Below are 49,128 nucleotides of genomic sequence, written 5' to 3' on the forward strand. Positions count from 1 at the left end.
ATCTTCATCGACGGCCCGGGCGGGTAGATGTAGGTGTTGCGGACCATGAACTCCTTGAGGATGTCGTTCTGTATGGTCCCCGACAACTGCTCCTGCGTCACGCCTTGCTCCTCGGCGGCGACCACGTAGCCGGCCAGGATCGGCAGCACGGCGCCGTTCATCGTCATCGACACCGACACCTTGTCGAGCGGGATGCCGTCGAACAGGATCTTCATGTCCTCGACCGAGTCGATCGCCACGCCGGCCTTGCCGACGTCGCCGGTCACGCGCGGATGGTCCGAGTCGTAGCCGCGGTGGGTGGCCAGGTCGAACGCCACCGACACGCCCTGTCCGCCGGCCGCCAGCGCCTTGCGGTAGAACGCGTTGGACGCCTCGGCCGTGGAGAAGCCGGCGTACTGGCGGATGGTCCATGGACGCACCGCGTACATGGTCGCCTGCGGCCCGCGCAGGTAGGGGGCGAAGCCGGGCAGGGTGTCGGTGTATTGCAGGCCCGCCACGTCGCTGCGGGTGTACAGCGGCTTGACCTGGATGCCGTCGGGCGTGGTCCAGGTCAGCGCCGCGACGTCGCCGCCGGGCGCGGACTTGGCCGCCGCCTTTTTCCAGGCGTCCAGCCCGGAATAGTCGGGCGCGGCGGCGGAATGGGTGTTCGCCGTCATTTAAGCGACCTTTGCCGCCGGTGCCGGCGTGAAGCGGTCGAGCGTGGTAATGCCCTCGAAATTGTGCGGCTGCAGGCCGGCCATCAGGCGCCCGTAGTTCTCCGACAGCGCCTCCAGGTTCAGCGCGCCGTGCAGGGTGACGATGCGGGCGTCGCGCCAGGCGCGCTGGATCGGTTCGAACAGCATGATCGCGGTCGAGCCGGAATTGCGTTGCAGGATCTCGATCGCTTCGGCGCACCATTTGGCCGCGTAGGCCGTTTCCACCAGCACGCGCGAACTAAATAGTTGCATGGTTTCGGCGTCGGCCGGCGTGCCGGCGGCGGCCAGCGCGCCCAGACGGTCGGTCTCTTCGGCGTTGGCGCGCGCCATCAGCAGCGCCGACTGGATCTTGGTGTGCACCTCGGACAGCAGCAAATGGGTCAGCGGCGCCTCCAGCTGGTTCTTGTAGGTGGTGCCACGGATCGGGCGACCGGCGGAGCGGTCGAGGAAGCGCGCCAGCGCGCCCTGCGCCAGGCCGATCGACATGCCGGCCATCAGGCTGAACGACCAGCCCAGCGTCGGCGCCTTCCACAGGCTGCCCTTGAGGCCGTTGTCGTGCACGGCGCTGGTCACTTCGCGGAAATCGATGGCGCGGTAGTTGGGCACGAACAATTCCTCGTCGGTGAGCGTGATCGAGACGCTGCCGGTGGCGCACATGCCGGCCACCTTCCAGTCGTCGAGGAATTTGAGCTGGTCGCGCGGCACCTGGGCGCCGACCAGGAAGCGGCCGTTGCCCTCGTCGCAGATGCAACCGAGGTTGGTGTAGGGCGCCCACAGCGAATCGCTGCCGAAGGTCCACGGGCCGCCGGAGATGATCCAGCCGCCGTCGACGCGCTTGGCTTTGCCGCGCGTGGCCGGGAAGTGGCTCGAGCCGGCCACGCGCGGGCCGACCCATTTGCCGCCGAACACTTCTTCGACGACCTTGGCGCCCATCCCGGCCGGAATCCAGTTGGTGGCGGCGCCGACCCAGGTGGTCCAGCCGGCCGAGCCGTCCCATTTGGCGACCTCGATGATGACGTCGAGCTGCTGGCGCACCGACAGTTCGTCGCCGCCGTATTCGGCCGGGCTGCCGATGTTGAAGGCGCCGGTGGCGTCGAGCGCGGCGATGGTCTCGTCGGAGTGGCGGTTGTTGCGTTCGGCTTCGCTGGCGCGCTCGCGCAGCGTGGGGCCGAGTGCGCGAATCTGGTCGAGGATGGTGGCCAGGCGTTCGGCTTTATTGGTGGTCATGGTGTTCGTCTCCGCTGTTTTTGTTTCGAAAAAAATATATCAACACGCATTGATATTATTCAAGAGTGGGGAGGGTGTCAATGGCCGAAACAAAGAAAACACGGGACAAAGCTGCGCGAGATTTCTTCGCCAACGGCATTGACACTGCCGGGTGTCTTCATTAATATCAATGCGTGTTGATATTTAGCGCCAGCTGCGCAGGAGGAGAAAATTCGATGGTTACCCACATTGTGATCTTCACGTGGATCGCCGAAGTGACGGCGGAACAGGTGGAAAACCTGCGGCAGGCGCTGAACAGCCTGGCCGTGGAATTTGCGGAGACCGTCACCATCAAGCACGGTCCGGACCTGCGCTTCCGGGACATCAATGGCAGTTACGCTTTAGTAGCAACATTTCCAGACCGGGCAGGCTGGGACGCATACCAAGCCGACCCGCGGCACAAAGCCGTGGTGCGCGACTTCGTCCTGCCGATCCAGGCTTCCCGCCTAACGGTGCAATTCTAAACATGCAGAACATACCTATAATGAGACACGACACTCCCCCCATCAGCAGCAATCAAGAGAACGACAATGTCTTCGCCCTGTTCGAAGCGGCGGCGGCGGCCCACCCGGAGCGCGCCTTCCTGGTCGTCGAGGGCAGGGTGCTGCTCACCTACGGCGCCCTGTTGAGCGAGACGGCGCGTGCGGCCGCCTGGCTGCGCTCGGTCGGCGTCGAGCCGGGCGAGCGCGCGCTGGTGCAGGTGCACAAATCGCCGGCGGCGGTGGTGCTGTACCTGGCGTGCCTGCGCGCCGGCGTGGTGTTCATTCCGCTCAACACCGCATATCAGGAGGGCGAACTGGCGTATTTCCTGTCGGACGCCGAACCGGCCCTGCTGGCGGCGAGCCCCGGCTTGCCGGCCGCGACGGTCGCCTTCGGCGGTACGCGCGCGGTCATTGCCGGCGGCCTCGAGGCGGCGCCGTGGGCGGCGGTCGAGGAGCAGCTGCCCACCGTCCAGAGCGCGTCCGGCGCGCCGGCCGCCATCCTGTACACCTCGGGCACCACCGGGCGCTCCAAGGGCGCGGTGCTCACGCACGGCAACCTGTCGTCCAACGCCAAGGTGCTGGGCCAGGCCTGGCGCTGGCGCGATGACGACGTGCTGCTGCACGCATTGCCGATCTTCCACGCGCACGGGCTGTTCGTGGCGCTGCACTGCGCGCTGCTGCACGCCTCGCCGATGCTGTTCCACGAGCGCTTCGACGCGGCGGCGGTGCTCCGCGATTTGCCGGGCGCGACGGTGTTCATGGGCGTGCCGACCTTTTACACGCGCCTGCTGGCCGAGCCGTCGTTCGGCGCCGACCTGTGCCGCCACATCCGGGTGTTCATCAGCGGTTCGGCGCCGCTGCTCGACGCCACCTTCGAGGAATTCAAGGGCCGCACCGGCCATACCATCCTGGAGCGCTACGGCATGACCGAGGCGCTGATGGTGACGTCGAACCCGTACGACGGCGAGCGCATCGCCGGCAGCGTCGGGCCGGCCCTGCCCGGCGTGTCGGTGCGGGTGGTGGCCGAGGGCGGCGTCCCGGCGGCGGCGGGCGAGCCGGGCGTGCTGGAAATCAAGGGGCCGAACCTGTTCGCCGGCTACTGGCGCAATCCGGAGAAGACCGCGCAGGACCACACGGCCGACGGCTTCTTCATCACCGGCGACATCGCCACCCAGGACGCGGCGGGCGTGGTCCGCATCGTCGGCCGCTCCAAGGACTTGATCATCTCCGGCGGCTACAACGTCTATCCCAAGGAAATCGAGCTGGCCATCGACGCGCTCGACGGCGTCGTCGAAAGCGCGGTCATCGGCGTGCCGCATCCGGACTTCGGCGAAGCGGTCGTGGCGGTGATCTCGCGCGCCCCGGGCGCCGCACTGGACCCGAAGGCGATCACGGAAGCGCTGGCGACCCAGCTGGCGTCGTTCAAGCGTCCGAAGAAGATCGTCATCGTCGACGAGCTGCCCCGCAACGCCATGGGCAAGGTGCAAAAGGCCGAATTGCGCGCGGTGCACAAGGATAGTTTCAGCGTCCAGTCCGCCTAACCGAACCCGCGCGGCGTGCGCGCCGCGCTTCATTACTTGTATAAATCTTAGAGAGCTATTCCAATGCGTATTGTTACTTTTTCCCTGAACGGCAGCATCCAGCACGGCGTGCGCACCGAACGCGGCATCCGCGTCCATCCGACCGCCACGTCGGCGGTCGACCTGGCGGTGAACGCCGCCGACCACCCGGCCGGCGAGGAAATCGCCGTCGCCGACGTCACGTTGCTGGCGCCGGTTCCGCGCCCCGGCAAGGTCATTTGCATCGGCCTGAACTACCGCGCCCACGCGGCCGAGGGCGGCTTCGAAGTGCCCGACTATCCGTCGGTGTTCCTGCGCGGCCCGACCTCGCTGGGCGGCCCGGACGCGGCCATCATCCTGCCGGCGTGCTCGGACAAGCTGGACTTCGAGGCGGAACTGGCGGTCGTGATCGGCAAGACCGCGACCAATGTGCGCGAGAACGCGCTCGACTACGTGGCCGGCTACTGCTGCTTCAACGACGGCACGATCCGCGACTACCAGCGCAAAACCACGCAATGGACTTCGGGCAAGAACTTCGACCAGACCGGCGGCTTCAGCGCCGACCTGGTGACGCCGGACGAACTGCCGGCCGGCGCGTCGGGCTTGCGCATTCAGTCCCGCCTGAACGGCGAGATCATGCAGGACAGTAATACCGGCGACCTGATTTTCGATGTGGCCGCGTTGATCGTCACCTTGTCCGAAGCCATGACGCTCGAGCCGGGCGACGTGATCGCCACCGGCACGCCGTCCGGCGTCGGCTACGCGCGCAAGCCGCCGGTCTTCATGCGCGAGGGCGACGTGCTGGAGGTGGAGATCGAGCGGATCGGACTGCTGTCGAACACCGTCGGCCGGCGCGCCTGATCATGCATCGCTTACTTGCCATTTCGGGCAGCCTGCGCCGGCAGGCTTATTCCAAGGCGATCCTGGCGGCCCTGGCCGACGCCAACGCGGCCCGCGCGCGGTTCGACTACGCCGACATTGGGGAATTACCGCTGTTTAACCAGGATTTGTATGTCGAACCGCTGCCGGAGGCCGTCGCGCGTTTCCGCCGGCAGATCGCCGAGGCGGACGCCCTGGTGATCGCCTCGCCGGAATACAATCACGGCATGCCGGGGGTGTTGAAGAACGCGCTCGACTGGGCGTCGCGTCCGCACAACGGCTCGCCGTTGAAAAACAAGCCGGTGCTGATTGTGACGTCGTCGCCGGCGGTGACGGGCGGCGTGCGGGCGCAGTACCAGATCCGCGAAACGCTGGTGTCGGCGCTGGCGCGCCCGGTCAATACCCCGGAAATCGTCGTCGGCCAGGTCGGTGCTAAAATTGTCGACGGCCGGTTTGTCGATACGGCCACCATCGATTTCGCGCTGGGTGGCTTCGCGACCATGTTCGAGGCGATCGCAGCGAAATAGCACATGGTTGTATCGCGCGGGGCGGATCACGGCGTTTGGCGTGGTGCGCCCCGCGTGTCATTTTGGGAAACTCGGATGCTACTTTATGACACGCCGCCGTCGACCGCCGCCACCTTCGGCGACGTCACGCTGGATATTTCTCACGCGCTTGCAACGATCACCATCGCGCGCCCGTCGAAAATCAACGCCATCCGGCTCGAGACCTGGCAAGCTTTGCGCGCGCTGGTCGTCGCCGCCGACAACAATCCGGCCGTCGGCGTCATCGTCGTGCGTGGATCGGGCGGACACTTCAGCGCCGGCAACGACATCTCGGTGCTCAGCACCTTCCCCGGCAATCCCGCCGACGCGCTGGTCTTCGGCGCGGCGTGGGCCGACGCCATCGCGGCGGTCGAGGACACGGTCAAACCGGTCATCATGGCCATCGAAGGGATCTGCTACGGCTCCGCGCTGGCGCTGTCGCTGGCTGGGGACGTGCGCATCGCCGCCGCCGGTGCGACCTTTTCCATTCCGGTGGCAAAACTGGGTGCCCTGTATCTGCGCAGCGACTATCAACGGCTGGTCGCCACGGTCGGCATGGGCCAGAGCAAAAAGCTGATTTACGCGTCGGAAGCGTTCGGCGCGGAGCAGGCCTTGCGCATCGGCCTGGTCGAAGAAGTGTTTCCGCAAGACCGGTTCGAGCAGGAGCTGCAGCGCCTGGTCGACACGCTACTGGCCCGGTCGCCGTTCACCTTGCTGCGCTCGAAGTCGATGCTGCGCGGCCTCGGTCACGCGGACGCGCGGCGCGAGACCGGCGAGAGCCTCGCCGCGTTCGCCGAGGCGACGCAGTGCGCGGATTTCGCGGAAGGCATTTCAGCCTTCCTGCAGCGCCGGACGGCCCGGTTCCGCTAGCCCGGGCCGGGCGCCCGCGCGGTCCTAGGCCGGCGTCGACAGCTGGTCCAGAATCGCCGGGTTTTCCAACGTGCTCACATCCTGTGTCACCGGATCGCCTTTCGCCAAGACCCGCAGCAGGCGGCGCATGATCTTGCCCGAGCGGGTCTTCGGCAGGTTGTCGCCGAAACGGATTTCCTTCGGCTTGGCGATCGGGCCGATTTCCTTGGCCACCCAGTCGCGCAACTCCAGCGCGATTTTCCTGGCTTCCTCGCCGCTCGGTGTGGCTTGCTTCAGCACCACGAACGCGCAGATGGACTCGCCGGTCGTGGCGTCGGGCTTGCCCACCACGGCCGCCTCGGCCACCAGCGGGTTGGCCACCAGCGCCGATTCGATCTCCATCGTGCCCATGCGGTGGCCCGAGACGTTGAGCACATCGTCGATGCGGCCGGTGATCGTGAAGTATCCGCTGTGTTCGTCGCGGATGGCGCCGTCCCCGGCCAGGTAGAGATTGCCGCCCAGCTCGGCGGGGAAGTAGCTGGCCTTGAAGCGCTCCGGATTGTTCCAGATGGTGCGGATCATCGACGGCCATGGCCGCTTGACCACCAGCATGCCGCCCTGGCCGTCGGCCAGCTCGTTGCCGGCCTCGTCGACAATGGCCGCCATGATCCCAGGCAAGGGGAGGGTGCACGAGCCCGGCACCATCGGCGTGGCGCCCGGCAGCGGCGTGATCATGTGGCCGCCCGTTTCCGTCTGCCAGAAGGTGTCGACGATCGGGCATTTTTCGCCGCCCACTTGCGTGTAGTACCACATCCACGCTTCCGGATTGATCGGCTCGCCCACGGTGCCCAGCAGGCGCAGCGACGACAGGTCGTAGTTTTTCGGATGCACTTTCGGGTCGACGTCGGACGCCTTGATCAGCGAGCGGATCGCCGTCGGCGCCGTGTAGAAAGTGCTGACCTTGTGCCTGGCGATGGTGTCCCAGAAGCGTCCGGCGTTGGGGAAGGTCGGGATGCCTTCGAACACCACTTGCGTGGCGCCGACCGCCGTCGGGCCGTAGGCGATGTAGCTGTGGCCGGTCACCCAGCCGATGTCGGCGGTGCACCAGTAGACGTCGCCCGGCTTGATGTCGAAGCTCCACTTCATCGTCAGCGCGGCCCACAGCAGGTAGCCGCCGCTCGAGTGCTGCACGCCTTTCGGCGTGCCGGTCGAGCCGGACGTGTAGAGGATGAACAGCGGGTGCTCGGCGTCGACCCATTCCGGTTCGCATTTGGCCGGCTGGCTGGCGACCAGCTCGTGCAGCCAGAGGTCGCGTCCTGCCTCGAAGCCGATCGTGCCACCGGTGCGGCGGTAGACGATGACGTCCTTGACGCTGTCGCAGCCGCCCAACGCCAGCGCCTCGTCGACGATGGATTTCAACGGCAGGCGCTTGCCGCCGCGCAGCTGCTCGTCGGCCGTGATGACCGCCACCGCGCCGGCGTCGATGATGCGCTCCTGCAGCGATTTGGCCGAGAAGCCGCCGAACACCACCGAGTGGGTGGCGCCGATGCGCGCGCACGCCTGCATCGCGGCCACGCCTTCGACCGACATCGACATGTAGATGATGACGCGGTCGCCCTTTTTGATGCCGCGCGATTTGAGGCCGTTGGCGAATTTGCACACTTTTTCGTGCAATTCGCGGTAGCTGACGTGGGTCGACATGCCGTCGTCCGCCTCGAAGATGATGGCGGTCTTGTCGGCGTTGCCGTCGATGAGGTGACGGTCGAGGCAGTTATAGGAGACGTTGAGCCGGCCGTCCCCGAACCACTTGTAAAAGGGCGCGTCGTCCTCGTCGAGGGTACGGGAGAATGGCTGCTTCCACGCGATGTGCTCGCGCGCTAGGCGCGCCCAGTAGCCTTCGTAATCGCGCGCGGCTTCGGCGCACAACGCGTCGTAGGCAGCCATGCCGGAAATGGTGGCCTGGTCTACAAAGCTGGGGAGGGGAGGGAACGCCGTGCGTTGCTCGGTCATATTTCGCTTTCGTCTGGTTTGGGCACGCCTAGTGTAAAAAAAGCAGACTGGAAACAATAGGACTTGCCGCGACGGCAGGGGACCGTAACTGACAATCGGCAGCGCGACGCATATTGGCATCGGCGGCACCCCGCTTGGCACGTACGGTCCTATCGTTTCACCGGCGCTTTATTTATAGTCAGCACCATAACAATATTCCGAAATTGGTGAGACATGGACGTTGCAAACTCTTACAAGCCGGCTGCAGCGAGCCAGCCAGGCAGAACACCGCTGTGCCGGGTAGGCGACCGCGACCACGGTTTGCTGGAGACGGCGAAGAGCCTCTTTCTGGAAAGGGGATACGCGCAGGTCAGCATGGAATTGATCGCGCGCTCAGCGGGTGTCGCCGTGCGGACGATCTACATGCACTTCGGCGGCAAGCTCGGACTGTTGAGCAGGGTGATCGAGTGTGACGCGGAACGGGAGCATGCGCGCGCGGCCGGACTGTGGCCCGCGCATCAACACTGCGAGGCGACCTTGCGCGCCATCGCCTTAAACCTCCTCAGCCACACGCTGTCGCCGACGTCCCGCAGCCTGCACGCCGACGCGGTGGCCGCGCGCGATTTTCCGCTGGCGCTAACGAACGATGCGATGCAGTGCGGCCCGTGGCGCGGTCTGCTGGACCGGTGCTTCGCCAGCAGCGCGTGGGCCGAACGGTTCGGTCCGGTTGTCGAGTCGGATATGCTTTCCGATATGTTCCTCGGCTGCGTCATCGGCGCGCATGCGCGGGCGCTTCGGGCCGCGCCTGGCCGGGTGTTCGCCGACCGGGAGTTGACCGCCATGGCGGATCTGGTGACGCGCAGGTTTTTGGCATTGGTGGCCGCGCCGGCGTTGGCGGCTGCGCTGTAAGTTCAGTCGGCCGTGCCGCATCGGCCACCGCGACGGCGCGTTCCCATCCAAACATGCTTTCCGGCAGTTCCGCGAATGGAAGCGGTGAGAGGCCGGCGCAGGCGCAATGGTTGTCAGAAGAGCCGATCAGTCTTTGGTGGGCGCCAATGAGAAATTTCCGCTATGAGGCGGGGAGGATGGCGGCTCCATGGCGAGCATTCCAATCGGCAGCGGCTTTGCCGTGAGCGTGACAAACGCTATCTCCGAATGACTTGATTTGCGGGCATTTGGCTTATTAATTTGCATGGTCCTTATTGCGCAGTGTTACCACCAGCCATAGGCTCCGCTGTGTAACTTCTTCCGCCGCCGCGTGACCGCTTACTTCAAAAGCGTGAAACTTGTCATCGGAAATGCACCAATTGTGATCAGTTTTTCGCGCCGTTGTGCAGCGCCGATTCGAAGGGCGAAATGCCACCAACTCTAGTTAAGTTGGCGCAATAGCCAATACTTCTGACACCAAGCAAATTGGATCGCCTAATCGTAATTAAAAGATAACATTTGTGTGGTCTAATAAGGGCTTGGACTTTTTCGACCCCAATATCAAGATGCGATCGATTGGCATCGCAGGAGCATGTACCCCTATGTCAGCGCTGCTCAACAGCTTCACTCAAGATACACGCGTGCTTACGTTCAGCACGCCGATTGGCCGCGACATGCTTCTCGCCGAATGCTTCCGTGGCGAAGAAGGACTCAGCGAGTGCTATGAATTCAAGGTCACTGCGCTCTCGACCGACGCGGGAATTCCTCTTAAATCGTTGCACGGGCAGCCGGTTCTGCTTGAACTGCTCACGGCCACGAGTCGCGATGATAAACGCCCATTTCATGGCCATATCACTTCGGCTGAACGGGCCGGTGCTGACGGCGGTTTCGCGCGCTACGTGTTCACCATTGGGCCTTGGTACGCGTTCCTGGCTCATGGGCGCGATAGCCGAATATTCCAGGACAAAACTGTATTCGATATCCTCGATGCGATCTTCGGTGGTTGGCAGAACGTGGGGCCCTTGGTGCCGGCGTGGCGCTACGACATACTTGACAAAGATGTGTATCCGATCAGATCGCTGACCTGCCAGTATCAGGAAAGTAATATGGCGTTCGCCGAACGCCTGATGCGCGAAGAGGGCTTGTTTTACTATTTCGAGCACACTGGCAATGCTGAAAGCGCCACCCTTGGCTCCCACACAATGGTCATCGCCGACCATAATGGGAGTTTCAAACAAAATGCTCAGGCCACGATCAATTTCACGCAACCTGGCGCGGTAATGAAAGAGGACAGCATTGACCGCTGGCGCACCAGCGCGCGCCAGCAAACGAACGCCATCGAGTTGTCGAGCTGGGACTACCGCACGACTGGATCGCGACCGGTGAGTTCGGTCAGTGTCAATGGTGACGGTGGTAATCCGCAGGTCAGCCGCGACACGCCCGGCGCATATGCTTACGAGTCGAGGAAGCAGGGCCAGCGCATCGCCGACAACCAGATGCAGGCACTGGACGCGATGCGTGAAACGCACATCGGTGCAGGTACCGTGCGCACGCTCTCAGCCGGCACGACCTTCACACTAAATGGGCAAGCGCAGCTCGACGCCGCCAGTGCCACCGGCGACGACGACGCGCGTACCTTTGTCATCGTGCGCGTGGTGCACCTCGCCCACAATAACCTGAGTACCGAGGCGAAAACAGAAATCACCAAACGAATGGGTCAGAGCGTACTCGATGCCCTTATCCAGAAAGAGCGCAACCATAGTCTGCATGCAGTGGGCGCGGAGAAGGGCGAACGTCCCGTCTACCGCAACCGTATCGACGCCATCGGCAGCAAGACACCCTATCGCAGCAGCGGGCAGGATGGGCATGGCCAACTTCTGAATCCCCGTCCCACTGTCCGCGGGCAGCAGACCGCAATCGTGGTCGGACCGGCCGGCGAGGCCACCTACACCGACCGCGATCATCGCATCAAGGTGCAGTTTCATTGGCAGCGCGGCGCGGGCGAGAACGACCTGAGCCACAGCCGCCTGAACCATCCATCGCCCGACGGCCACGCAGGTGCGCCGGCAAACGAGCAGTCAGGCACATGGGTGCGCATAGCCACGCCGATGGCGCCGGTCGCGGGCGCCAACTGGGGCTCGGTCGCCGTGCCACGCATCGGCAGTGAAGTACTGATCGATTTCCTTGACGGCGACATCGACCGCCCCGTGGTCATTGGCAGCCTGTACAACGGCAGAGGCCAGGACGACGCCCAGAACAATCAGGTGGCACAGGGCGCGGGCGTTTCGACCGGCAATGCACCAGCATGGTTCCCGGGCGTGGCCGGCGCGCATGCGCATCAAGCCGTACTGTCGGGTTTCAAGACGCAGGCGATGAACACCAGCCAAAACGGCAGCGGCGCGTACAGCCAACTGGTATTTGATGACACGGCCGGACAGTCGCGCGTGGCGCTGCAGCGCCACGCCAATCGTCATCAGGGCACGGCCGAATTGAACATGGGCCATTTGCGTCACCACACCGATAACCAGCGCCTCAACCCCGTGGGATTCGGCGCCGAGCTCAAGACGGAGCACGGCGCCGCCATTCGAGCCGGTTCCGGCCTTCTGCTGTCGACCGACGCGCGGATCAATGCCAGCGGTAACCAACTCGACTCGCGTGAGGCACAGGCGCAGATCGACCAAAGCCTGCAATTGCAGACGGCGCTTGCGACAACGGCGCAAAAGCACAATGCCATGCTCAAGGATGACAAGGGCCAAGCCGAGCCAGCGCCCGAGAAGTTGCCATCGATCGCGCAGATGGCGCACTGCGTCACCGTCATCGAAGCGACGGACGCCAACGAGGCCGGCGGCGACGGTGCCAGCGGCGCTGGCACGGTAACGGCCTACGCCGAGCCGCATCTGCAGTTGTCGAGCCCTGCTGGCATCGCGGCGACCACGCCGGCCGACGCGATCATAAGTGCAGGCAACACCAGCAGCATCACGGCCGGCCAGGACATCAACTTTGCCGCCCAAGGCAACAGCCTGTATGCGGTCAAGGGCGGCATCGGCCTGTTCACATATGGCAAGGCCGACAGCAAGGACAAGCCGAACCAGGAAACGGGCATCACGCTGCACGCGGCCAGCGGCAAGGTGTCCAGCCAAAGCCAGTCGGACGAAACGCGCATTACGGCCGACAAGGCGATCACGGTGACGAGCATCACCAAGAGCGTGTCCATCGCGGCCAAGGAGCATGTGCTGCTGACCTCACAAGGCGCCTACATCAAGCTCGAAGGCGGCGACATCATGATCCACGGGCCAGGGACGATGACGTTCAAGGCCAGCATGAAGGAACTGGCTGGACCTGCATCCTCCGCTCCCGTTCTGCCACCGTTGCCGAAGATTGGCCAGATCAACAACTTCATCGAATTCAACCATCACTGGCCGGACTTGACGCCAGTTGCAGGCGGCGCGTATCGTGCCGAATTCGCTGACGGCACCGCACGTGTCGGCAAACTGGACGCCAAGGGCCACGCCCGCCTGGAAAACATTCCGCAGGGCGCGGTCAAGGTCTATTTCGGCGAGGACCCTAAACCGTTCACACCAGACAGCGCCAAAGACGCCGGAAAGACCACCTTGGAAAACGTGCAAAACGACTTGAAAAAACATGGCCACTCCGCCGATCCAGACCATGTCGAGTCGCTGCTGTACAGCATGGCTGGAAGGGATATCCAATGAGCGACGTACCTGCGACCACCGCACCTCAAGCGGGTGAGACACAGACCGACAGCGCGGCCATCACCAGTGCCATCGAAGAGATCAGCGTCGCCATAGCCACCGGACTCGTCCCCTTCCTGGGCCAGGCGATCAATATCTACGACACCATCACATGCCTGTTGACACTCCACAACAGCACATCGGCGGAAGACCAGATGGAAGCCAAATTCGACTTGGTCCTGGCGCTGGTGGGTTGGATACCAGGCGCGGGCGGCGGCGTCAAGAAAACGATCCGTATCGTCAACAAGCATCCCGAGCGCTTTGCGCCGATTCTGTTCGACGTGCTGCGCATGGTCTGCGACAAAGTCGGCATCCACACCAGTCCGGAATTTTTGCTCGACAAATTGTTCGATGCGGCCGGCCTAAAAAACCAGTTGGGCACAGTTCAGAGCGCGATCGAAGGTTCGTGGCTTTACGACGACCTGCCCGCCGAGGGACGGCTCGCTTTGAGCACCTGCATGAGCACGGTGCGCGCCCAGTTGCCGGCCATGGTGATGCTCGTCACGCTCAAGTTGGCCCACTGGAAGACCAAGCAGCGCAACAACGCGGCGCAAGCCTTCGGCCCGCAAAGCAAGGTCAATCCAGCGGAAAAGAAGCCGGAAAAGAAAGATCCCAAAGTCGCCGAAGCCGGCCACAACGCACCCACGCTTACCGCATCGAACAATACGGTCAATGCCTCGATCGGCACTAGCGTCATCGAAGGTGTCAGCAAGAGCCTGACCGGCATTGTAGGTGAGCACATTACCGATTATTTTCTGTATGAAAAATATGGCTGGGGCAAGGGCTGGAGCCGGCACGACCTGGGGACGCAAGGCGAATGGAAGGAAAAGCCAAGCAAGACCTTTCCTGGCAAACTCAACGAAGCGACCAGGCTCAATCCATTGTTCGCGCTGAAAGCGCATGGGACAGGAATTGATGGTGTATGGAAAGTGCAAACAGGCGACCCGCACAATGGCGGCAAGCCGTACGCGATTGTGGAATCGAAGGCGTCGATAGTGGGAAAGGTACCAAAGAACGCCTCCAGTAAGCCGGGCGTGAAAGGCAAGCTGTTGGACAATGCCAAGCGGATCAAGGACGCGGCGCTGCCGAAGTCTGAGGAATTGTTGGAGCCGGATACGAGTGAGGGCCGTGGATCTGCAGGCACCGGGAAGCCAGGTGGAAAACCAGGCGGCAAGCCAGCAGGCGGAAAAGACGGAACGGGGGGCGGCAAGCCATCAGGTGGCTCCAAGCAAGCGCAGCCGAAGCAGGATGCGCCAGGTGCGGGTGTGTCATTGTCATCGAAGAGTGGCGGGGCGGAGCAACCGCTTGTGCAGATGAGTCATCGGTGGATAGGTAAGAATCTATTCTCGGCGGTCGGCCGCGTTCTTGAAGTCGATATCAAACAGTCCGGGTATTCGCGTCATCTTTTCTATACTCCGTTCTATCTGCCTTCGGCCGCAGAACATGAGAAGGCATTGCTTGAGAATGAACCGGGAAAGCCCGAGAAACATACCGATCACGATATTCCATCCACGCATCGGCACGATGAGCAAGAAGTGAAATCAGCCGTTAATCACAAGCTCGCAAAATTGAGTTTACAGCTTGAGCCATAAAAATATTATCCATTTTGACGAAACCTAATTAGGTACACAACATGCAATTCCATGAAAAACGAAGGCAACAATTTTTAAACGAAAATTACTATAATTTTTTTACGAATTTCATCGAAAAAACAATTTTGCACTGGCGTGATCATATACCCGCCAACGCTGACTCAGAAGTATTTGGTCGCGCATTGGCATCGATCGATGTCGCGAATCAAACATTTGATCTTTTTCTCCTGAAATACACCGGTGGCGAATCGATAGATGCTTTGTGCGATGATTTTACAAAAGTTATTGAAGCTTTCGAATTAAATACAAAATACGAACGGGAATATTCAAACGACACAAATTTCCCACCTCTTCGTTTTGCCGAAATCGACGATTACGAACGCGCGATGCAAATCATTGGACTATGCTACTTGCTGCATCGCCGTGACTTGCTGCCACGATTGGCCGCAATGCTCGATGGTGCGTTTGCGGCCAAAGATACGCTCTATGAAGACTTGTTTGCCTATGAACTCAAAGACCGTTACGAAGTCGACGAGTGGTACCACGATAAGCCGTATCGCGACCTGATTAACAGCTTTTATCGAGACACGCCAGAAGAAAGTATTGTAGACGTGGAAAAATATCTGAGGACTTGGTACCAGTCAATGAAGAAAGCACCGTGGCACGACAGCCATTTAGATACTAGCGAGGGCGGTGGCGCTTATTGTGGTTATTGGGCTATTGAAGCTGCAGCAGCAGTGTTTCTTTTGGACCTGGATGACCGCAGTTTCCGCGACCACGTCGTGTATCCAAAAGACTTGGTGGACTACGCCAGAAAGCTCGATAAGCAACCGCATATGACAACCTCAACGCGTGAAAATCTGCGTGTCGAGGGCGGCGAACCATGTCCCCAAACAGGCTACTGGTTCACCCCTGCCATTGCCGACAGTCTTCGTTATTTCAAACAGGGTGAGATTATGCCTGTTTCCGCAGATTCGCAGTATGGCGCAACTATCTGGCAGTGGAGTACTGAGCAATTACCTCCCCTTAAGCCGAAAGATAATTGAACAGTTCTGGAAGTGAATGCCGCTGCGCGAAGCCCGGTTTACGGGTGGCGCCTTTTAATTGGGTAGGTGTTATGCAATTCCACGGAAAACGTCGTCAAAAATTCCTAAATGAACTGGCTTACAACAATGGAATTAAATATTTGAATCGCCACGAGTCTGCTAGACACCCGCGAGTCGTTCAAAATGCCTTCGCTCAAACTCTGCTGGCGAAAGCCTGTCATTAAATCCGTGACGGCGCTTCGGATTGTAGAACATCTCGATGTAGTCGAAGATGTCCTGCCTGGCGTCGTCTCTGGTTGCATAAGTCTTGCGCTTGATGCGCTCGCGCTTCAGATGCTGGAAGAAGCTTTCAGCGACTGCATTGTCGTGACAGTTTTCACGCCGGCTCATGCTGGGCTCCAGCCGATGCGCCGTCAAGAAATCGCGCCAGTCCTTGCTGGTGAACTGCGAGCCCTGATCCGAATGAGCCATCACAGGATCGGCGGGTTTGCGTCGCCAAACCGCCATCAACAGCGCATTTATCGCTAGCTCCGTGTTAATCCGTGAACTCATCGACCACCCTACAACCTGGCGTGAAAACAAGTCGAGCACAACTGCCAGGTACAGCCAGCCTTCATGGGTTCGAATGTAGGTTATGTCCGTCACCCAGACCCGGTTTGGCTCAAGCACGTCAAATTGCCGCTGCAGATGATTCGGTGCCACCACCGACGGCGCGCCGCCGCCTTTCCATTTGCGCTTGCCGTATCCGGTCTGCGAGCGCAGCCCCGCCGAGCGCATGATGCGGTGAACGCGATTGACGCCGCATCGCTCGCCCAAGTCGCGCAGGTCGTCGGCTACCTTGCGGTAGCCGTAGACCGCGCCGCTTTCCAGCCATGACTGCTTAATGTGGCCGAGCAGGCGCTTCTCTTCCTTGGCCCGCTTGCTTTCTGGCTGAGCGCACCACGCATAGAAGCCGCTGGGATGACTCCCATCATCTTGCACAAGCGCCGCACCGGAAATTCGTCCTGTACTTCCTGAATGAAGGCGTACCTTACCCGGACGTCTTGGCAAAGTACACCGCGGCCTTTTTCAAGATGTCGCGCTCCTCGGTAACGCGCTTCAACTCGGCCTTCAGTCGCCGCATCTCGTCAGACTGGGCGTCATGGGCTTTGCGTGCGACTTCGGGCACGCCATACCGCTTCGTCCACGCATAGATGCTGTGGATACTGACGCCAAGTCGCTCAGCGACCTCGGCTGCTGGGTGTCCGCGCTCAAGAACCTGCTTGACCGCAGCGACCTTAAATTCTTCCGTGTAACGCTTCCCACTCATGATTTCTGCTTTGCCTAAATTATGGCTCAGGAGTGTCTACGATGGTCGTGGCGATTCACATGGGATCACTAGACGACCATACTGTCTACGCATGAGACCGACGATGGGCTGCGACGGGAATTGGCCGCTTGCTACTTGGAGAAGCCCGCATCGAAAGCTTTTTGTTTTTCATGTGACGCATTTTTCTCAATGCGATCAAGAGCTAGGTAGCCCACAATACACCCCAAGAGCACAACGATAATTGCAATAAACGGCATTTTGCGCATGATGGTCCCCTTAAATGCTGCAGTTCCTGCGGTTAAAATAGACGTTGATTCTGTAATCCCTATTAGCTGCCATTGATTACCTTACGCACAGTTGCGATAGCCTATGCTACCTGTTGTGCAGACTCGCGCCTTCCGAGTTGGAGTCTGGGGGCAGCCCGTCATCCTCAGAGTGCGTTGTTCTCAGATTGTCGAGGTAAGCCGCCCATCGCTGCATCATCTCCCGGCGAGCGGGTAGGTGTGCAGTCCGGTTGTACGCCCGTCCATTCGGATCTTTGACGCGGTGCCAACTGGTGCTCGATAAGGTCGACGCGTTCGCCAAGTACCTCGTCTAGGATCGTGCGCGCGGTAGCGCGAAAGCCATGACCGGTCATGACCTCCGCACTGAAGCCCATGCTGCGCAGTGCTGCATTAATCGTGTTCTCGCTCATACAGCGGTCATGACTGCGCATACCGGGAAAAACGTACTTTCCCTTGCCAGTCAAGGGGCGCAGATGGCGTAGGATTTCAACCGCCTGACTAGGTAGCGGAACGATGTGATCATTTTGCATCTTCATCTTCTTACCGGGTATCCGCCACTCCCTGCATTGTAAGTCGAGTTCCTGCCATTCCATCGCGCGGATCATGCCCGGCCGCTGAAATAACATGGGTGAAATCTTAAGCGCGGCTCTCGGAGAAGGATGCCCGTCGTAATCGTAGATCGCGCGAAGCAGGGCGCGCAGCGGACCTGGCCCTGTGATCGCCGCGTAACGTCCCGCCGGTACGGACGCGAGTGCGTCGCGCAGATCCCTGGTCACGTCCCGTTGAAAAAGGTCGCTCGCAACACCAAAGCGAAAAACCTGTCCGACGGCCCGCTTTGCGTTGTGCGCGGTTTCGATCGCTCCTCTTCGTTCGATGACCCGCAGGGCGGCGAGCACATCTCGAGGTCGGACCTCTGTGATCGGCATGTTACCGATAACGGGAAAAATATCATTGCGAAGCCAGTTAAAAATTTTACGTCGCGTGCTGTCGGCGCGCTCAGCCTTGGTCTTGTCGAGCCAAAGCAGGGCGACGACTTGAAACGTTTGTGTCGCCGCCAATAGTCTTGTGGCCTTTTCACTGCGACGTGCCTGAGCCGGGTCTGTGCCGCCCCTGCGCAGCGCGCGTGTTTCGTCGCGTCGCATGCGCGCCTCGCTTAGAGAAACTTCAGGATACGGCCCGAACCTTAGGCGGCTTTCCTTGCCGGACGCCTGACGAAATTTCATGCGCCAAAATTTCGAAGCGGAGGGCAATACCTCGAGGTAAAGTCCACCGCCATCGAACAGCTTGTAGGGCTTGGTTCGAGGTTTGGCGTTGCGTAGCTGCATGTCACATAGTGGCGCTGTGGGATTTGACATTTTGGGGGTATGCAGTTTTTGAGGGTGTCAGTCATGCCCCCAAAAATGCCCCCAAACGCGATGGCCGTCAACAGACCTCATCAGCCTTCGGCGGACGCCGATTTCAAATTCCCCTATGACGCGGGGGAAATCCGGGATGTTCCCGGACGCATACGGATGAGTTGGTGGTGCTCCGAGCCGGAATCGAACCGGCACGCCTTGCGGCGGGAGATTTTAAGTCTCCAGTGTCTACCAATTTCACCATCGGAGCGGCACAGCCCAATATTATGCCATGAACATGGCATAACTGCCATACCGGCAACCGGGCGCGGCCGGATCAGACGGCCGCCGATCCGCCCGCTGCCCGCTGCCGCCATGCCGCCACATCGACGCCCTTGATCAGCAGATACAGGCAAAACGCGCTCTCGCCGATGAAGCACGGCAGCAAGATGGCGGGGAACAGCAGGTCCTGCAACGGCGGGTACAGGATCATGGCGAAGCTGTTGACCAGGTAGCAGGCGCCGGCCAGTTGCATCAGCCAGCCGATGGCCTTCGGAAAATAGCCGGATTGGCGGATCAGGTGGCCGACGATCAGGCATTCGACGCCGAAGAAGATCAACGCCAGGCCAAACGCGTGGGCGTGGGCGACGATCGATTGGTAGGCGAGCAGGTGCAGTTGCTGCGGGTCGATCACCTTCAAGTAGGCCGAGCCCGATAGCGGCGTGAGCACCGCGTGCAGGTGCAGCGCGCCGACGCTTTCGACCGCCAGCGAGACCAGCCCGAAGAAGGCCACCGCCAGCGCCCAATGGTGGTTGACGGGGCGCAGCAGGATGTACCAGAGCAGGGTGAGGCCGACGGCGCACAAGAGCAGCAAGTCCTGGCCGCCGACGCCGAGGCGCCACAGCCATTCGGCCGCGAGGATGCCGCGGGCGGTCGCTTCCGGGTCGCCGGAGACGACCAGTTTGCCCCGGATGACCGATTCGCCGAGCACGCCGATGACGATGATGACCAGATAGAGCAAGCCGGCGAGGCGGGCGTAGGCTTTGACATCGATGGGGCGGGGGGACGGGCGGTGTTCCGGCATTTTCTTTCCTCGGGGGCGGGCTTGATGGTTGAGCAGATTATCATATTGTCAGGAAAGAAATTCCATATATTTCCGTGCCGCACCGGGGCGGGCGCCGCGCGGTGACGTGGAAAACCAACGGATCGGTACTGATTTAAAACAATCGGTGGCGAAATAGCGGCGACTGCATAATAATCTAATTGCCCCACGGCAATCCAACGGCCACGCCGCCGTATGGCCTCCGGTGCCGCTCAATCCACGCGCACCTGCCAGCCCCACGCCGGGGCGCCTTCCGCAGCCCCCGATTCGCTGCTCACATCGTCCCGAGCCGGTCCCGTTCGCGCGGTGCCACGCCTGTTCCGGTTTGGACTGCATCGTTTGCGAGGACCGTCATGAACCGAATTTTCAGAGTCGTATGGAACGCCAGCGCCGGCGCGTGGCAGGCGAGATCCGAACTGGGCGGCGCCCATGGCAAGGCCAAACGCCGCCGCGCCGCGCGTGCTGGCCTGGCCGGGCTGGTCGGCCTGGCGACGGCTGCCGCCGCGCTGGCGGCAGAGCTGCCCGTCGGCGGCGTCGTCGTCGCCGGCCAGGGCGCCATTGCCCGCGACGGCGCGACGATGACGGTGAACCAGGCGGGCGCCAAGCTGGCGATCGATTGGGATGCGTTCTCCATCGGCCAGGGCAAGACCGTCAACTTCGTGCAGCCGTCGGCCAGCGCGGTGGCGCTCAACCGTGTGCTGGGCAGCGAGGTGTCGCACATCCAGGGCGCGTTGACGTCCAATGGCCAGGTCTTCTTGCTGAACCCGAACGGCGTGCTGTTCTCGCCGACCGCGCAGGTCAACGTCGGCGGCCTGATGGCGTCGACCCTGGGTCTGAGCAACCAGGATTTCATCAACGGAAACTACCATCTGCAGGGCGCGAGCGGCAACGCCGTCATCAACCAGGGCAATATCCAGGCGGCCGCCGGCGGCGCGGTGGCGCTGGTGGCGGCCAGGATCGTCAACGCGGGCCAGATCTCGGCCGAGCGCGGCGACGTGCTGCTGGGCGCCGGCAGTGACGTGCGCATCGATCTGGGCGGGCCGGTCAAGCTGCAGGTCGCGCGTGCCGCCCTCGACGCCTTGATCGACAACAGCGGTGCGGTGCGCGCCGACGGCGGCACCGTCTTGATGACCGCGAAGGCGGCCGGCGACCTGGTGAGCACGGTGATCAACAACACCGGGCTGGTGCAGGCGCGCACGCTGGCGAGCGGCGAGAAGGGCCGCATCGTGCTGCTGGGCGATATGCACAACGGCCGGGTCGACATCGCCGGCTCCCTGGACGCGAGCGCGCCCGCCGGCGGCGACGGCGGCTTCATCGAGACGTCGGCGGCCGAGGTGGCCGCCGCGCGCGCGCTGGCCGTCAACGCCGGCGCGTCGCGCGGGCGCGGCGGCGAGTGGCTGATCGACCCGTACGACTACACCATCAACGCCACGTCGGCCGGCAACATCACCAACGCGCTCAACCTGGGCACCAGCGTGACGGTGACCACCCAGTCGAGCAACGCCAGCTACGGCGCCGGGGCCGCGGGCAACGGCGACATCACCGTCGCCAGCCCGATCAGCAAGACCGGCGGCGGCGACGCGGCGCTGACCTTGCGCGCCGACCGCAATATCGTCGTCAACAGCGACATCGGCGCCACCTCCGGCACACTCGACTTGACGTTGAGCGCGGCCAACGGCGCCGGCGCCACCCGGGGCGGGGTCAACCTCAACGCCAACGTCGACACCAACGGCGGCCAGCTCCTGATCGGCGGCGCCGCCGGCGCGGTCGTCAACGGCATTGGCTACGCGCTCAACCAGAGCGCCAGCCTGGGCGCGGTGGTGGTCGAGCAGAACAGGACCATTCTCTCGCGCGGCGGCAACATCACCATCAACGGTAAGTCGATGGTCGGTTCCAACAACGGCAGTTATTCCGGCGCCACGGGCGGCGTCTATATCAAGTCCGGCGCGACCATCCTGTCGGGGACCGGCAACCTGTTCATCACCGGCGAGAGCGCCGGCGGCGTCAAGACCTTCGGCGTCGGCTTCGAGGGCAACGCCGGCACGCTCACCACCGTTGGCAGCGCGCTGGGCGGCGGCGTCATGCTGCTGAACGCGGTCAACTCGACGGCCGGCTATTCCGCCAGCGTGCTCGAGCAGGGCGCCATCGGCCTGGTCTCCTACGGCAGCCGCGCGCGCGTCGCCTTCCAGGGCCCGTCCGTGGCCAGCTGGCTGGTGTTCGTCAACGGCGCGCCGCAACTGTCGGCCTACACCCAGGCGCCGCAGCTGGCCGACTGCGCCTCGCCTTATCCGAACTGCGGCACCCTGGTCATCCCGGGCTCGAACAACAGCTATCTGTACGCCACCTACCAGGCGGTGAGCATGTCGACCACGCCGATCTACGTGATCCAGAATGGCGCCGGCAGCAAGACCTACGACGGCAGCAACGTCGCGACCGGGCTGAGCTTCACCACCCTGGGTGGCCCCGGCGGTTTCACGGTGGCCTCGCTGAGCCCATCCGTGGCCTACACCACCGCCAGCAAGAACGCCGGCGCCTATGCCAGCCTGACGGCCAGCGCCGCCAACCCGGGCAGCTATGTGGCGGCGGGCGGGTCGACCACCTACGCGGTCGGCTATTTCAACACCGGCAGCTACACCATCAACACCAAGGCCTTGACGCCGGTGGCCGTGAGCAAGGTCTACGACGGTTCGACGTCGGCGGCGGTGACGGCCGCCGGGGTCGTCGGCGGCGACAGCGTGACGCTGAGCGGCACCGGCGCGTTCGGCAGCAAGGACGTCGGCAACTACACCGTCAACGTGAGCAACATCGCCCTGAACGGCGCGGACGCGGGCAACTACACGCTGGCGAGCAACTCGGCCAGCGCGGCGGCCAGCATCACCCAGCGCACGGTGTCGCTGAGCGCGGCCAAGGTGTATGACGGCACGGCCGACCTGGCCGGCCATCTGACGCTGGGCAATCTGGTCGCCGGCGAGGATTTGGGCTATACCGGCGCGACGGCCAACAGCGCCAACGTGGGCGGCGCCAGCCATGTCGGCGCCGTGACCCTGACCGATGGCACGGCGGGGCTGGCGGCCAACTACGCGTTGCCGTCGCTGTCGGCGGCCGGCGCGCGCAACGCGGCCGTCATCACGCCGAAGACGTTGACGCTGGCGGGCCTGGTCGCGGCCGATAAAACCTATGACGGCGATACGACCGCGGCCTTGAGCGGCGGCGCCTTGCAGGGCTTGGTCGGTGCCGAGACGCTGGGTTTTTCCGGACAGAGCGGGGCGTTCGCCGACCGTAACGCGGGAACGGGCAAGGCGGTCGCTGTGAGCGGGGTCGTGCTCGCCGACGGCACCGGCCTGGCGTCGAATTATCAGTTGGCCGCGCCGTCGGGGTTGACCGCGTCGATCCTGCAGAAGGCGTTGCTGGTGAGTGGCACGAGCATCGCCGATAAAATCGAGGACGGGACCACGACGGCTAGCTTGACGCATGCGGGCAATGTCGCCGGCAAGGTTTCCGGGGACGATGTGAGCGTCGACGGTGGCTCCGCGTTGGCCCACTTCGCGCAAGCAACGGCCGGCACTGCGGTGGCCGTCGATGTGAGCGGATTGGTGCTGGCGGGCGCCGATGCTCAGAATTACAGCATCACCGGCAATGTCACGACGAGCGGAAATATTCTGGCGGCGCCGGTTCCAACGCCGACGCCGACGCCGACGCCGACGCCGACGCCAACGCCAGCTCCGGCGCCAGCGCCAACGCCAACGCCAACGCCAACGCCAGCTCCGACGCCGACGCCGACGCCAACGCCAACGCCGACGCCAGCTCCGACGCCGACGCCAGCTCCGACGCCAGCGCCAACGCCAACGCCAACGCCAGCTCCGACGCCGACGCCAGCGCCGACGCCAGCTCCGACGCCGACGCCAGCGCCAACGCCAGCACCGACACCAACGCCAGCACCGACGCCAGCACCGACGCCCATGCCAGCTCCGACGCCAACACCAGCGCCAACACCAGCTCCGGCGCCAGCTCCGACACCGGCTCCGACGCCAACGCCAGCTCCGACACCGGCCCCGACACCGGCGCCGACACCTGCGCCGACACCGGCGCCCGCGCCGGCCGTCGTGGAGGCCCCGGCCCCAACCCCGACTCCCGCCGTGCAAGCCTCGGCGATACCGGTGGTGGTCGCCGCGCAGGCGGTCAACGCGGGGATGATGACCGGGGTGACGCCTGAGCTGCCATCGCTCAGCGTCGGCGGCCTCACTTACACCGCCGTCTCCGATGCCGGCGGCGGCCAGGCGTCAACAGCGGGCGCGGCGGCCGGCGAGGGCGATCGCCTGCCGGTGTCGCAAGGCGTCGGCGCCGGGCGCGACGTCAAGTTCCTGAGCGTGTTCGTGGTGTCGGGCGGCATCCAGATGCCGCCGGCCGCCGCCGACGCGAACGCAACACCGGGCGCGCCGGGCACGCCGGCCGCCGCCAAGTAACGCTACAATCTCCCAGCCCATCCGGCAGCCTTGAAAGCGCACATGAGACCAGCTTTGACCCTTCTGGCGGCGGCCGCCGCCGTGATCGCCGGCGGCCCGGCCCTGGCCCAGCAGCGGCCCGACGCCGGACAGCTGTTGCAGGAAAACGCCCCGCGCGCGCTGCCGCCGCCGGCTCCGGCGGCGCCGCCGCCGCTGCCGCCGGCCGCCGCCGCGACGCCGGTGGCCCCGGGCGGGGCGACGGTGGCGCTGCAACGCGTCGCCGTCACCGGCAACTCCCTGTTTTCGGAGGCAATCCTGGTGGCCGCGCTCGGTCCGGTCGCGGGAAAGAGCTTCGACTTCGCCGGCCTGAGCGCGCTGGCCGAGCGGATCTCGGCCCACTACCGCGCGGCCGGCTATCCGTTCGCGCGGGCCTACCTGCCGCCGCAGGACATGCAGCGGGGCGAACTGACCATCGCCGTGCTCGAGGGCCGCTACGGCGACATCGTCGCCCACGGCGACGCCGGGCTGAGCGCCCCGGGCCAGCGCTTCCTGTCGCCGCTGCGCCCCGGCACGGTGATTGAAAGCCAGGCGCTCGAGCGGGTCACCTTGATCCTCGACGACCAGCCGGGCATCAAAAGCACGCCGGTCGTCAAGCCGGGGCGGGAAGTCGGCACCGGCGACCTGGCGGTCGAGGTGCGGCGCGCGCACCGCTACGCCGGCGAGGTCGGCCTCGACAACGACGGCAACCGCTACACGGGCCGCCGGCGCGTCCATGTCAACCTCGACGTCGACAGTCCGCTGACCCTGGGCGACCAGCTGGCGCTGCAGGGCATGTACACCGATGAGCACATGTGGTTCGGGTCGGCCAGCTACGCGCTGCCGCTGAACGCGTCCGGCTTGCGCGGCAGGGTCGGCTACACGCATTCCTATTACGCGTTGGCCGACAGCTTCGCCAGCCTGGACGCGACCGGCACGGCCGATGTGGCCAGCGCCGGCCTGAGCTATCCACTGATCCGCTCGCAGCGGCGCAACCTGACGTTGTCAGGCAGCGTCGAGCACAAGCGTCTCAACGACCGCCAGGGCGCCACCGGCAGCAGCAGCGACAAGTCCAGCGACGCGCTGCCGCTGGCGCTCAATTTCGACGCCCGCGACAGCGTGCTGCGCGGCGCGGTGACCTACGGCGCCGTCAGCTGGACGCCCGGCCGGCTGCGCCTGGACGGCGCGCTGGCGCGCATCGACGCCGCCAGCGCGCGCTCGGCCGGCCGGTTCAACAAGTTCAATATCGATCTGGCGCGCATCCAGTCCGTCAGCGACGGCGTCGACGTGTACGGGCGTGTGTCGGCGCAATGGGCCAGCAAGAATCTCGATTCGTCGCAAAAGTTCGGCCTGGGCGGACGCAACGGCGTGCGCGCCTATCCGAGCGGCGAGGGTTACGGCGACACCGGCATGCTGGCGCAGCTGGAGCTACGCTACGCGGTGGGCGGCTGGCTGCCCTATGTGTTCGCGGACGCCGGCCGCGTCAAGGCCAACCGCGAGCGCTGGAGCGGAGACGGCGCGGGCACGCGCCGGCTGGGCGGCGCCGGCGTCGGTGTGCGCTACGGAAGTGGCGCGGTCACCGGCGCGCTGATCGTGGCATGGCGCACCACCGGCGGCGCGCCGCTGTCGGAGCCGGGCAAGCGGCAACCGCTGGCCTGGGCCAACGTCGCCTATCGCTTCTAGGCGGCGGGAACGATCAATCCAGCTTTAGCGCCTTGGCGACGTCTTCCCACGCCACATACTTGAAGTTTTGCGGGCCGTCGGGCAAGCGCTTGTAGCCGTCCTGGATGACCAGCATGCCTTTGGCGTACGGGCCGCCGAAGTTGGCCGAGCTCACTTCCAGCCCGTCCGTCTCGGAGGTGCCGTCGATGCCGGCGGCGAGGTTGTAGCCGACCCGGAAGCTGCCGCGCACCCGGTAGGGCGCCTTGGCGTCGAGCACCGAATAGCTGTTGTCGCCCTGGCTGGAGACGACCAGGTAGTCGCTCTTGTCGCCGTGGTACAGGCCCATGCCTTCGACGTCGGCCACCAGTTGCGGGCCGACCGGCATGATCATGCTTAGCTTGGCCGGGGCGTCGCCACGCGCCGAGACGGTCCATACGCCGCGCTTTTCCTCGCCCAGGAACAGGCGCTCGTTGCGGTCGTCGACGACGCAGCCCTCGGGCTGGCTGGCGACCTTGAAGCGGCGCAGCAGCTTGCCCGACATGCCCTTGCCGTCGGCGCCTGCTTCGATGCGGTATTGCAGGAAGCTGCCATCCTTGTCGTTGATGAACGCTTCCAGGCCGCCGTCGGCCGGACGGAACAGGCACATGCCGTAGATGTCCTCCAGCCCGGTGGCGAAGGCGCCGGCCGGCGCGACGGTGCCGCCGGCGTCGATGGTGAACAGCATCACGCTGTTGTCGTCGCGCTGGGTGGCGACGGCCACGTCGAGCTTGCGTCCGCCGACGGTGACGTCCTGGCGCACGTCGACGTTGTTGAGGCGGCCGACCTCCAGCAGCTGCAGCTGCTTGCCGTTCAGGTCGTACACCAGCAAGCCTTGCTTCTTGTTGGTGCCGAGGATGCGGGCGCCGGCCGGGTCGGCCGGGTTGCGCCAGATGGCCGGGTCGTCGGCGGCGTCGCCCTGGCGCGCGACCGGCTCGGTCTGCGCGCGCGGCGTGACAATCAGCTTCGTGCTGGCCGTGGCGTTGGCCACCTGCGCCGTCGCCGCCTTCCATGGCAGCACCCGCACCTGGCCCTTTTTGACGGTGTCGCCGCGCTGCACCAGCTTGCGGCCGGGGCCGCCCTCGGCGTCGGCGTCATAGGCCCACACGCCCATTTTTTGTTCGTCGACCAGCAGTTGGTGCGTGGCGTCGTCGGCGCGGCAATGCTTGACATGCGGCGGCAAGGCCAGCTTGCGCACCAGCTGGCGCTGGTCGCCGTGCATCAGCCATTGTTCGGCCTGGCCATCCTTGCCGATCATGAACAGATGGTCGATTTGCTGGGCGTCGCGGTACAGGCATGACGATTCGATACCGAACGGCGGTGCCGGGAACGGCGTTTGCGCCGCCAGGGTGCCCGCGTTGAGGTCGACCAGCACCGGCACGACATGTTCGGCGTTGGCGTCGAGCACCACGGCCAGCACGCCGCCCCCCTGCGCTTGCGGACGCAGGTCGAGCTGCTTGGCGCGCACGGCCAGCTGCGCGCGCTCGTTGCCGCTGGCGTCGAGCAGGCGCAGCGCCTGCTTGTCGATGGCCAGCCAGCCGCCGTCTGGCAGGGCGGCCAGTTCGCTGGCCTTGGCGGCCAGGCCGGGCAGGGCGGCCTGGCGTGCCGTCTGTGCCGTCTGTGCCGCCTGCGCGCTGTGGGCCGGCACGCCGCACGAGACCAGCGCGCCGAAGAGAATACCGTTGAAGATTGTTGTTTTCATTGTTAGAACATGCTCACTTTGAGACTGATTTTATAGGTGCGGCCGTATTGTTCGTATTGCGCGTTTTGCGCTTTGCTGCCCAGGTAGACGTAGTACTTTTCGTTGTTCAGGTTGGCCGCCTCGAAGTTCAGCTGGACCTGTTTGCTGAGCTGGTAAGACAGCGAGAAGTCGACCTGCTTCTGGGCGTCTACGATGCGGTCCTGGCCGGCGTCGAGGATGTCGTCGCCCATCTCCAGCAGGTACTTCGATTTGTAGTTGAGCGCCAGGCGGGTGCTCAGCGGGCCTTGCTCGTAGCCCAGCATCAGGTTCAGCACGCGGTCCGACTGGCCCGGCATGTCGATGCTGCGCGAGCGGCTGCGGCCGGCGTCGCTGTCGTAGCGGGCGACGTTGGCGTCCGAGCGGGTCAGGCTGCCGTTGGCGCCGACGATCAAGCGGTTGAACGGCGCCGGCAGCATGCGCAGCGGCTGGGTGTAGGCCAGTTCGATGCCCTTGACGGTGGCCTTGTCGCCGTTGGCGTAGGACACAGCCGAGCTGTAGTCCACCCACTGGCCGCTGCCGGCCAGGTTGGTGGTGTAGGTGAAGTTCTTGATGTCCTTGTGGAACACATAGGCCGACATGCTGCCGTCGTCGCCCAGCACGCGCTCGATGCCCAGGTCGAGGTTGGTCGACTTCAGCGGCGCCAGATCCGGGTTGCCGATCGTGGCCTCGGTGTCGCTGGCCAGGCTCACGCCCGGCGCCAGCTGGCTGAAGTTGGCGCGCACCACCGCGTGGGTCCAGGCCGCGCGCACGCTGGTTTTCGCGTCGACGTCGTAACGGGCCTGCAGCGACGGCAGCCAATTGGTGTACGAGCGCTTGCGGTTGACCGGATCGAAGGATTCCTCTTCCTCGTTGACGCGCGAGCCGGCCGCGTCGAACCGGGTGTGCTCGGCGCGCACGCCGGCCAGCAGGTGCCAAGCGTCGATGTCGACGCTGTTTTGCACGTAGGCGGCGTCGATGTCCTCGTGCATGCGATAGTCGTCGACGGTCGAGTCGACCAGCAGGCGGGCGTCGGCGCGCTTCAGGCCGGCCACCAGGCGGCGGATCGCGGCCGGGTCGATGGCCTTGCCGATGCTGCCCAGTTTGTAGTCGAGGTCGTTGCCGGTGACGTAGTCGGCCAGCGCGGTGCTGGCGCCGCCGATCTGCTTGCTGCTGTACGACCACGCCTCGGTGTCGTTCGATTTTTCGCGGCGGCCGGCCTTGGCGCCGAACTTGAGCGTCGAGCTGCCTTCGCCCAGTTCGAACTTGTGGCTCAGGTCGAAGCGCACGTGGTGTTCCTTGTCGGTGGCGTCGCCCTGTTTGAGCGCGATCGAGTTCAGCTTGTAGTTGGCGGCGTTGTACAGGCCGGCCGGACCGGTCAGGCGCGGGATGTCGGTGCCGGTGAATCCGACGCCGGCGAAGTCCTTGGCGCCACGGAAGCGGGCGTCGTTGATCGACTCCGGCGCCTCGTCGGTGGCGCGGCTGATGCCGCCGGCCAGGTCGAATTTCCAGCCGTTCCATTTTTGTTCGGTGCCCAGCACCACCGAGCTGATGGTCTGGGTGTACTTGCGCTGGCGCAGGCGGCGCTCGCCGCGCGCGCTGGCGCTCTGGCCCTCGGCCAGGCCGTCGCCGGCGATGTTACTGATGGTCAGGCGGTCGCGCACTTCGTCGTCGCTGAAGTCGCTGATGAAGCTGCGAACAAAATATTTGCTCAGGTTATCGGCGTGGTAGTCGAGGTTGAGCGCGGCGGCGCGGCGCTTGCGCGTCGGCAGGTAGTCGCGCAGCTCGACGCCGGTCAGCTTGCCGTCCTCCCAGGCGCCGCCGGTTTCGACGTTGTCGGAGCCGAATTCACGCTTCTCGTAGCTGACCCCGCCTGCCACGCCCAGCTTGCCGTTCAGGAAGCGGTCGGCGAACAGGATGCTGCCGTTCGGGCTGGTCTTGCCGATGTTCTGGTCGCGGCTGGCGCCGACGCTGGCCGACAGCAGCTTGCCCGGCAGGTCGAAGGCCGACAGCGTTTTGACTTCGACGGTGCCGCCCAGGGAGTTGGCGTCCTGATCCGGCGTCAAGGTCTTGCTGACCGACAGCGAACGGATCAGGCCGGCGGGCAGCACGTCCAGCGCCACCGCGCGCCGGCCCGATTCGGGCGACGGCACCAGCGCGCCGTTGATGGTGACCGAATTCAAGTCCGGGCCCAGCCCGCGCACGCTGACGTAGCGGCCTTCGCCCTGGTCGCGCTGCACCGACAGGCCCGGCAGGCGCGCCAGCGCCTCGGCGGCGTTCTTGTCCGGCAGGCCGCCGATGTCGTCGCTGCTGATGACGCTGACGATGTTGTCGGCCTGTTCCTGCGCGGCGATCGCGTTGCGCAGGCTGGAGCGCTGGCCGGAGATCACCACGCTGTTGGCGCTGGCGGCCACGCCGGCGGCGGCGCCGTCGGTGGCCTGGCTGGTTTGCGCGCCGGCGTGCGATTGCGCGGCCAGCATGGCCAGTACGCCAAGGCTGAGCACGGAGAGGCGGCAGCCATGACCTTGCTGCGTGGACTGTTTGGACATTTTGTATTGTGTGGTTTTCATTATGTGCCGTCATGTTAGTTGGAAGACGGGCGGATTCTAAGTAGTCAATGTGTCAATTGCATGACACTTCGCCGCGCGGGACGGCCAAAAGCGCGTTGGTCGGGCCAAATTCGGGCGCGATGAGCTGGATTGACCCGGCATACCGGCTGCCCGGGCCGCAGCGGATGGCGCGGAGGGGGGAGGGGGAGTCGGGGGGAGGGCGAACACCGCGCGGCTCCATCGGGGAATCGGTCTCTTTTACTCGTCTCTTTCTGGCGCGCCCCGCCCATTGGCTGTGAGCCGTTTGCACCTGTTGTCAGGCCGGGCCGTATTTCCGCCCAGCACGGCCGGATGTCACGACGTTGTCATAAATCTCATCTATGCTGCGGCCGCACTACCGACGCCATCACGATGAGCCCGCCCATGTTGCAACTCCACCGTTCCACCCTGATCGCGGCCGGCCTTGCCCTGCTGGGCTGCCTGTTCCTGTACGCCAGCCTCGGCGTGGCGAAATCCTTCGACCACTGGAAATGGACGGACATCGTCAGCGAGGGCGGCACCGCCGTCATGGCCGGCAGCTGGGTATTATTCACCTTGAGCAGCCGTCCGGGAGGCCTGGTCACGCGCCTGCTGGCCGGCGGCCTGGCGCTGATCATGATCGGTTCCTTCGCCGATTGCATGGACGAATTCTTCGCCATCAGCAAGGCGGCAAGGTGGGATCACTGGCTGGAGGGCATGGTGCCGGTCGGCATGCTGGTGGTCACCATCGGCATGTATTACTGGCGGCACGAGCAGTTCCGCCTCAACGAGCACCTGCAAAAGCGCGAACGGCTGTTCCGCGATCACCGCGCCTTCGACCGCATCACACAGCTGGCCAACGCCGACTATTTGCGGCGCCAGATCCGCCACGAGCAGGCGCGCCGGCCCGGCCAGCCCTGCGCGCTGGTGCTGCTGGACATCGACGGCTTCCACCTGATCAACCGCGAATTCGGCCAACCCGAGGGCGACCGCGTGTTGCAGGCGGTCGGCCACATGCTGTTGCTGAACCTGCGCAATGACGACTTGCTGTGCCGCTATGCCGGCGACCGCTTCGCCTTGCTGCTGCCGGACACCAGCGTGGAAGAGGCCGCGTCGCTGGCCCGGCATTTAACGGCCATGGTCGGCCACATGCGCCACCACGCCAAAGGCGGCCGGGTCGGCGTCAGCCTGCGTCACGCCTGTTCCAACGCGGACGCGGCACCGGAGGTGCTGCTGGCCGAACTGAGCCGGGCGGTGTCGCAAGCGGCGGCGGCTTCGACAACCGTCATGGCGGCCGCGGGCGGCGCGCCTGCCGGCCCGGCGCCGCTGGCCGCGACGGCAGCCGCATGATGGACTACCGGCAAATCGCCGACTGTTTCATCCCGGCCCAGCACCAGCCCGCGCTGATCCTCGACTACGCGCGCAGCCGCGAGCTCGACGAGCAGGGCGACAAGCCGTTGCGCGGCACCGGCTTGCGCGGATGGGACATGCCGGACGCCGACGTCGCGGTCAGCCCGGCGCAATACCTGCAATTGCTGGCGAACGTCATGCGCGAACTGGACAGCCCGGATACCAGCTTCATGCTGGGCCAGCAGATGCTGCCGGGCCACTTCGGCGCGTTCAGCCACGCCTTGCTGCAGGCGCAGAACCTGCGCCAGGCGCTGGACATCCTGTGCGCCGGCGCGGTGCGTTTGTGCCCGTTGTTGACGCCGCGCCTGCGCGAGGAGGGCGGCCTGGCGGTGTTGTACTGGACCGACAGCTTCGGCGCGCCGAGCCAATTGCCGGCGCTGGTGGAGATGCACATGACGGCGGTGACGGCGATGTGCCGCTGGCTGGCCGGCGCGCGCCTGCCGTGGCGGTACTGCCTGAACCGCAGCGCGCCGGCGCACGTGGAACAACACGAGGTGCACCTGGGCGCCGACCTGCGCTTCAACTGCCACCTGGACGCGATGCTGATCAATCCGGAGTGGCTCGACCGGCCCTGGCCGCGCGGCAACGCGATGGCGGCGTCGGTGGCGCTCGACGGCGCGGCGGCGGAGGCGGGCGCCGACAAGCGCGCGCTGGCGCCGAGCCTGTTGTCGGCGCTGTACGACCATTTGTTGGCCAACATCCGGCTCGGTCCCACCCTGGAGTTGAGCGCGGCCGCGTTCGGCGTCAGCGCGGCCACGATGAAGCGCCACCTGGCGCGCCACGGCAGCCATTTCCAGGCCGAGTTGGACCAGGTGCGCGCGCATGTCGCGATCCACCTGTTCCAGGCGCGCGGCTACGACAACGAAGCGGTGGCGCAATACCTGGGCTTCCACGACGCCACCAACTTCCGCCGCTCGTTCAAGCGCTGGACCGGCCTCACGCCGAGCCTGTTGCGCGACGGCCTGCTCAGCGTGCCGTTGTGATCGGACGCTTGATGCGCAGCGATCACGGCGTATGCACCGGCTCCTGCACCAACGTGCCCATCCCCGCGCCCAGATAGAAACTCGGATGCGGCGGCTGGTTATACCCGGCGTTCTGCGCCGCCACCTGCGCCCGGTACTGCGGGTTGTGCATCAGCGTCGGCAAGCGCGTCGCGGTCGGCGCGGTGGTGCTGTAGATCAGCAACGCCGTGTTGGCGCTGTTCCGCCACACCACCTCCTCGCGCCAGTCGCCCAGCAAATCGGCGCTCAGCACCGGCGTCGCCTTGGTGCCGTTGTTGGATGCCGCGCCGGCGTCGGCCGCGTTCACCAGCACGCTCGAACTGCCGCTGGCAGGATTCCACTTGCTGATCTGCGTGCCGTCGAGCGCCTCGCGCAGCAAATCCCCATCCCACCACGCCGCGAAGTTCATCTGGCTCGGCCGGTTGCTGCCGATCTGCACGCCCGTCGCGCTGCGCAGGCCGCCGCGACTGCCCCAGCATTCCTCGCCGGGATAGGCCGGATCGATGTCCATGCACACGCCGCGTCCCACGTCCACGCCTTCGCCGCTGGTGCCCCACAGCAGCGCGCCGGTGGCCGCGTTGTGCATGCCGGTGCCGTTGGCGCCGTAGCAGCTCGGCGTCTCGTGCACCATGTACACCTGCAGACCGGCCAGGTCCGGATTGAATTTGCCGACGTGCAAAGCATCGCCGTGGCACAGCCCCGTCGTGTACAGCAACTGCCCGTAGCTGTCGATGGTGGCCGCGCCATAGACGATGTCGTCCTTGCCGTCGCTGTTGACGTCGGCCACGCTGAACCAGTGCGCGCCCTGGCCGCGCGCGGCGCTGCCGGCGACGTCGGTGTCGAACACCCAGCGGCTGGTCAGCGCGCCGTCGCGCCAGTCCCAGGCCGCGATGACGGCGCGCGTGTAGTAGCCGCGCGAAAACACCGCGCTCGGGCGCGCGCCGTCGAGGTTGGCCACGCCGCCGAGGAAGCGGTCGACCCGGTTGCCGTAATTGTCGCCCCAGCTCGAGACGGTGCCGCGCGCCGGCAGGTAGTTGTTGGTCTTCATCGCCTTGCCGGTCTGGCCGTTGAACACGGTCAGGAACTCCGGCCCGGTCAGGATGTAGCCGGCACTGTTGCGGTGGTCGGCGCTGGCCGATCCGATCGTCGTGCCGGTGCCGTCGACGGTGGCGTCGGCCGTCTTCATCATGACCTCGGCCTTGCCGTCGCCGTCGAAGTCGTAGGCCACCATCGTGGTGTAGTGGGCGCCGGCGCGGATGTTGCGGCCCAGGTCGATGCGCCACAGCCGCGTGCCGTCGAGTTTATAGGCGTCGACCAGCGTGTTGCCGGTGTAGCCGGACTGCGAATTGTCCTTGGCGTTGGTCGGCTGCCATTTGACGATGAGCTCGTAGGCGCCGTCGCCGTCGAGGTCGGCCGGCGTGCCGTCGTTGATCTCGTAGGTGTAGGCCACGCCGTCGGGCGTGGTGCCGCCGGCCGGGCGCTGCACCGGCACCGTCTTGTACGGCGCCGACCAGGTGGCGCCAGCGTCGAAGCCGCTTTGCTCGGCGCCATTGACGACTGCGCGCACCGAGTACGCGCTCGACGCGGTGCCGGCGGCGTCGGTGTAGTTGAGCTCGGTGAGCGGAGTGCTATTGAGTTTGGTTCCGCCGCGGTAGACGTTGAACGCCACGCCGCCGGCGTCGGTGGCCAGCAGGCGCCAGCTGACGAACACGCCGCCGGGCGTCTGGATGGCCACCGCGCCCCGGTTGAGCAATTCGATCTGCTTGCCGGGGGCGGTGACGACGGCGCCGACCTGCGCGCAACTGGCCAGGGCCAGTGTGAAGAAGAGGGCGGGAACCTTGGAGGAAGTCATGGATTTCACCTTTCAGTGTTGGGTAAGATAAGCTCGGCAGGCTAGGTTAGCGCAAAGATATTCATTAAATGCATGTCAGGTATGTACCTCGATGATTACTCATCAAGATGAGTAATGCGTCGCATTCCCACCACCATCGCCACCCAGCGTTAGCAACTAATTAAGGGAACATGTAGACACTTTATTAAAAATAAATGATAATGATTCGCATTCAGCAGTTGCCTTAAAATTAATCGTGCTGATTTAACCAATGCGGAGGCCCTTGATGTCGGTGGAATTGCAACAAACAGTCCTTGGGGACATTTTTATCGAACACCGGGCGCAGTTGCGCCGCATCGCGCAGAAGATCGTCGGCACCTCGCACCTGGCCGACGAGGTGATCCAGGACGCCTACCTGAAGGTGGTCGAGATGACGGGCGTGCGCGACATCCTCAAGCCGTTCTGCTATTGCTGCCAGGTGGTGCGCAACATGGCGCTCGACCATTGCCGCCGCCAAGCGGTCGAGTCGTCGTACCGCATCTATCCGGACGACGGCGAACTGCCGCAGGTGTCCGGCGGCAGCATCCCCGACCACCAACTGCACGGCATGCAGGTGATCGACGCCATCGACCGCATCCTGTGCGGCCTGCCGTCGCGCACGCGCCAGGTGTTCGAGCTCTCGCGCCTGGGCGGGCTGACGCAGCGCGACATCGCCCAGGAGATCGGCTGCTCTGCCACCCTCGTCAATTTCATGCTGCGCGACGCTACCCAGGCCATCGCCTGCTGCCGCGAGCTGGTCGACATCGGCTAAGTCGCGGCGTGTTCTTCCACTAAACAAATCACCCGCTGTCGCGTCTTGAATAGGAGCGACCAGCATGCCGGCGCAGGAGCCGGCACCGCGAGAGGTCGCGTTCATTCACAGCACGAGGATGCGCATGACGACCAGTTGTTTTGACCGCGAAAACGAAACTTTCATTGTTCTGATCAACCACGAAGAGCAGTACTCCATCTGGCCCCATTGGAAGGCCGTGCCCGGCGGCTGGAAGGCCGTCGACGGCGTCAAGGGCGACAAGCAAACCGTACTCGATTACGTCGAACGCGCGTGGACCGACATGCGTCCGCTGTCGCTGCGCCAGTGGATGGCGCAGCAGGGCCAGGGCGGCGAGGCCAACGCCGGCGCCGCCGTCCAGTGACCAGCGCCATGGGATCGCCGTCGATCGACCTGCTGGTGCTGCCGTGCGCCGGCGCCAGCGCCACCATGTACCTGCGCTGGCGCCGCCTGCTGCCCGCATGGGTGCGCCTGGTGCCGGTGGAGTTGCCGGGCCGGGGCGGGCGCATCGGCGAGCCGTACGTCGAGGATTGCGACACCCTGGTGGCGCAGCTGTGCGACGAACACGCCGCGTCGATGGGCGGGCGCTACGCGCTGTTCGGCCACAGCATGGGCGCGCTGCTGGCGTATGGCATGGCGCAGCGGCAACGGGCGCTGTCGCGGCCGCTGCCATGCGCGTTGTTCGCCTCCGGCAGTCCGGCGCCGTCGCGCCGCGATCCGGAGCGCTACCCCGGCAAGGGCGACGACGCCGCGTTGATCGCCGACCTGCGCAAGCAGGGCGGCACGCCGGAGGAAGTGTTCGCCAGCGCCGAGCTGCTGCGCCTCACGCTCGACACCCTGGGCGCCGACTACCGCGTGTGCGACAGCTTCCGGCACGCGTCGCCGGCCGGCCCAGGTACACCATTGCCCGCGCCACTGCCAGTGCCGCTGCACGTGCTGGCCGGCCGCGACGACGATATCGCCGCCGAGCGCATCGAGGCCTGGCGCCGCGAGGCCGGCGCCGCCTTCACGCTCGACTGGTTCGACGGCGGCCATTTCTTCATCCGCCAGCAGGAGGCGCAGGCGCTGGCGGCCGTCACGCGCGCACTGACGCGCCAGTTTTCCGGCGTGCGCCATGCGGTCGCCGCGATCGCCTGACGGCGCAACCGAGGAACCATCATGAATGACGCGATACAAAAATTTGAACGCCAGGCGCCGCCCGGCTCGGAGCTGCCGGTGCTGATCACCCCGGCCTATGCCGGCGAGCCGCTGCTGGACGCCTTGCCGAGATTGCGCGAGACGATCGAGGCGCATGTCGCCACCGTCGGCGGCGTGCTGCTGCGCGGCTTCGATGTGCCGTCGGTCGACGCCTTCCGCGGCTTCGCGGCCGGCTTCGGCCATCCGCTGCTGAGCTACGAGTTCGGCTCGACCCCGCGCACCGAGGTCGGTGGCGGCGTCTACACGGCCACCGAATACCCGTCGCACCAATCGATCCCGCTGCACAACGAGCAGGCCTACACCCGCATGTGGCCGATGAAGGCGTGGTTCCATTGCGTCACGGCGGCCCTCGAACAAGGCGAGACGCCGATCGCCGACAGCCGCGCGATCTACCGGCGCATGCCGCCGGCCATCCGCGAACGCTTCGCCGCCGGCATCCTCTACGTGCGCAACTACGGCGAGTTCGACGTGCCGTGGCAGAGCGTCTTCAACACCGAACAGCCGGCCGAGGTCGAGGCGTTCTGCCGCAAGGCCGGCATCGACTGGGAATGGAAGCCGGACGGCGATCTGCGCACCACCCAGCTGTGCCAGGGCGTCGAGACCCATCCCGTCACCGGCGAGAAGGTCTGGTTCAACCAGGCGCACCTGTTCCACGTGTCCAACCTGCAGCCGGAGGTGCGCGAATCGCTCGAGGACATGCTGGCGATGGAGGACCTGCCGCGCAACACCTACTTCGCCGACGGCTCGGTGATCCCCGACGGGCTGCTCGACGAGGTGCGCGCGGTGCTCGACGCCGAGACGGTGTCGTTCCGCTGGCAGGCCGGCGACGTGCTCATGCTCGACAACATGCTGGTGGCGCACGCGCGCGCGCCGTTCAAGGGACCACGCAAGGTGGTCGTGGCCATGGCCCAGTCGCACAGCAATCTGAATAGCCTTTAACTTTCTACCTTAGCGAGAGAATCCGATGACGACACCTACCGTGTCGCAGGGGGAGCCGTTTGCCCATCCTGTGAATTTTGTCGACTGCCTGAGCCGCCTGGTGGCCGAACGGCCCGGGGACACCGCGCTGATCGTCGTCACGGAACGCGACGGCCAACTGCTCGAAACGCCGCTCACCTACGGCGACTTCGGCGCGCGCGTGCGCTCGCTGGCGGCCGCGCTGCAGCGCCGCTTCGCGCCCGACGACCGGGTGCTGATCATGCTCGACAACGACGAGCACTACGCCGTCAGCATGTTCGCCTGCTTCCACGCCGGCGTCATCGCCGTTCCCGTGTTCCCGCCGGAGTCGGTGCGCCCGCAGCACCTGGCGCGCCTGGCCGGCATCGCCGCCGACGCCCAGGCGCGCGGCGTGCTTACGACCACCGCGCTCGAGGCGCTGGTCGGCGCGGCCGCCGGCCAGTTCGGCATCGAAGAGGTGATGCTGGTCGACCGGATCTCCGCCGACGGCCCGGGCGACTGGACCCCGCGCCAGCCGGCCGACGCCGACGTCGCCTTCCTGCAGTACACCTCCGGCTCGACCTCCGCGCCCAAGGGCGTGATGGTCACCCATGGCAATCTGATGGCCAACGAGAGGGCCATCCGCGAGGCGCTGTCCATCGACTCTCGCGATAAATTCGGCGTGTGGTCGCCGCTGTTCCACGACATGGGTCTGATCGGCGGCCTGCTGCAACCGTTCTACAGCGGTATCTCGTGCGTGCTGTCGTCGCCGCGCTTTTTCCTGGAGCGCCCGCTGCGCTGGTTGGAGATGATCTCGCGCCACAAGGTGACGATCAGCGGCGGCCCCGATTTCGCCTACCGCCTGTGCCTGGACCGCATCAAGGACACGACGACGGCGGGACTGGACTTGTCCAGCTGGCGGGTGGCCTACACGGGCGCGGAGCCGGTGCGGCACGACACGATGGACGCCTTCACCGAGCGTTTTTCCGGGATTGGTTTCAACGCCGGCGCCGTGTATCCGTGCTACGGCCTGGCCGAGGCCACGCTGCTGGTCAGCGGCGGCGCGCGCGGCGCCGGCATGAAGGTGGCGTGCTTCGGCGCCTCCGCGCTGGCCGCAGCCAGGGCGGAGGCGGACGTCGAGGGCGCGGCGCTGGTCGGCTGCGGCGCCGTGCCTTCCGGGCACCAGGTCATGATCATCGATCCGCTGAGCGGCGCGGTCGCCGCCGCCGGTGGCGTCGGCGAGATTTGGGCCGCCGGCGCCAGCATGGCGGCCGGCTACTGGAACAAGCCGCAGGAAAGCGCGCTGGCCTTCGTCGAGCGCGACGGCCAGCGCTGGCTGCGCACCGGCGACCTGGGATTCATGCACGACGGCCAGCTGTTCGTCGCCGGCCGTCTGAAGGACATGATCATCGTCCGTGGTCACAATATCTATCCGCAGGATGTCGAACGCGCGATCGAGTCGCAGGTCGAGGCGGTGCGCAAGGGCCGCGTGGCCGCCTTCGCGGTGCAAATCGACGGCCGCGAAGGACTGGGCGTGGCCGCCGAGGTCTCGCGCGGGCTGCAAAAGCTCGTGCCGCCGCAGGCGCTGGCCGACGCCCTGGGCGCGGCGGTGAGTGAACAATGCGGCGAGGCGCCACAGGTGGTGGTGCTGCTCAATCCGGGCGCGCTGCCCAAGACCTCCAGCGGCAAGCTGCAACGCGGCGCCTGCTGCCAGGGCTGGGCCGACCGCTCGCTCGACGCCTATGCGCTGTTCGAGGGCGGCACGATGGTGGTGGGCGCCGGAGCGGATGCCGCCACCGTCGCTTTGCAGGACGAAACCGCACTCGTGCTGGCCGACTTGTGGCGTGAGGTGCTGGGCCACGACGTCGCCCGTTCCTACGCCGGCGACACGCACTTCTTCGGCGCCGGCGGCAACTCGCTGGCCGCGGTCCAGCTGGCGGCGCGTATCTCGCAGCAGTGGGGCGTGCAATTCCCGGTGAGCCTGGTGTTCGAACAAGCGCGCCTGCAAGGCCAGGCGGACGCCGTCCGCGCCTGTCTGCGAAGTGGCGCCCGCGCCGAACTGGCAGCCATCCCGGTCTTGCCGGCCGAGCGGCGCGCCCTGGCTTTGCCGCTGTCCCCGGCGCAGCGCCGCCAATGGTTCCTGTGGCGGCTGGATCCAAATAGCAGCGCTTATCACATTCACGGCGCCTTGCGCATCACCGGCGTCCTGCAACCGGAGGCCTTGCGCCTGGCGTTGAACGGCTTGGCCGCACGCCACGAATCGCTGCGCACCGTGTTCCCGGCGCGTGCGGATGGCGAGGCCGAACAACTGGTGCTGGCCGAAGGCGCGCTCGAACTGTTGGTTACCGACTTGCGCGGCATCCCGCGAGAAGAACGCGAGGCGCTGGCCGTCGACACACTGCGAGCGCTACATGCCCAACCCTTCGATTTGAACACCGGGCCGCTGGCGCGCGCCGCGCTGGTGCGGCTGGACGACCAGGCGCAGATTCTGGCGCTGGCGCTGCATCACATCATCTCCGACGGCGCCTCGATGCAGGTGCTGCTGGACGAACTGGCGGTGTTGTACGCCGCCGCCGTCGCTGGCACGCCGGCGCAGCTGTCGCCGGTCCCACTGCAATACGTCGATTACGCGGCCTGGCTGCACGATCAACCGCAGGGTGGACATGAGCGCGCGCTGGCGTATTGGCGCGCGCAGCTCGGGGTGCCGGCCGGCGAAGCCCACCCCGTACTGGCCTTGCCGACCGACCGCCCACGTGCAGCCGAAGCGCGCTATCGCGCCGCGCGGCATGGCTTCACGCTGTCCGGCGAGCTGGTGGCCCGCCTGCGCGGGCAGTCGGAGGCGCAAGGCGCCACGCCGTTCATGCTGCTGCTGGCCGGATTGCAGGCGGTCCTTTACCGCTATACCGGCCAGCCCGACATCCGCGTCGGCGTGCCGGTCGCCAATCGCGCACGCGCCGATCTGCGGCAGGTGGTCGGCTTCTTCGTCAACACGCTGGTGCTGCGCAATCGCATCGGAGGCCGACTGTCGCTGGCGGAGGTTCTGGCGCAGGCGCGGGAAGCCGCGTTGGGCGCCCAGGCGCATCAGGAGCTGCCTTTCGAACAACTGGTCGAGGCGCTGCAACCGGAGCGCAGCCTGGCCCACAGCCCGCTGTTCCAGGTGCTGTTCAATTATTTGACCGAAGACTATCGCGCCCTGCAACGGGTGGCCGGATGGACGGTCGAAGATGAACCTGCGGCGGACGGCGACGCGCAGTTCGAACTGTCGGTGGAGGCGCGCGAGCGCAGCGACGGTTGTGTGCGTGTCGATTTCGTCTACGCCCAGGAACTGTTCGACGCCGCCACGATGGAGCTGCTCGGCGTGCATTACGTCGCCATGCTCGACGCGCTGGTCGGCCAGCCCACCCAAGCGGTCGGCGACGTGGCGTTGTTGACCACCGCCGAAAGCGCTCGCATCGCCGCCTGGAGCGACGGCGGCGCCGCACTCGCGGATGTCGTCCCTGATGAATTGGTGCACCGCTGGTTCGAACGGCAGGTGCTACGCGCGCCGGAAGCCCAGGCGCTGCGCTTCGGCGACGAAACGCTCAGCTATGCTGCGCTGAACGCGCGCGCCAACCGGCTTGCGCATCATCTGACCGGCATGGGCGTGGCGCCGGGCGCGGTGGTGGCGATCGCGATGGAGCGCTCGATCGAGATGGTGGTCGCTTTGCTGGCGGTGCTCAAGTCCGGCGCCGCCTACATGCCGGTCGATCCGGACTATCCGCGCGAGCGCATAGCCTACATGCTGGACGACAGCGGCGTCTCGCTGCTGCTGACCCAGAGTCACCTGCGCGCCCGCCTGCCGGAGCGGGATGGCTTGGCGCTGCTCGATCTGGACGGTTTCGCGCCGCCGGCGGGCGCCGACCACAACCCCGACGTGGCGCTGCACGGCGAAAGCCTGGTCTACGTCATCTATACCTCCGGCTCCACCGGACGCCCAAAAGGCGCCGCCAACCGCCACCGCTCGGTGTGCAACCGGCTGGCGTGGGGCCAACGCCACCAGCCGCTGGATGCTGGCGACACGGTGCTGCAAAAGACGCCGTTCAGCTTTGACATCTCGTTCTGGGAGTTTTTCTGGCCGCTGACGACCGGCGCGCGGCTTGCGCTGGCGGCGCCGGGCGACCATCGCGATCCGCAACGCCTGATTGCGCTCATCGCGCAGCACCAGGTGACGACGATCCACTTTGTGCCGTCGATGCTGCAAGCCTTCATGGCGTTTCCGAGTATCGGCGCCTGCGAAGGCGTGCGCCGCATCATCTGCAGCGGCGAGGCCTTGCCCGCCGGGTTGCAGGCGACGGTCCTGAAGGCCTTCCCGCATGCCAGCCTGCTCAACCTGTACGGCCCGACCGAGGCGGCGATCGAGGTGACCTGGTGGGATTGCCGCGACGAGGGCGCGCTGGCCGTGCCGATCGGCCGTCCGCTGGCCGGGCTGCGCACCCACGTGCTCGACGAAGCGTTCAACGAGGTGCCGCGCGGCGTCGCCGGCGAGCTGTATCTGGGTGGTATAGGACTGGCGCGCGGCTATTGGCGCCGTCCGGGCCTGACGTCCGAACGTTTCATCGCCGATCCCACCGGCGCCACCGGCGCGCGCCTGTACCGCACCGGTGACCTGGTGCGCTGGCGCGCGGACGGCCAACTGGATTACTTGGGCCGCATCGACCACCAAGTGAAGATACGCGGCTTCCGCATCGAGCTGGGCGAGGTGGAGGCGCAACTGCGCATCGACCCCGCCGTGCGCGAGGCGGTGGTGGTGGCCGAGGAAGGCCCCGCCGGCACCCGGTTGCTGGCCTACGTCTCGTCACGGCGAGACGGACAGCTCGACATCGCGCGCCTGAAGGCGTCGCTGGCGGTGACGCTGCCCGATTACATGCTGCCTTCGGTGATCACGGTGCTCGACACGCTGCCGCTCAACGCCAACGGCAAGGTCGATCGCAACGCCTTGCCGGCCGCGGAGCAGGCGACCCAACGCGCCTACGAGGCCCCGCAGGGCGGGATCGAAGAGTCGCTGGCGGCGCTGTGGACCGAGCTGCTGGGCGGCCAGCGGGTAGGGCGTAACGACAATTTCTTTGAACTTGGCGGCCATTCGCTGATGGCGATGCGGATGGCATCGACCCTGGCCAGCCGCCACGCGTGCGAGATCCCTGTGCGCACGGTATTCGAGGCACCGACCCTGGAAGCCCTGGCGGTCCGCCTGGAGGCGGCCGGCATGCTGGCCGGCGCCGAGCCGCGCGAGCGGCAGAACCGCCTGGCGCGGATGGACGATTTAATGAGTGAATTCGAGGTCTGACGCAATGAAACTGGACGAGCAAATGCTGGCCCGCCGCTTCGCGGCCCTGACTCCCGAAGCGCGGCGCGGCTTCCTTGGCAAACTGCGCGACGCGGGTTTGAGCTTCGCCGAACTGCCGATTGTCGCGGCCGACCGCGCCGGCCCGCTGCCGCTGTCCTACGCCCAGCGCGGCCTGTGGCTGACCTGGCAGCTGAACCCGGCCAGCCCCGCCTACAACATGCCCGGCGTGTTGCACTTCAGTGGAGCGCTGAACGCCGACGCGCTGCTGGCCGCGCTGCGGCGCCTGGTGGAGCGGCACGAAACCCTGCGCACGGTGTTCCCGGTCGGCGACGGCGGTGAGCCGGTGCAGGTGATCCTGCCGGCGGACGCCTTCATCGCGCAAACACAGGATCTGACAGCGCTGCCGGAAGCGGCACGCGCCGCCGAACTGGTGCGGCTGCGGCAGGCGTTCGCGCAGGCGCCATTCAGCCTCGATAGCGAGCCGCCGCTGCGCGCCATTCTCTGGAAAACCGGCGACGACCAGCATGCGCTGGGGATCGTGTTGCACCACATTGCTGGCGATGGCGCTTCCGTGCGCATCCTCATCGACGAGCTGTTGACACTGTACCGGCAGGAGTGTGGCCAGACCGCGGCCCCACTGGAGCCGTTGCCGGTGCAGTTTGCGGACCACACGGTCTGGCAGCGCAACTGGTTCGAAGCCGGGGAAAAAGACCGCCAGCTGGCTTATTGGCGTGGACGTCTGGGGGACTCTCATGCGCCGCTCGAGCTGCCGTTCGACCGCAGCCGGGGAAGCTCGCAAGGGGCATCCGACGCCGGCCGCCACCTGTTCAATCTACCGGCGGATGTCAGCGCCGGCCTGCGCACGCTGGCGCGCGAGCGGGGCGCTTCGCTGTTCATGGTGATGCTGGCGCTGTTCAAGCTTGTTTTGTGCCGCTACGGCGGCCAGGCCGACATCCGCGTCGGCGCGCCGGTCGCCAACCGCCAGCGCGCCGAGACGCACGGCATGCTCGGCTACCTGACCAATGTGCTGGTGCTGCGCACGCAAGTCGACCTGTCGGCCGGCTTTGCCGATCTGCTGGGAGCAGTCAGGGAAACCGTCCTTGACGCCCACGCCGTCCCCGATCTGCCGTTTGACATGCTGGTCGAGGCGCTGCAACCGGAGCGCCAGGCCGGTGTGCATCCGCTATTCCAGGCCAAATGCACGCAGCAGGACGACCTGCCCGCCGTCTGGCGCCTGCCGGCGCTGGACGTGCGCATCGAGAGCCTGTCTGCCGGCGACGCCCACTTCGACGTCAGCCTCGATTTCATCGACAAGGCCGGCGGTATCGAGGCGGTCCTGGTGTATTCGGACGCCCTGTTCGACGCCGCCACCATCGAGCGCTTCGCACGCGCCTATGCGGCGCTGGCAAGGCAGGTCGCGCAGGAGACTCCTTTGAGTCTGGCGCGGCTGGACATCGGTGAACCGTTGGCGGTCCTGCCCGGCGCCGTTCACGCGTGGCCCCATGCAGACGTGATCGAGCTGTGGAACGAGGCGGTGCGCCGCTGGCCGGAACGCAATGCCGTCACCAGCGAGCGCCGCTCATATACCTATGCGCAGCTGGACGGCCATGCCGACGGCTTGGCGGCGGACCTGCTGGCGCGCGGCCTGGCGCCGGAGAGCAATGTCGGTGTTCTCGCCGGCCGTTCCTGCGAATTCGTACTGGGCTTGCTGGCCACGCTCAAGGCCGGCATGGCCTGCGTGCCGCTAGACCCGGCCCTGCCGCAACAACGGCTGGCTTATCAGATGGAGAACAGCGCGGTGGCGCTGGTGCTGGTTGCGGGCATCCCCGGTTGGAGCACGGGGCTGCCGCTGATCGAATTGTCGTTCGACGCCGCGCCGCGCGCATCGGCGCCGGTGCTGCCCGTGCCGCATCCCGCACAGGCGGTGTATGTTATCTACACCTCCGGCTCCACCGGCCAGCCCAAGGGCGTGGTCGTCAGCCGTGGCGCGCTGGCCAATTATGTGCAAGGCGTGTTGGCGCGCATGGACCTCCCAGGCGACGCGCGCAGCATGGCGATGGTTTCTACCGTCGCCGCCGACCTGGGTCACACGGTATTGTTTGGCGCTTTGTGCTCGGGTCTCGAGTTGCACCTGATGTCGGCCGAATGCGCGTTCGATCCCGACGCCTTCGCCGCCTACATGAGCCGTCATCAGGCGGACGTCCTGAAGATCGTTCCAAGCCATCTGCAAGCGCTGATGAACGCCGCCCGGCCACAGGATGTGCTGCCCGCCAGGCGGCTGGTGCTGGGCGGCGAGGCCACTCGCTGGCCGCTGCTGGAACGCATCGCCGCCCTGAAGCCGGCCTGCCGGGTTCTCAACCACTACGGACCGACCGAAACGACTGTCGGCATCCTCACGCAGGAGGCGGCTACCGCCGTACGCGAGGCCGCCACGCTGCCGGTGGGCCGACCGCTGTCCAATGCACAGGCTTATGTACTGGACGACGGTCTCAATCCGGTTCCTTCCGGCGTGGCCGGGGAGCTGTACCTGGGTGGCGCCGGCGTGGCGCGCGGCTATCAGGCGCGTGCCGGACAGACTGCCGAGCGCTTCGTCGCCGATCCATTCGTCGACGGTGGCCGCTTGTACCGCACCGGCGACCGCGCGCGCCTGCTGGCGGATGGCAGCCTGGAATTCCTGGGCCGCATGGACGACCAGATCAAAATACGCGGCTACCGGGTCGAACCGCGTGAAGTGGCGCAGGCATTGCGCTCGCTGGCTGGAGTCGCCGAGGCCGAGGTGATCGCGCGCGACGACGATGGCGGAAATCTGCAGCTGCACGCCTACGTCGTGGGCATAGCCGGCGCGGAAGTCGATACCGGGCGCCTGCGGGATGAACTCGCGCTGCTGGTACCGGACTATATGGTGCCGGCCGCGATCATGCGCCTGGACGCCTTGCCGCTGACGGTAAACGGAAAAATCGACCGCAAGGCGCTGCCGGAGATCGCCCGGCGCGAGTCGCGCAACGCGGAGGCCCCGCAAGGCGAGGTCGAACAGGCGCTGGCCGAGATCTGGGCGCAAGTGCTGCGGGTCGACAGCGTCGGACGGCTGGATAATTTCTTTGAGCTTGGCGGCGATTCGATCCTGACCTTGCAGATCATCGCGCGGGCCCGCAAGCGCGGGCTGCGCTTCACACCCAAGCAGCTGATGGAGCGTCAGACCATCGCGGCGGTCGCCGCCGTCGCCAAGCTGGATTCCGGTGTTGCGGCGAGTGTGCCGGCACCGGTGGCGCCGGCCGATACCCATTTCGCGCCAACGCCGGTTCAGGCCTGGTTTTTCGAACAGCGGTTTGAAGACAGTCATCATTGGAATCAATCGCTGCTGCTCAGCGCCACCGAAGTCGTCGAACCGGCGCTGGTGGGACAGGCTATCGACCTGGTGGTCGCCCATCACGACGCGCTGCGGACCCGTTATCAGACAGGTAGCGGCGGCGCATTGGCGTTGTCCGTCCGGGCACCCGGCGCGTCGGTCTTCGAGCGCGTCGACCTGAGCGCGGAAGGCAATGTCGCCGCCGCCGTCACCCGCGTCGCCGGTCTCGCCCAGCGCAGTCTCACTCTGCAAAACCCGTTCAAGGCCCTTTGGATGGACCTCGGCGCGGGCCGCGCCGGCCGGCTGCTTCTGGTCGCGCATCACCTGGCCGTCGACGGCGTGTCGTGGCGCGTGATCCTGGAGGATCTGCAAACCGTCCACCGTCAACTGGCGCAGGGACGCCCCGTTGCGCTGCCCGTCGCCACCAGCTCTTTCAAGGATTGGTCCGCCGCGCTGACGCGTCATGCCGCCAGCGCGGAACTGGCCGCCGAATTGGACCACTGGCGCGCCGTGGTCGGCGCTGTCGAACCGACGTTGCCCGGCAGTGCCGCAGGCAGCAATACGATGGCCGACGCGCGCACCATCGCCACCTCGCTGGACGAGGCGCGCACGGCGGAATTGCTGGGCGACGTCCCGCAGGCATACCGCACGCGCATCGATGAGGTGCTGCTGGCCGCGCTGGCGCGCACGCTGTGCGCGTGGGATGGGCACGACAGCGTACTAGTGGAACTGGAAGGCCATGGCCGCGAGGAGCATCTGTTCGACGGCGTGGACCTCAGTCGCAGCGTCGGCTGGTTCACCACCCTGTATCCGGTCCGTCTGGCCCCGGCAAGGGGGGCGGATGTCGGCGCCAGCCTGAAGGCGGTCAAGGAACAGCTACGTCAAGTGCCCGCCAGCGGTCTGGGCTACGGCGTTCTACGCTATCTGAGCGATGCGGGGCGCTCGCTTGCCGATCTGGCCTACCCGCAGGTCACCTTCAATTATCTCGGCCAGCTCGATCAAAGCTTCGGAGCCGGCTCCGCATGGCGCCTGGCGCACGAGAGCACCGGTGCCGAACGCGCGCCGGCAAGCCGCCGCCGCACGTGGCTGAGCATCGACGCCGATGTCTATCGCGGCGAGCTGCGTGTGCGCTGGACCTACAGCGCGAAGGTGCACGACGAAGCCACAATACGGGGGCTGGCACAAAGCTTCCAGGACGAGCTGCGAGGTTTGATCGGGCATTGCCTGAGCGGAGCGCGCGGGATCACGCCGTCCGATTTTCCTCTGGCCGGGCTGACGCAGGAACTTATCGACCGCCAGCCGTTGCCGCTGGAACGGCTGGTGGACCTGTACCCGCTGTCTCCCATGCAGGCAGGGATGCTGTTCCACAGCGTGTTCGATCCCTCGGGTACCGCCTATGTCAACCAGTTGCGGCTCGATCTTGAAGACCTGAATGTCGCCCGGTTCACGGGCGCCTGGCGAACCATGATGGAGCGTCACGAGGTACTGCGTACCGGTTTCCTGCAAGGCGAAGTGCCGCTGCAATGGGTGGCGCGCTCTGTGGAGCTGCCGATCGACGAACAGGATTGGAGCGGCCGGGAAGACGCCTCTGCGGCGCTGGACGCGCTGGCGCGGGCGGAACGCGAACGTGGCTTCGACCTGGCGGCACCGCCGCTGATGCGATTAACGCTGGTGCGGTGCGATGCGCGACGCCATCACTTGATCTGGACACGCCACCACCTTCTGCTCGATGGCTGGAGCAGCGCGCGCCTGGTCGCCGAGCTGCTGTCCTGCTATGCCGGACAAGTTCTGACGCCGCAGCGCGGCCGCTACCGCGACTACATCGCGTGGCTGCAAGAGCGCGATGGCGCTGCGCCGGAGCGCTACTGGCGCGGTTTATTGGCCGAGCTGGATGGGCCGACCCGTCTGGCCGCATCCTTTGGTGGGCAAGCGGATGGCGCCGGTCGTGTCGGTGGACATCTTAAACGCGTCCAGGTATTCGACGCCGCCGCGACGGCGCGCCTGTCGGACTTCGCCCGCAGCGAGCGGGTCACCGTCAACACCGTGATCCAGGCGGCTTGGGCGCTGTTACTGCACCATTGCACCGGCCAGTCGAGGGTATGCTTCGGCGCGACCACCGCCGGCCGCCCGGCGGAGCTGGCGGATGCGGGCGAGGTGCTTGGACTGTTTATCAATACATTGCCCGTGGTGGCAAGCCCCAGGCCGGATGCTGCGGTTGGCGACTGGCTGCGCGAACTGCAGACGCAAAATATCGCCTCGCGTGAGCACGAGCACACGCCGCTGGTCGATATTCACCGTTGGACGCGCAGCGATGGCCAAAGCCTGTTCGACAGTATCATGGTGTTCGAGAACTACCCGGTGGACGAAGCGTTGAATGCGAAGGGCGAGGGCGCCTTGCGGATCGCTGGCGTCGAAGTGCTGGAAGAGACCAACTACCCGATGACATTGACGGTGCAGCTGGCGCAGACGCTGACCATCGGCTACGCCTTCCACCTGCGCGACTTCTCGGAGACGCAGGTGGAACGCCTGGAATCCTATTTGCGTAACCTGCTGCAGTCTATGTGCGCCTCCGGGAACCAGTGCATGAGCCGGATCGGGATGCAAGACGCGCGAGAACGCGATCAACTCCAGCAGTGGGGTATGACCACGACGCGTTATCCGGCGGAGGAAACACTGCACCAGCTGATCGAGCGTCAGGCGCGGGCCAATCCGGCGGCGACGGCGCTGAAGTTCGGCGACGAGTCGCTGAACTACGCGGAACTGAACCTGCGCGCCAACCGCCTGGCGCATCATCTTCTCAAGCTGGGCGTGGGACCCGACGTTAAAGTAGGCATAGCGGTCGAGCGCTCGATAGGGATGATGGTGGGCATGCTGGCGATCCTGAAAGCCGGCGGCGCCTATGTGCCGCTGGACCCCGAATATCCGGCCGACAGGCTGGCCTACATGATGCAAGACAGCGGCATCCAGTTATTGCTGGCGCAAAGCGCGATCAAGGACTGCCTGCCGCCCGCCGAGGGCTTGCAGGTATTGGAACTGGACACGCTGGACTTGTCCGGCGAGTCGGAGCACAACCCGCAGGTGGCCGTCCATGCCGAGAACCTGGCCTACGTCATCTACACCTCCGGCTCCACCGGCCGGCCGAAGGGCGCGCAACTGAGCCATCGCAACGTCACCCGTCTGCTCCA

28 protein-coding genes, 1 tRNA gene and 1 pseudogene (1 of these 30 running past the window's edge) are annotated in these 49,128 nt (G+C 65.6%); 19 read left to right on the forward strand and 11 right to left on the reverse strand.

Features of this window, described 5'->3' with window-relative positions; translation table 11 throughout:
• Together scpA and BMX85_RS19215 are read right to left on the reverse strand one after the other, a co-directional pair.
• A protein-coding gene (gene scpA / locus BMX85_RS19210; protein WP_090321936.1) for a methylmalonyl-CoA mutase crosses the window boundary here: on the reverse strand, positions 1-656 show its start. It extends 1,522 nt beyond the left edge of the window; only the first 656 of its 2,178 coding nucleotides appear in the window; it begins with the start codon at positions 654-656; its stop codon lies off the left edge, out of view.
• On the reverse strand, positions 657-1,922 hold the full coding sequence (locus BMX85_RS19215; RefSeq protein ID WP_090321939.1) for an acyl-CoA dehydrogenase family protein: 1,266 nt from the start codon (positions 1,920-1,922) through the stop codon (positions 657-659).
• 215 nt (positions 1,923-2,137) lie between these two features.
• Between BMX85_RS19215 and BMX85_RS19220 the strand changes: the two genes are divergently transcribed.
• The 5 genes from BMX85_RS19220 (at position 2,138) to BMX85_RS19240 (ending at position 6,296) form a co-directional block, all read left to right on the forward strand.
• A complete protein-coding gene (locus BMX85_RS19220; protein ID WP_090321943.1) occupies positions 2,138-2,425 on the forward strand; it encodes a Dabb family protein in 288 nt (95 codons plus the stop codon).
• A 20-nt stretch (positions 2,426-2,445) separates the two neighbouring features.
• Positions 2,446-3,984, forward strand: a complete 1,539-nt coding sequence (locus BMX85_RS19225) for an AMP-binding protein (RefSeq protein WP_090321946.1) — start codon at positions 2,446-2,448, stop codon at positions 3,982-3,984.
• Between the two features lie 63 nt (positions 3,985-4,047).
• Entirely contained in the window at positions 4,048-4,863 is an 816-nt protein-coding gene (locus tag BMX85_RS19230) for a fumarylacetoacetate hydrolase family protein (protein ID WP_090321949.1), read from the forward strand.
• A 2-nt stretch (positions 4,864-4,865) separates the two neighbouring features.
• Complete coding sequence (locus tag BMX85_RS19235; protein WP_090321953.1) at positions 4,866-5,408, forward strand: NADPH-dependent FMN reductase; 543 nt, start codon at positions 4,866-4,868, stop codon at positions 5,406-5,408.
• 75 nt (positions 5,409-5,483) lie between these two features.
• The gene (locus BMX85_RS19240; RefSeq protein WP_177196817.1) at positions 5,484-6,296 is read left to right on the forward strand and encodes an enoyl-CoA hydratase/isomerase family protein; all 813 of its coding nucleotides are present in this window, start codon (positions 5,484-5,486) and stop codon (positions 6,294-6,296) included.
• A 24-nt stretch (positions 6,297-6,320) separates the two neighbouring features.
• Here the strand turns inward: BMX85_RS19240 and acs are convergent, their stop codons facing one another.
• On the reverse strand, positions 6,321-8,285 hold the full coding sequence (gene acs, locus BMX85_RS19245; RefSeq protein ID WP_090321960.1) for an acetate--CoA ligase: 1,965 nt from the start codon (positions 8,283-8,285) through the stop codon (positions 6,321-6,323).
• Between the two features lie 213 nt (positions 8,286-8,498).
• Here acs and BMX85_RS19250 point away from each other — a divergent pair, with 213 nt between their 5' ends.
• The 4 genes from BMX85_RS19250 (at position 8,499) to BMX85_RS19265 (ending at position 15,581) form a co-directional block, all read left to right on the forward strand.
• Positions 8,499-9,173 (forward strand): TetR/AcrR family transcriptional regulator, encoded by a 675-nt coding sequence (locus BMX85_RS19250; RefSeq protein WP_090321964.1) that lies wholly within the window; start codon positions 8,499-8,501, stop codon positions 9,171-9,173.
• Between the two features lie 620 nt (positions 9,174-9,793).
• The gene (locus tag BMX85_RS19255; RefSeq protein WP_090321967.1) at positions 9,794-12,904 is read left to right on the forward strand and encodes a type VI secretion system Vgr family protein; all 3,111 of its coding nucleotides are present in this window, start codon (positions 9,794-9,796) and stop codon (positions 12,902-12,904) included.
• Positions 12,901-14,535: a hypothetical protein gene (locus BMX85_RS19260; RefSeq protein WP_090321972.1), complete on the forward strand. Its 1,635-nt coding sequence runs from the start codon at positions 12,901-12,903 to the stop codon at positions 14,533-14,535. The genes BMX85_RS19255 and BMX85_RS19260 overlap by 4 nt, the downstream gene beginning before the upstream one ends.
• A gap of 41 nt (positions 14,536-14,576) precedes the next feature.
• The gene (locus BMX85_RS19265; RefSeq protein ID WP_090321977.1) at positions 14,577-15,581 is read left to right on the forward strand and encodes a PoNe immunity protein domain-containing protein; all 1,005 of its coding nucleotides are present in this window, start codon (positions 14,577-14,579) and stop codon (positions 15,579-15,581) included.
• Between the two features lie 159 nt (positions 15,582-15,740).
• Here the strand turns inward: BMX85_RS19265 and BMX85_RS19270 are convergent.
• From BMX85_RS19270 to BMX85_RS19285, 5 genes and pseudogenes are all read right to left on the reverse strand, one after another.
• Positions 15,741-16,890 (reverse strand): annotated as a pseudogene (locus BMX85_RS19270) (IS3 family transposase).
• 131 nt (positions 16,891-17,021) lie between these two features.
• Positions 17,022-17,156, reverse strand: a complete 135-nt coding sequence (locus BMX85_RS31315) for a hypothetical protein (protein WP_255372391.1) — start codon at positions 17,154-17,156, stop codon at positions 17,022-17,024.
• A gap of 164 nt (positions 17,157-17,320) precedes the next feature.
• Positions 17,321-18,499, reverse strand: coding sequence for a tyrosine-type recombinase/integrase (locus BMX85_RS19275; RefSeq protein ID WP_307173828.1), 1,179 nt, complete (start codon positions 18,497-18,499; stop codon positions 17,321-17,323).
• A 195-nt stretch (positions 18,500-18,694) separates the two neighbouring features.
• Positions 18,695-18,779: transfer RNA gene (locus tag BMX85_RS19280), tRNA-Leu, on the reverse strand.
• A gap of 66 nt (positions 18,780-18,845) precedes the next feature.
• Positions 18,846-19,592: a DUF4386 domain-containing protein gene (locus BMX85_RS19285; RefSeq protein ID WP_090321982.1), complete on the reverse strand. Its 747-nt coding sequence runs from the start codon at positions 19,590-19,592 to the stop codon at positions 18,846-18,848.
• 371 nt (positions 19,593-19,963) lie between these two features.
• Here BMX85_RS19285 and BMX85_RS19290 point away from each other — a divergent pair, with 371 nt between their 5' ends.
• Both BMX85_RS19290 and BMX85_RS19295 read left to right on the forward strand, forming a co-directional pair.
• The gene (locus BMX85_RS19290) at positions 19,964-24,073 is read left to right on the forward strand and encodes a YDG domain-containing protein (RefSeq protein WP_090321986.1); all 4,110 of its coding nucleotides are present in this window, start codon (positions 19,964-19,966) and stop codon (positions 24,071-24,073) included.
• A gap of 42 nt (positions 24,074-24,115) precedes the next feature.
• The gene (locus BMX85_RS19295; RefSeq protein ID WP_090321989.1) at positions 24,116-25,771 is read left to right on the forward strand and encodes a ShlB/FhaC/HecB family hemolysin secretion/activation protein; all 1,656 of its coding nucleotides are present in this window, start codon (positions 24,116-24,118) and stop codon (positions 25,769-25,771) included.
• Between the two features lie 13 nt (positions 25,772-25,784).
• Here BMX85_RS19295 and BMX85_RS19300 read toward each other — a convergent pair whose 3' ends face one another.
• Positions 25,785-27,488 carry a phytase gene (locus BMX85_RS19300; RefSeq protein WP_090321992.1) on the reverse strand — a complete coding sequence of 568 codons (1,704 nt, stop codon included), beginning with the start codon at positions 27,486-27,488 and terminating at the stop codon, positions 25,785-25,787.
• Positions 27,489-27,490: 2 nt separating this feature from the next.
• Entirely contained in the window at positions 27,491-30,052 is a 2,562-nt protein-coding gene (locus BMX85_RS19305) for a TonB-dependent receptor (protein ID WP_229210567.1), read from the reverse strand.
• A gap of 423 nt (positions 30,053-30,475) precedes the next feature.
• Between BMX85_RS19305 and BMX85_RS19310 the strand changes: the two genes are divergently transcribed.
• Both BMX85_RS19310 and BMX85_RS19315 read left to right on the forward strand, forming a co-directional pair.
• The gene (locus BMX85_RS19310) at positions 30,476-31,420 is read left to right on the forward strand and encodes a GGDEF domain-containing protein (RefSeq protein ID WP_090322000.1); all 945 of its coding nucleotides are present in this window, start codon (positions 30,476-30,478) and stop codon (positions 31,418-31,420) included.
• Positions 31,417-32,463 (forward strand): AraC family transcriptional regulator, encoded by a 1,047-nt coding sequence (locus BMX85_RS19315; RefSeq protein WP_090322003.1) that lies wholly within the window; start codon positions 31,417-31,419, stop codon positions 32,461-32,463. Before BMX85_RS19310 ends, BMX85_RS19315 begins: the two co-directional genes overlap by 4 nt.
• Before the next feature lie 22 nt (positions 32,464-32,485).
• Here the strand turns inward: BMX85_RS19315 and BMX85_RS19320 are convergent, their stop codons facing one another.
• Positions 32,486-34,333, reverse strand: a complete 1,848-nt coding sequence (locus BMX85_RS19320; RefSeq protein WP_177196818.1) for a rhamnogalacturonan lyase — start codon at positions 34,331-34,333, stop codon at positions 32,486-32,488.
• Positions 34,334-34,598: 265 nt separating this feature from the next.
• On the opposite strand from BMX85_RS19320, the gene BMX85_RS19325 reads away from it, so the two are divergent.
• From BMX85_RS19325 to BMX85_RS19350, 6 genes are all read left to right on the forward strand, one after another.
• A complete protein-coding gene (locus BMX85_RS19325) occupies positions 34,599-35,123 on the forward strand; it encodes a sigma-70 family RNA polymerase sigma factor (RefSeq protein ID WP_090322255.1) in 525 nt (174 codons plus the stop codon).
• A 124-nt stretch (positions 35,124-35,247) separates the two neighbouring features.
• Positions 35,248-35,505: an MbtH family protein gene (locus BMX85_RS19330; RefSeq protein ID WP_090322258.1), complete on the forward strand. Its 258-nt coding sequence runs from the start codon at positions 35,248-35,250 to the stop codon at positions 35,503-35,505.
• Positions 35,506-35,513: 8 nt separating this feature from the next.
• Entirely contained in the window at positions 35,514-36,278 is a 765-nt protein-coding gene (locus tag BMX85_RS19335) for a thioesterase II family protein (RefSeq protein WP_090322006.1), read from the forward strand.
• A gap of 21 nt (positions 36,279-36,299) precedes the next feature.
• The gene (locus tag BMX85_RS19340; RefSeq protein WP_090322011.1) at positions 36,300-37,277 is read left to right on the forward strand and encodes a TauD/TfdA family dioxygenase; all 978 of its coding nucleotides are present in this window, start codon (positions 36,300-36,302) and stop codon (positions 37,275-37,277) included.
• A gap of 25 nt (positions 37,278-37,302) precedes the next feature.
• Positions 37,303-42,597, forward strand: coding sequence for a non-ribosomal peptide synthetase (locus tag BMX85_RS19345; RefSeq protein ID WP_090322015.1), 5,295 nt, complete (start codon positions 37,303-37,305; stop codon positions 42,595-42,597).
• On the forward strand, positions 42,581-49,128 hold a 6,548-nt coding region (locus BMX85_RS19350; RefSeq protein ID WP_229210568.1), incomplete at its 3' end, for a non-ribosomal peptide synthetase. The genes BMX85_RS19345 and BMX85_RS19350, both read left to right, overlap by 17 nt.

This window comes from Duganella sp. CF517 (genome assembly GCF_900110275.1).
GTDB lineage: Bacteria > Pseudomonadota > Gammaproteobacteria > Burkholderiales > Burkholderiaceae_D > Rugamonas.

What these genes read in the sequence shown, in the direction of transcription:
- BMX85_RS19215 (WP_090321939.1), bottom strand. Translation starts at nt 1,922, where the DNA reads ATGACCACCAATAAAGCCGAACGCCTGGCCACCATCCTCGACCAGATT.
- BMX85_RS19220 (WP_090321943.1), top strand. Translation starts at nt 2,138, where the DNA reads ATGGTTACCCACATTGTGATCTTCACGTGGATCGCCGAAGTGACGGCG.
- BMX85_RS19225 (WP_090321946.1), top strand. Translation starts at nt 2,446, where the DNA reads ATGAGACACGACACTCCCCCCATCAGCAGCAATCAAGAGAACGACAAT.
- BMX85_RS19230 (WP_090321949.1), top strand. Translation starts at nt 4,048, where the DNA reads ATGCGTATTGTTACTTTTTCCCTGAACGGCAGCATCCAGCACGGCGTG.
- BMX85_RS19235 (WP_090321953.1), top strand. Translation starts at nt 4,866, where the DNA reads ATGCATCGCTTACTTGCCATTTCGGGCAGCCTGCGCCGGCAGGCTTAT.
- BMX85_RS19240 (WP_177196817.1), top strand. Translation starts at nt 5,484, where the DNA reads ATGCTACTTTATGACACGCCGCCGTCGACCGCCGCCACCTTCGGCGAC.
- acs (WP_090321960.1), bottom strand. Translation starts at nt 8,285, where the DNA reads ATGACCGAGCAACGCACGGCGTTCCCTCCCCTCCCCAGCTTTGTAGAC.
- BMX85_RS19250 (WP_090321964.1), top strand. Translation starts at nt 8,499, where the DNA reads ATGGACGTTGCAAACTCTTACAAGCCGGCTGCAGCGAGCCAGCCAGGC.
- BMX85_RS19255 (WP_090321967.1), top strand. Translation starts at nt 9,794, where the DNA reads ATGTCAGCGCTGCTCAACAGCTTCACTCAAGATACACGCGTGCTTACG.
- BMX85_RS19260 (WP_090321972.1), top strand. Translation starts at nt 12,901, where the DNA reads ATGAGCGACGTACCTGCGACCACCGCACCTCAAGCGGGTGAGACACAG.
- BMX85_RS19265 (WP_090321977.1), top strand. Translation starts at nt 14,577, where the DNA reads ATGCAATTCCATGAAAAACGAAGGCAACAATTTTTAAACGAAAATTAC.
- BMX85_RS31315 (WP_255372391.1), bottom strand. Translation starts at nt 17,156, where the DNA reads ATGCGCAAAATGCCGTTTATTGCAATTATCGTTGTGCTCTTGGGGTGT.
- BMX85_RS19275 (WP_307173828.1), bottom strand. Translation starts at nt 18,499, where the DNA reads ATGCAGCTACGCAACGCCAAACCTCGAACCAAGCCCTACAAGCTGTTC.
- BMX85_RS19285 (WP_090321982.1), bottom strand. Translation starts at nt 19,592, where the DNA reads ATGCCGGAACACCGCCCGTCCCCCCGCCCCATCGATGTCAAAGCCTAC.
- BMX85_RS19290 (WP_090321986.1), top strand. Translation starts at nt 19,964, where the DNA reads ATGAACCGAATTTTCAGAGTCGTATGGAACGCCAGCGCCGGCGCGTGG.
- BMX85_RS19295 (WP_090321989.1), top strand. Translation starts at nt 24,116, where the DNA reads ATGAGACCAGCTTTGACCCTTCTGGCGGCGGCCGCCGCCGTGATCGCC.
- BMX85_RS19300 (WP_090321992.1), bottom strand. Translation starts at nt 27,488, where the DNA reads ATGAAAACAACAATCTTCAACGGTATTCTCTTCGGCGCGCTGGTCTCG.
- BMX85_RS19305 (WP_229210567.1), bottom strand. Translation starts at nt 30,052, where the DNA reads ATGTCCAAACAGTCCACGCAGCAAGGTCATGGCTGCCGCCTCTCCGTG.
- BMX85_RS19310 (WP_090322000.1), top strand. Translation starts at nt 30,476, where the DNA reads ATGTTGCAACTCCACCGTTCCACCCTGATCGCGGCCGGCCTTGCCCTG.
- BMX85_RS19315 (WP_090322003.1), top strand. Translation starts at nt 31,417, where the DNA reads ATGATGGACTACCGGCAAATCGCCGACTGTTTCATCCCGGCCCAGCAC.
- BMX85_RS19320 (WP_177196818.1), bottom strand. Translation starts at nt 34,333, where the DNA reads ATGACTTCCTCCAAGGTTCCCGCCCTCTTCTTCACACTGGCCCTGGCC.
- BMX85_RS19325 (WP_090322255.1), top strand. Translation starts at nt 34,599, where the DNA reads ATGTCGGTGGAATTGCAACAAACAGTCCTTGGGGACATTTTTATCGAA.
- BMX85_RS19330 (WP_090322258.1), top strand. Translation starts at nt 35,248, where the DNA reads ATGACGACCAGTTGTTTTGACCGCGAAAACGAAACTTTCATTGTTCTG.
- BMX85_RS19335 (WP_090322006.1), top strand. Translation starts at nt 35,514, where the DNA reads ATGGGATCGCCGTCGATCGACCTGCTGGTGCTGCCGTGCGCCGGCGCC.
- BMX85_RS19340 (WP_090322011.1), top strand. Translation starts at nt 36,300, where the DNA reads ATGAATGACGCGATACAAAAATTTGAACGCCAGGCGCCGCCCGGCTCG.
- BMX85_RS19345 (WP_090322015.1), top strand. Translation starts at nt 37,303, where the DNA reads ATGACGACACCTACCGTGTCGCAGGGGGAGCCGTTTGCCCATCCTGTG.